This is a genomic window from Ochrobactrum sp. MYb379, assembly GCF_037479515.1.
Lineage (GTDB): Bacteria > Pseudomonadota > Alphaproteobacteria > Rhizobiales > Rhizobiaceae > Brucella.
This window is the reverse complement of sequence record NZ_JBBGYW010000006.1, coordinates 115343-173013: the sequence shown is the minus strand read 5'-3', so window position 1 is coordinate 173013 and position 57671 is coordinate 115343. Positions and strand designations below refer to the sequence as shown.

The window sequence follows — 57671 nt, the reverse complement described above, 5'->3', positions numbered from 1 at the left end:
TTGTCGGCAATACGCCTCTGGTTGCTTTCTCACGCCTTCAGAAGAGCAATGACGTTTCTGTGCGTCTTCTCGGAAAAATAGAGTATCTCAATCCGGCTGGCAGCATCAAAGACCGTACAGCATGGGGGATTATTCGGGATGCCGAGCGTGCAGGTAAGATTAAGCCAGGGGATCTTCTGGTAGATCTGACGAGCGGAAATACCGGGATTGGTATTGCGGCTGTTGCTGCCGCAAAGGGCTATCGAACGAAGTTTTACCTGCGTGATACAATCAGCGAAGACAAAATCAATATCCTGCGTCAGTTCGGGTCAGAAATCGTGCTGATTGATAATGATGAGTTGCTGGAAATAGGGGCGTTGCAAAAGGTGCTCGATCGTATTCGCAGCGAAAATCCGGGCGCTTATTATACGGGTCAGCGGTCCAATCCTGCAAATCCGGCAATTCATTTTGAAACGACCGGCCCGGAAATCTGGCGCGACACGGATGGCGAGGTGGATATTCTGGTCAGTACCGTAGGCACTGGCGGGACCATCTCAGGGGCGGGAAAGTACCTTAAGGAAAAGAAATCATCTCTTCGCATCATTCTGGTGGAGCCGACGGCAGATTCGGTGCCTTCTGCCGATAATCCAAAAGCCGAAACTATTGAAGGCGTTCACAAAGTCACCGATATCGATGAGACGATTTTGCCTGAAAACTACGACAGGGCGATTGTCGATGAAATTGTCGCAGTAACGACGGAGCAGGCTCGACGTTCCGCATTGTCAGTTGCTCGCGAAGAGGGCTTTCTGGTCGGAACGTCTTCTGGTGCGGCGATTGCAGCAGCTCTTCAAATTGCAAAACGCCCGGAGAATGCAGGTAAGACCATCGTTGTCGTTCTGCCTGATAGCGGAGAGCGCTACTTGTCATTGTTTCAGGAGCCGGTGATAACCGATTATTAAGAACATCTACGATTTATAAATTGAATAACTATTGCGATATATAAATATACTAACGTAATATATTTTAACCATAATTGTCAGATTAAAGGTAAATATTACTATAGCAGCGTCAATTATATCAATATTGATTATTTCTATATGAAATATTATTTGTCATATATTTTTCAATAATTAGATATAATTTCCTTAATCGAATTATCCCTCTGAAATAAGACGATTTTGTCTATTGTTAGTGGGGATAATTATGATTCTGAAAAACACAGTCATCGGCTCTGCATTTGTAGTTCTGGGGATGACGAATGCAAATGCAGCGGATGCGGTCGTAGCACCGGAACCGGAAGCTGTAGAATATGTACGCGTTTGCGATGCTTATGGTGCAGGCTATTTCTATATTCCGGGCACGGAAACGTGCCTGCGCATTCATGGTTATGTGCGTTATGACTTGAGGGCGGGTGATAACGTCTACTATCGTGGTGCAGGCGTTAGCCGCGCTCCTGACGGCAGTGCCTTTAATCTTAGCCCACGCGGCAAGTCTTATGAGACATGGAACAACAATACGCGTTTCACACTGCGCACATCGACTGCTTCTGAAACGGAACTCGGAACACTTTCGACTTTCACTGAATCGCGTTTTAACTTTGGTAACGGTGCTGATGCCGGGACAACGCTCAACCGCGCTTACATCCAGCTTGGTGGCTTTCGCATTGGCCTTGATGACTCGGCCTTCTATACATTTACCGGATATTTCGGTGATGTGCTGAATGATGACGTTATCAGCGCAGGCGGCTATCGCACCAACCAGATCAGCTACACCTTCAAGGGTGGCAATGGCATTTCAGCTATTCTGTCTCTTGAACAGGGCAACAATTCCGATGTCGATTGGAATGGCGTGATTGATGACTATACACCGCACGTCGTTGGTGGTCTTAAATATGCGCAAAGCTGGGGCTCGATTGCCGGTGTTGCGGCCTATGATGCAGTCAACGAAAAATGGGCCGGAAAGATCCGCGCAGATGTCAATGTAACAGACCAGTTTTCCGTCTGGTTACAGGGTGCATATAAGTCCAACAAAGACCATTATGTGCATTACAACGGCAGCGGTGTTATCGTTCATGATGGAGGCAGCAGCACCTATCGCGGCGTGCGTGTAATCGACAGTTTCTTCGGTACATGGGGTGGCGATTGGGCTCTATGGGGCGGCGCAAAATTTAAGGCTACAAACAAAGCGACCTTCAACGTACAGCTGGCATATGAAGCAGCCGACACGTTTGCGGCAAGTGCGAATGTTGCCTATCAGCTCGTTCCGGGCTTCACCATCACGCCACAGGTTTCCTATACCAAGTGGGATGACAGCAAGTCGATCCTCAAAGGTCAGGATGCATGGCAGGGCGTTGTTCGTTTCCAGCGTTCGTTCTGATCAGGAAAGCTTTGGCTCCAGATACGAAACAGAGTGGCAGCCTAGGCTGCCACTTTTGCTTTTGCGGTTGAGCCAGAGGCGGTTTTTCTACCAACTCTGATAATCGAAGCGTCGATATTTCAGACTGTTGCCAAGAAATAGCTTTGATTGCCTCGTTTCGGAGGTGATTAAGAACGTACAATGAGCACATAGCCAATAGATCATAACGCAATTGATAGGAGATGTGATCACGATGCAAAATCAGTCAGATAATCAGCATTCTTTATCAAAGGTCTATGGTAAATGCATGCAGGAACGAGGAACCATAGCATCGCTATTGGCCGCCGTTGATGCTGCAAAACAGGCTGCAAATGAAAGTCTGCGCCGCGCGCAGTCGGCTCCTCTTCCACATATAGCTGATAATACGACCTTCATCGCATTGTTCGAGCGACACTTATCAGATCGTGAAACGCTGTTTTCCAGCATTCGCCAGTTGGATGATGCTAAAGCATCTCTGCGGGCTTGAGCAAAATGCCAAATTCGTTTCATAATCCCCCGGTGGATTGTCGAAGGTGAAGTTGGGTTAAGCGGGAAAAGCGCATTGAGTGATTTTGCATCCAGAATGACACTGACTGAGGAATTGGTCTCACTGAGCATTCGGACTGAAGTGGATCTGGGACCAGAGCCCAATCGAATTCCCATTACAGATCAGGATGTTGAGGCGCTGTCTGAAAAGCTTTTTCGCGAGAGCGGTGACACGCCCCTATGGGTTTTTGCCTATGGCTCGCTCATCTGGAAGCCGGATTTTAATGCCATTGGCTGGCGTTATGGCGGTGTAAAAGGGTGGCATCGCTCGTTCTGCCTTCGTTTAACCCGCTGGCGCGGTACTCAAAGCCAGCCCGGATTAATGCTCGCGCTAAGGCCGGGTGGCAGCTGTAACGGTATTGTCTTTCGTCTATCGGAAGAGGATCGGCTTGCGCAGATCCAGCGCATGATCCGCCGAGAGATAAGCTCAATGAGTGACGCTTACAGTATTCGCTGGGTCGTGGTCGATACGCCGGAAGGTCCGGTTCGTGCCTTGACGTTCTGGGCGGGGCCACGTGGAGACCGCGTATTGAACGGCTTATCGCTGGAGTCTGTGGCGCATGTTTTGGCACGCGCTTGTGGTCATATTGGATCATGCGCCGAGTATCTTTATCACACAGTCAGGCACCTTGAAGAAAAAGGCATTCGCGACCGCAATCTTTGGAAGCTGCAAGAGCTTGTTGCTGCTGAGATCGCAGCGCTTCATCAGGACATTCCCACTATCACGCACAATAGAAGCGTACTATAAATAAACACATATCATATGTGGGTGTTGGTTGCTGTTTCAGACAAATATGCCGGACATATATGCCCGGCATATTTTAGAGCGTATCTCGATCTGATTGAAACAAAATGCACCAATCACGTTAGAGCATTAATAGGAAATGTCGTGCGGTCATGTTGCGTTAGGCGGAAATCCGCGCTCTTTGGCAAGAGAAGCTATAGCGTAGGCCAACAATAACAACATCAACACCGACCATGATAGCCATGCAACATCTGCATGTTGAAGTAACAATCCACCGATAAGCCCGCCGCCAGCGATTGCAAGATTCCAGGCGGTGACGATCATAGACTGTGCGAGATCCGATGCTTCATATGCCGTGTTTGCTGCAGCTGTTTGGAACAGCGTTGCAGCTCCGCCGAAAGCCAGCCCCCACATAACTGTCGCCAACCAGAATAGACTTTGCACATCACCCCATATGCTCAGCATCAATGCTGCGGCACTGAAAAGCAGAATGCTTGCTAAGACCAACTCTCGAAGCCATCGGCCGATGAAACAGCCAATAATGCAGATTCCAACAATTGCCGTTACCCCAAAGACGAGCAAAACAAGATCGAGCTTAGAGGACAATCCGGAAGGCTCAACAAGTGGGCCAATGTATGTGTAAAGAATGTTATGAGCGAGCACGAATAAAAGGGTGACAAGTAACACTGACTTGATGCCACCGATCGCCAACGTCCCTCCTATAGACGCCTTATCACGAAGGGTCGTTCCGGAATAATTGGGCACCTTTATCAGGACCAGGATAACCAAAGCCAGGGTGAGAGCCGTCATCAACAAAAATGTCGTTCTCCAGCCAATGAAGGAACCGATCATCGTGCCCGCAGGAATGCCCAATGACAAGGCAAGGGGAGTTCCAACCATAGCAACAGCAATCGCACGGCCTCGCAATTGTTCCGAAACCATACGAGCTGCATATCCCGCCAGCATCGCCCAAAGAAGTCCCGCACAAATTCCGGCGAATAACCGCGCCAGCAGCATAATGCTATAACTTGCTGTGATCGCGGTCACGCTATTGGCTACGGCAAATCCGGCAATTGCACAAAGCAGCACCGGTTTGCGTGCAAAATGCTGTGTAAGCTTTGTTAGCGGAATAGCCGCGATAAGGGAGCCTACAGCATATATTGTGATGAGCTGACCAATCGCGGAAGGACTGGCGTTGAGGTCCTTGCTCATCAAAGGAAGAAGACCAGCAGGCAATGCTTCCGTCAGGATTGTGATGAAACCTGCCATAGCCAGGGTTAGCAAAGCGGCCATCGGCAATCTGGTTTCATCAGTCAGTTGAACGCAATCGTGATTTTCTGAAATACTACTGGGCATCGCTATTAGCCCTCAAGCCCAAGCTTTGGCAAAACCAGATCGTCCACTTGATACGTATGGAACTCACTTGTTGAGACGGTATCTAACTTCCGAAAATTTTCAACGAACACGGGATCAGAGAAGAACTCGTCCACGTTGCCTGCGCCCTGAATAGCTTCGATATTAACGACCGTTAGCCCATCCGTACTCCTGGCAAGATTGCTCCACAGAAAACCGGGCTTTCTCTCCGCCACATAATGAACGACGTCCTGGATGATTTGAAACGCCTCATCCTGCTTGCCGGGAAAGGCATGTATTACATTGACGATGAATGTGGTTGGAACTGGCGAAGACGTAAATCCGGCTGAAGGCTTCATACCCATTGTGTATCCCTTTAAAAGACAGCTCACTAACTTTGAGACACACTGGATATCGCTTTCCGAATAAGCGATAAATAATCTTCTATTCTGATAAAACAGGAATTAAATTCCGCAATAGAGAGCGCTATGGATAAGCTGGCAACCTTGAAGATATTCGTTCAAACCGCTGAAAGTGGCAGCTTTGTCGCCGCATCCCAACGCATGGGGCTCACCAGTTCGGCTGTAGGCAAAGCAGTGGCACGCCTCGAACATGAGGTTGGCGTCTCTCTGTTTCATCGCTCTACCCGCAGCATGACGCTTACGGAAGAAGGGAGTTTCTTCCTCGATACTTGTAAAAAGATATTATCGGAACTTGATGCCGCAGAAGCGCAACTCTCGCGATCACATAGCACGCCAAGTGGCCTGTTACGTGTGAGCTTTCCGCTTACCGGAATGCTGCTCATGCCGACCATTTCTGAATTTATGAAGGCCTATCCTGCAATTGATCTCGAATTGGATTTCACCGATCGGCTGGTTGATGTGATTGAGGAAGGTTTTGACGCCGTTGTGCGCACAGGCGAAGTTCGCGATACACGGCTGATGAGCCGTAAACTGGGGAACTTCAAGCATCGAATTGTCACATCACCCGACTACCTGCAACGACAGGGCACGCCACGTCTGCCAGAGGATTTGCTGCATCATAGGTGTATGCATCACCGCTATGCCAATTCGGGAAAGCTTGAGCCGTGGCCACTCATTGCAGACCAAACTGAGACACGTATTATATTGCCAGTGACCACCGTTGCCAGCACTTTGGAGCCGCTTATCCACCTCGCAGAAAACGGCTTTGGCATCACGTGTTTACCTAACTTCGCAGTCAAGCAGCAGATTGCAGAAAGCAAGCTGGTTGCGATACTCGATGAATATCTGGCAGAAACTGGTATCTTCCGGATCTTATGGCCGACAAACAGATATTTATCGCCAAAAATTAGAGTATTTGTCGACTTCATGGCCTGCAATCTGTTTGTAACTCCAAAAAGAGGTAGCTAAAGCAGGATGCGTGCTACCCCTCCACTATCCTAATGCAAGTTGCGTCGAGCCAATGCTTCATTGATATCCGGCACGGCACTGATCAGCATTTTTGTGTAGTCGTGGGTTGGATTTTCGAAAATATCTTCAACCTGCCCCTGCTCCACGAGAATGCCATGACGCAATATGCCAACACGATCAGCCATCTGTCGCACCACTGCGAGATTATGACTTATCAGCAGATAAGTCAGATTAAATTCTGCTTGTAATGACGTCATTAAGTCGAGAACCTGGGCCTGAACCGAAACGTCGAGTGCGGATGTGGGTTCATCGCAAATGATAAAACGAGGCCGACTGGCGAGTGCTCTTGCGATTGCGATGCGTTGTCTTTGTCCGCCAGAAAACTCGTGCGGATAACGTTGCACAGAATCTTGTGGCAATCTCACCTTTTCCAGCAAGTCCCTCACGCGAGCCTTTACAAACAGTGGGTCACGCTCAAGCTTCAAACGGCGGATAGGTTCAGCAATAATATCGCCGACACGCCAGTGGGGGTTGAGGCTGGCATAGGGGTCCTGAAATATCATCTGCACAGCGCCGCTATGATCAACAGACGCGCCATCAGAACGATCAACACCATTAACCCTGACCAACCCTTCGCTAAGCGGCAAAAGTCCGGCAACTATGCGCGCAATTGTCGATTTACCGGAACCGGATTCGCCCACAAGCGCATAGGTCTCGCCCTTCCGAATATGAAACGAAACGTCATTGACGGCACGAAGCTTATTCTGCCCCTCCCCACGCGTCCAGAAGAAAAATCCGCGGTGCCCGATACGAAATTCATGCGCAAGATTGTCGACCCGCAATATTTCATCGGCTGATGATTGTGAGGGGTCACGGAGGTTTTTCTGATGAATAGAAGGAGTGGCGGCGATCAATTTGCGGGTATAATCTTCACGCGGTGTCTGTATCACGTCACGGACGGTACCAGCCTCCACAGCGCGTCCATGATGAATCACCACAACACGATCGGCAATTTCTGCAATGACCCCCATATCATGCGTAATAAGCAACACAGCTAAGCCACGCTCAACGCAAAGCTTTTTCAGAAGCGCAACAATCTGCGCCTGAACTGAGACATCAAGAGCCGACGTTGGCTCATCGGCGATAAGCAGTTCCGGGTCGGCAGCAATTGCCAATGCAATCACAACACGCTGACGCATACCTCCAGAAAACTCGTGCGGATAAGCATCAAGCCGTCTTTCCGCATCCAATATTCCAACCTCTGTGAGAAGCTCTATTGCACGCTTACGGGCAGCCGGTTGAGAAAGGGACAGATGGCGATGTAGGGTCTCGGTTAGTTGTCGGCCAATCGTATAGAGCGGGTTGAGACTGGACAGCGGATCCTGAAAAACCGTTCCAATCTTTTTGCCACGTAAAGCTGCTAATTCCTTGTCCGGCAAATTATCAATGCGTTTTCCCTTGAGATGGATTTCGCCGCCTGAAACATATCCGGGAGCATCAAGAAGGCGCGTAATCGCCGATCCGGTCATCGACTTCCCTGCGCCTGACTCTCCAATCATTCCAAGCACTTCACCGGCATGGATATCGAAAGACACGCGATTAACGGCGTGAAAGACGTGGCCATCCGCGGGGAAGTCGACTTGCAGATTGCGCACGGTTAGAACCTGCACAGGCTCTTTTCTTGATGCTTCATGCATTAGAGTTGCCCTTGCTTCTTCGGATTGAGAAACTCTCGCAACCGGTCACCCAGCAAATTGATGGATAACGCGAGCAGAACCAATGTGACCGCAGGGAAGAATAGTATCCACCACTCTCCAGAAAACAAAAATTGCTGGCCATTGCGAATGAGTGTGCCCAATGATGGACGCGTGGGTGGAACCCCTACCCCAAGATAAGACAAAGTGGCTTCTTCGAGAATTGCGAGAGCCAGCCCCAATGTTGCAACAACGAGAGTTGGTCCAAGTAAATTCGGTAAAATATGGGTAATCAACAAACGAGCAGGACGAACACCAATTAGCCTTGCGGCAGCCACATAATCCTTTCGTCGTTCGACCAGCACTGCGCCCCGAACTATCCGCGCGAATTGTGGCCAGTTTGAAAGACCAATAGCAAAAATAAGTAGCCACACAGCGGCAGCCTCCTGCTGCGCTGGAGGGACAAGACCTTGCGCGAGACCGAAGATTAAAAGTGCAATAAGAATTGTAGGAAAGGTCAATTGCGTATCAGCTATACGCATAATGATCGTATCGAGCAGTCCACCTGCATATCCGCTGATAAGCCCGGCACTAACACCTATGAACAACGACACAACGGTTGCAGAAAAAGCCACTAACAATGAAACGCGGCTACCATAAAGAATGGAAGAAAATATATCCCGGCCCTGATGATCCGTTCCCATCAGAAAGGTATTGCCTGTGAAAGCACTTGGCTGCAAAGGCGCACTCAAACCATCCATCAGGTTCAAGGTTGACGGATCAAAAGGCGAATATGGTGCAATCAGAGGTGCAAAGACTGCACCCAATACCAGTATTGCAGCAAGCACCCCAGCTATCGTTGTAACCACTGGCAACCGTTTAAAGCGCGGAATTTTAGCTCTCACAGAGTGGCGATTATGTGCGGCTTCTAAAGAAAAAGGCGTATCAGTCACGTTACGCTCCCGTCTTGATATGGTCGAAACGAAGACGCGGATCGACAGCAAAATAAAGAATATCAACCACGAAATTGATGCTCACAAAAAGCAATGAGATAAAGACCAGATATGCAGCCATAACCGGCACATCGACGGCCTGTACGGAGTTAATAAAGAGTGAACCCACACCCGGCCATTGAAACACCGTCTCTGTCACAATAGCAAAGGCGATGACTGATCCCAGTTGCAATCCGACCACCGTAATCACCGGGACAAGGGTATTTTTCAACGCGTGTCCGAAATAGATACTGCGGCTGGAAAGACCGCGCGCTTTTGCAAAACGGATATAATCCTGCCGCAAAACATCGAGCATTTCCGACCGGATAAGCCGCATTAAAAGCGTTGTCTGAAACAGGGACAAGGTTATTGCTGGCAGTATCAATGAACGCAGCCCTGATGTCGTCAGAAAGCCCGTCGTCCACCAGTTGCCGATCTCAATAACCTGCCCTCGCCCAAAAGATGGCAACCAGCCCAGCTCGACAGAAAACAGATAGATCAGCCCCACCCCAATCAGAAATGTTGGCAGTGATACGCCGATCAAAGACGATGTCATGATGAAAGCAGTCAGACGCGTTTTGGGGCGTAAAGCAGCATAGACACCCAAAATGCCACCCCCGACAAGCGCGATAAGTGACGAGGTAATTGCCAGTTCAATTGTCGCGGGCAGTTTCTCTATAATCATCCGGCTGACGGGTTCCTGCTGTTTGTATGAGAGGCCAAAGTCACCCACCAGACCACGCTGTATGAAAGACAAGAATTGCAGATAAACCGGCTTGTTCAATCCAAGACGTTCTTTCAGCTCCTGTCGTTCTTCCAGACGTGTTTCCTGACTGGCAATGGATTCCAGCGGGTCGCCAACAAAGCGAATGACGGCAAATGCGATCAAGGCCACGGTCAGCATGACGCCTGCAGATTGGAAAATACGTCTGATGATGAAACTGGTCATATATTTAGCCTGAACTCTACCGCCACCGCGTAGCAAATATTCATCATAATGCTCCGCCCCCGCATGCGAGGGCGATAGCTGCAAATGCGTACGTACTACTTGTTGATCGTTGCCTGTCCGATCTTGGGCGAATTATCTGGCTGATGTTCAAGGTTAAATTTGTCACGCACGGCCCACGCTCCCACCTGATTGTGAAGCGGCAGATATAGATGCTCCGATTTCACCAGCTTCCATAATTCGTCGATGGTTGCATCACGCTTGGCTGGATCTATTTCAGCGCCTAGTGACTCAATTTTCTGATCAACCTCTGCATTTGAGTAGCCGGTTGCATTATAGGCGCCATAACGTCCCTGTCTTGTATGCACCAAATCGTTAAAGTTATAAGCGCTGTCAAATGTCGGCACACCCCAACCAAAGAGATAGAAGTCTGTCTTCTGATCAACAATTAACGGCGAGTGTTGTGCATAGGGACGCGATGCCAGATTCACTTTAACACCTATGCGTCCAAGAAACCCGACAACTGCCTGTGCGATTGCCTCATCATTGACATAACGATTGTTGGGAGTGTCGAGAGTAATCGTAAAGCCTTGCGGATAACCCGCTTCACTCAAAAGCGCTTTTGCTTTTTCAACATCAGGCTTGGAATAGGCATCAAGTTCCTGCGTCCAGCCATGAACAAACGGTGGCACGATGATGCCGGTTGGCACAGAATTACCACGAAGAACAACCGTCTTAATTGCATCGCGGTCTATTGCGAGATCAAAAGCCTCGCGCACCCGCACATCGCTCAGTGGATTTTTATCCTTGACGTCAGATGACGCCAGCGGTGCATCATCAACCCGGTAGCCAAGGAAAATTGACCGGTTTTCTGGACCAACAGAGACTTTAATACCCGGCGTATTTCTTAGTCGCTCGATATCTTGCACCGGCACTTCATGCAGAAAATCCACTTCGCCCGAAAGAAGAGCTGCAACGCGTGTCGCATTGTCGGCGATAGGTGTGTAGACAATTTCTGTTATTTCCGGCTTCTTCTCCGCCCAATATGCCGGATTTGCATCAAGAACAGTACGGACCCCGACTTCACGGGATTTTAGCGTATATGGACCCGTGCCGTTGGTGTTTCTAACCGCGTAATTGTCCTTCCCCGCCGCAATATCCTGAACCTCTGTCACGTCATGCTTTTCTGCCCATCCCTTATCCAGAATGTAAGTTCCGGTCAGATTATTGGGATAAATCGCATTGGGAGCACGCAGCTTAACCTCAACCGTGTTGTCATCAACAACCGTCACCTTTTCCACATCTGCATGAAGCTGACGGAGATTGGATTTATCTGAGCGCGCCCGATCCAGCGTAAAAACAACGTCTTCGGCGGTAAAATCTGCACCGTCGTGGAACTTAACATCCTTGCGTAGTTTAAAGACCCACGTGGTGGGGTCACCCTCTTTCAAACTCCATTCAGTCGCCAGACGTGGCACGAGTTTGCCTTCGGCATCACGCCATATCAGGCTTTCGTAAATGTGGTTGAGAACCGCATGCGTAACGCCATCATTTTGTGCATGAGGGTCCAGCGTGAGTGCATCAGCAGCTCTGGTCCAGCGCAATGTCTCAGCATTACTCAACTGCGTTGAGGAAGCAATAATCAATGTCGCTGCTACGAAACTTAGTATATTTGATCGCAATTAGAGACCCTCTCACCAATAAAAAACTGATTAGAGTTTTTCACATCGAAGGGACCTGACGCACGCATCAATTAACTAAAATCTTTGGTACTATAAAAATATTCTTCTTAAATTTACAGTGGCTTTTCCGGTAAATTATTTCAACTCGAGTGTGAATAACAACCCTGGATAATTTCAGAACAGACAAATTTAAACACTGGTAAGCAATGAATCTGCAGCAGTTAAATAGGCTGGAACTCCGATAATTTCTGATCATTTTCTGGAACGGTCTGACGGTGGTTTCGGTGTAGCTACATACAGTTAGACTGTTTTAATCTGTACAATTCTTGTGGCGGGAACGCTGCAAAAGAAGTAGCTACCTCTCTCATATTCGTTTGATCAGATTATAAATAACTTCCAGTATTACACAGTTGCCTGACAGGATGATCAACTCTCTTGACTACGCTTTCTCTGTCGATACGCACGAGCGCTCGCTTGATCTCCGCATGGAGACATCGAACACCACTGTCTATTTCCAGCGGGCGACTTATCAACGAACATTACATGGCAACGTGGCGAAGCACATTGCTTTATTCGATTGCGATAGGGTCCAGTGAAAACTTCAACAGCATCGCGTGCGATGAGGCCCAATATCTCCTCCATTTCAGCTACGTCCGGTGGCTCCGTATTAAATCCATCGCACGCAATACGCACAACTGGCATACCGGAGCGCGCGTGCGCGTTGATGAGCGCAATATCCGACACCAATATCTCGCTTTGATTAATACGATTATCGGCCAGTCTGAATATCGCCTCTCGTAAAGACTTTGTCTTTGCGAGTTCTTCGTCCGTAACAGAACCTGCAAGCGGCGGTAGTTCGGCCTCGCAAAGCCACCTATCGAGCAAGGAGGGCTCTGAGAACCGATCAACGCCTTTTGTCCTATCTTTTGACGCTGCGACGGTCGCAACAAGATTGAGTGCAACACTGTCCGAGCGGAACAGGAAGCGCCAGCTTCCTTTTTTCCGGCGCTCTTTTGGATGCCCGGCTTTTGCGGTGGTTATATCCATCAGCTCACTCTTTGCATGACAAGTCGTCCAGCTTTGAAAGCCGGACGATACTTATGAGATAAGCGCTAGCAAAATCAACTGTTCGCTGAAGGCGTCGCCAACTCAAGATCAACGGCATATCTGCCAACTTCCTGTATTTTTATAGCGACTGGATCATGCAGCGTGTAAACGCGAGCATCACGCCAATAACGATCCAGCCCCTGCTTCAAAGTCGCGGAACGCGCGCCAACGGCTTCAAAAATGCGCGATGTTACCGAAAGCGCTGCTGCGTCCGAAGCAACCTTGGCCTGTGATATGAGATCAGCAATCTCGCCCCGGCGTTCCGGTGTCAGACGCTTCTCATCGATATCTGCGACCAGTTCACCAAAAGCCCTGTTGGCGACAGTTGAAAGCGCGAAAGATGCGTTAGCTGTGGTGATTGAATTGCCAATAGTGTCAGCAATATAGTCAGGCACAGATGCATTCTGACCGCTTTTGCGCAAGTGCAATTGCGACAGTGCAGTATCAATTGCCCCTAACGCCGTTCCATTGAGGAAATTAACAAACATGATCTGAAAGGCCAGCGAGCCTATCGATTCATTCAGCGGTCGTTTTGTTGGATCGGCTGCCGAAGTGCTGAAAATCGCGGCATCCGGGATAAACACATTTTCAAAGACCAGACTGCCTGATGCGGAGCGACGCGCACCAATGCCATCCCAGTCATCCGCATGGACAATGCCCGGCGTTGACGCATCGAGAACGAACGTCAGACGTTTCTCACGGCCATCGGGCGCGCGATAGCTTTCACCGACGACCAGACGGTCAGCTGTTTGTGCGGCGGTTGCGAAGCTTTTCCTGCCATTGGCAATATAGCCGCCATCAGTCCGCTTCAAATCTGCGGCAGGACCGCCCGGATTGTTGGCACCGCCCCAAAGTGTAGGCGTGCGCAACGTATCTGCTGCGGCTTTTGCGAACACCAGGCCGCGCCCGGCAATCTCAATGCGCAACAGATGCATGTAATTATATCCCAGAAGGGCTGCACTCGATAAATCGATGCGTGAAATCTCCCGGATCGCAAAAAGCGCATGTTGCCAGCGCGCGCCTATCGCTTCGCGGCGGCTTTTAGCGTTACGAAACAGCGCCAGATCATCATCAACGGTTAGTGCTGCCAGACCGGACTGGCGCAAGAGCGATGCTTCCTCAACGGGGGCGGAACCTTTACGGTCCCGCTCTACCACGTGCGGTGCAAGCTCAGTTTTCACCTGCTCAACACGCGCCCAGATATCCGCCTCAATTGGCGGATCAAACCAGTGCGTATGCCGGAAGGATTGCGCGTGTGCATTCATGGTTTCACATCCAGAACGGCTTTACCATGCAAACGTCGGTCAAGAAGAGCCGCGACAGCCTCGTCAAACTGGTTCCAGTCACCACGCCATTTCACTTCTGTCTTGAGCTTGCCTTCAGCCAGCCATTGCAGCAGCGCCTTGAGATAGGGGCCCACCCGATACTCGGAAATCAGGAAGCCATGAATGTGACGTCCAACCGGACCAACTGTGCCAAGATGACCAAAAACGGCATCTTCGCCTGAAGCCCAGCCGAGGCTCTGCACATTGCCATGCCGGTTGAGAAGCTTGAAGGATTGCACGAGCTGCGCCCCGCCGACACTCTCGATTACCAGGTCGATACCTTCCTTCACATCATCAAGGCTGGTCACAACTAGGTCCGCACCAAGTTCGCTGAGACCCGCCGCACTGGCTTCGGACCCCACAGAAGCGATAACGCGCGCGCCACCCAGCCGTGCAAGCTGAATTGCGAAGCGGCCTACACCGCCAGAAGCACCGGTGATGAGAACTGTCTTGCCGAGAATAGGCCCACCAAGCTGCAAGGTCGTCAGCGCCGTGACAGCTGCTGTCGGAAGCGTCGCAGCTTCAGCGGGATCGACCCCCTCCGGAATGACCGCGATATCCTCCACATGTGCAATGCGCTTTTCAGCCCAGGCCCCAAGTGGTGCGCGGGTGACAACCAATGTTCCAATGGGCGGAGCTTTGGTTTGTGGGCCAACGGCTACAATCACTCCGGACGCATCCCATCCAAGAACCGTACCATCAGCCTCAAGACCGCGCGCACCACGCCGGGTTTCACCGAAGTTCAACGAGGTGTGTGTGACATCGATAAGAACTTCCCCATAACCTGGCTCAGGGGTCGCTCGCGTTGCAAAACGCAGACCGCCGGACGTTGCTTTATCAGTTTCGATAACTCGAATGGTCATGCGGTGATCCTTTCCAGACGTCCTGCAATCGAAGCGCCGCGGGTAACGACGTTATAAACAAAGCTATTAAGCTCAACACGCTGGCGCAGGTCTTCCAGCTCAGCGTCAGAGGCGGGAGACTGGATTTTCGCGGTGTAGCGAAGTTCCAGATCGACGGGCTCGCTTGAGCCTGTTCCGATTTGTCCCGGCTTACTGACAGCTTCAGCGACAACTTCCAGCGCATCAATCTCGATGTCGAGCAGTGACGCCTGAATGAGAAAGCCATGATTGAGGCAACCAGCAACGGCGCCGATCAGCAATTCACCCGGGGCCGGACCAAGATCAAAGCCACCGCCAGCGGGCGATCCATCGGTGATAATCTGAAAATCACGAATGAAAAGACGACGGATACCGCTGCGTCCTTCGGCAACAACGCGGGCGGAAAGCTGGCCAGTGCCTGCTGGCTGTCCCTTTTTTGCGTCGTGCAGCTTTCTCTTGTGTCGGATATATTTCGTCAGACCACTGGTCATAGGTATTTCCTGTATTGGGTATGTTGGAAGAAAGGGTTATTCAGCAGGTTTGATTTCGTATGGCAGCGTCCAGTCATCCGGGCGGATGTCCCATACGACCTTGTTGCTGTAGGCATAGGTTTGCGGCAGATCCCAAAGGAAGACAGCGAGCGCTTCGTCAGATGCCACTTCGGTTGCACGTTTGACCGATGCAAGCTCGGCGTCCTTGGTGAGTGCGCCTTTCGCCTGTTTTACCGCTTCGTCAAAGGCGGCCGGGACGGGTCCAATTGTCTGAAAATGCGTGCTGCCGAGATAGGTCAGTGTTTCGGCCGCAATGCTTGCCGTATCGGCGTAACCAAACCACGTCAGTCCAGCGGCTTTGTCGGATGCAGCGCGCTCGGCATGAGACGAAGCGGGCAGAATATTGAGCTGCGCACGGACACCAACCGCAGCCAGTTGCGCCGCGATAATCTGCGCTGCCTGCTCTCCACCGACATAGGTGCCTTTGCCAAACACCATCTCGACATCAAAGCCATCCGGATAGCCTGCTTCCGCAAGCAGCGCTTTGGCCTTATCGGGATCATAAGGCCATGGCTTCAGGTCTGTGTTATAGCCCTCATGAAAGTTGGTGATGATCTGGCTGTTGGCGGGGCTTACCAATCCCTTGAACAGCGCCTTGGTAATAGCTTCCTTCTCAATGGCATAGTTCAAAGCCTGCCGCACACGCGCATCATCAAGCGGCTTGATATTGGTGTTGAAACGGATGATCTGTACGCGCGTGCTTGGACGCGCACCTGCCACCAGATTACCATTGCTTTCAAGCTGTGCGAGATCCTGCGGTGCGATAACCGCTGCGGCATCAATCTCGCCGGATTTCAGGCCATTAATCTTGGCTGCGGCGTCGACCACAACGCGGAACTGCGCCTTGGTGAATGGTGCTGCCTTGCCGAAATAATGTTCATTGGCTTCAAGGCGAACTTCGCCCTCTGGATTATAGCTCACCAGCTTATAGGGGCCGGTGCCAAGCGCCTCAATCGCTGGGTTGTGTGACTTGGCCCATTCAGGTTCCAGATAGAAAATGCCTGCCAGCCGCTTGGGAAACTCAATGTCAGGCGCCTTTAGCGTAAAGGCAACCTGATGCGGGGAAAGAACTTCAACCTTATCAACCGCCTTCATTGACGAGACGATCCAGCTTGGCTTTTCCGACGATAGAATGCGCTCGATGTTCCACTTAACAACGTGAGCATCAAATGGCACATTGTTGGAGAAAACCACGTCGTCGCGCAGGTCGAACACCCAACGCGTATCCGACTCCTGCTTCCAGTCCTTGGCCAGAACACCCACCAGTTTGCCTTTACCATCAAGGCGTGTCAGTGGCGAATAGATCGAAGCAATGATACTCAAATCGCCGCGCAGATTGCCCCCAACGGCAGGATCAAGGGTCTGCAAGGCATAGGGCAGCGCCACCACCAATTCGTGTGTCTTGCCATAGTCCGCAGGTGCCTGCGCGTGGGTTACCGATAGTGTTGCTGACATGAGAAGCAGGCTTGCTCCCATCAGTCTCAATGCGTTCAATGATCGTCTTACAATCATGTGTTTGTTCCAGTGTTTGTGTTCAGATTCAGGGATTGGGCGCGACAAATGACTTTCTGCCAGGAATGGCCGCAAGCAATTGTCGGGTGTAAGGATGAACCGGAGCCTCAAAGATCCGGCGGGTTTCGCCGCGCTCTACGATTTCACCATTACGCATGACCACGACTTCGCGACAAAGCCGTGCAATGACCGATAGATCGTGAGAAATGAGTAGTTGCGCGGTGCCACGCCGACGCTGCATATCTTCCATCAAGGCAAGCACGCGCTCCCGCGATGTGGAATCGAGTGCCGCGACTGGCTCATCGGCGATCAGAAGTTTGGGGCTGGGTGCAATCGCCCGCGCGAAACCAACGCGCTGGCGCTGTCCTCCCGATAGGCGCCCCGGCAAGCGATGCCACAAAGACGGATGGATGCCGACTTCTTCAAGCAAGCCTTGCGCAACTCTCACGGCCTCAGCTTTGCGAAGCCCTTTGGCAAGCAAGGGTTCCGCCACTGTGTCCACAATGCTTATGCGTGGATCGAGAGACGAATACGGGTCCTGAAACACATATTGGACGTGATCTGAACGTGTTCGCGCTGGTCGTACGCTACCGTCAATCAGGATATGGCCGTCATCTGCGCGCTCCAGCCCGGCGATAATCCGCGCGAGCGTGGTCTTACCCGACCCACTCTCGCCAACAATCCCCAGTGTTGTTCCAGCCTTCACCGAAATATCGACACCGCCAAGCGCGCGCGGACCATTGCGAAATGTCTTTTGAAGAGCTTTGACTTCAACAAGTGGAGGTTGGGAAACAGCGTCGTGAAGTGTGTCGCTCTCGGCCGAAAAAGTGAGTTCACTTGCTTTCAGAAGTGATCGCGCCGCGCTACTGGTCGGACTTGCAAAAAGATCGCGCGTAGCGCCACTTTCAACAATCGCCCCGCCATCCATGACTGCAACACTATCCGCTCGATCCCGGATCACGCCCATGTCGTGGGTAATCAGGAGAACACCGAACCCATGACGTTTTTGCAGCCGGGCAATGAGATCAAGAATTTGCGCCTGCACCGTTACATCAAGTGCAGTCGTCGGCTCATCCGCGATGAGCAGTTTCGGCTGCCGTGCCAAAGCCATGGCAATGACAACGCGTTGCGCCAGCCCGCCCGAAAGTTCGTGTGGCCACGCGGTCAGCTTCTTTACCGGCTCATGGATGCCCACCTCTTCCAAAAGGCGCAGGCAGATAGTCGCAGCCTTTGCCTTATCGCGGCGCATGGCAGGCGATAAGGCTTCAAACAGCTGAGCACCAACGCTCAACCGCGGATTAAGCGCTGTTGTCGGGTTCTGAAAAACCACACCAATCTGTGACGTTCTGAAGTCACGACCGTGGCCAGATATGCAAAATGCGAGTGGTCTTCCATCGAGATAGACCTGACCATCAGCACGAAGGCTTTGGGGCAGAAGACCTGCAACGGCCATTGCTGTGAGTGTTTTACCGGAACCGGATTCACCGACAATTCCAAGCGTTTCGCCTTGTTTCAGCGTAAATGACACCGGGCCCGCAAGCACCGTTTCATTTGATCTGACAACCAGCCCTTCAACGGACAGAAGCGTATTGATAATTGTCATGCTGGCTCTCCTGTTTCGCGCGCGGAAAGCCTGCTCGAAAGGGCATCACCCAAAAGCTGCACACCAAAAAGAAGGCTGAGCAGAGCAAGAGCAGGCATCACTGACAGCCACCAGGCGGCACCGAGCTGCGATTTTCCCTGAGCGATCATGAGGCCCCAATCGGCGGTTGGCGGCTGGATACCCAAGCCAATGAAGCTGAGACCGGCTTCTGTCATGATAATGAAGGCAGCACTTATTGTTGAGGTTGCAATCAGCAGCGGCAACAGCCCCGGTACGATATGGCGAAGAACGGACTTCCACAGCGGAACACCTGCCAGCCATGCGGCTTCCATATAGCCCTGATTGCGCGCATTCAACGTATAGGAGCGCGCGACACGGAAATGCAGGGGCCAGCTTTCAAGCGCCAGAATAAGGATCAGGTTCTCAAGCCTTGAACCAAATAATGCCAGTGCAAGAAGTGCTAGAACCAGACCAGGAATTGTCAGCTGAATTTCGGCGATCCGGGCAATGATCTGGTCAAGCAAACGATTGCTCAATCCTGCAACAATACCCAGCAGACTTCCGATCAAAGCGGAAAGAAGCGTTGCAATGGTTGCAACGAGCAGAACAGGTCGTGCGCCGTAAAAAACCCGGCTTAAAATATCTCGACCTAGATCATCAGTGCCGAGCCAATGTCCGCTATTCCATGACGGCTCTTGCAGAAACGCCGTCAGATCACTTGAGTTGGGCTCATAAGGTGCAAACAACGGTGCAAAAGTGGCAGCCACCAACCAGAGCAGGATGATCAGAAAGCCAATCTTACCTCTCAAAGCCAGCTTTGGCTTTGGAGTTTCGCGAGAGAGTTCAATAAAATCCTGATTAGAAATTTCACTCATTTTGTCACCGCACTTCGTGGATCAACAACAGCGATAAAAAGATCGGCGAGTAGATTGCAAAGACTGACAGTCAGGGCGATCAGGACAATCGCCGCCAGAATGACCGGATAATCTTTCATGCCAACGGCGCTGACCAGAACCGTGCCAACACCCGGCCAGCCAAAGACTGTTTCTGTCAGAACAGCTCCGCCCAACAAGGTTCCCGTTTGCGTACCCAAGAGGGCAATCACAGGAACGAGGGCATTGATAGCGATGTGCCTGAAACGCACACGACCGAGCGAAATCTGTTTCGATAAAGCCGTGCGGACATGGTCTGCACCCTGCTGCTGTTTAAGACTGGTGCGAAACAGCCGTGCTACAGGCGGAGCGATCAACAAAGACAGAGTCAAAGCAGGCAAAACGAGATGCCTTAAGCTGCCACTTCCTCCCGTTGGGAGCCAGCCGAGCGTCAAAGAGAAGAACAGAACCGCGAGGATGCCGGTTACAAAAACAGGCGTGGACTGCACAACCGTTAAAAGTGCCAGCGGGCCTTCACGAAGAAATCGGTTTGATGACGTGGCCGACAGATAACCAGCGAACAACCCTATTGCAGAACCGATCAAAAGCGCCGTCAAAACCAACACGAGCGTCAGCGGTATGGCCGGTGCCAGAACATCAACAGCAGGGATGTCAAAACGCAATGATTTTGGAAACTCGCCACGCAGGCTTTTAAATAAAAATTGCCCATATTGCTCGATCACAGGGCGATCAAACCCATAGCTTGCATTCAGCGCTGCGACTTCTTCCTTTGTCGCCTGCCCGCCCGCAAGCAAAGTTGCCGGGCTGCCAGTTGCAAAAATCAGGAAGAAAACCAGTGACACTGAACCGAGAACAGAAATTACCGTCGCACCAAGCCTTTGCAGGATAAAAGATGGGCGAATATCACGCCTACGACGCGGCAGCTTTAGCAAAACGTCCCGAGGAGCCTGCTCGCTATGAGCGCCCTCGCCGGCTTGCAGCCAGAACTCCTGTTCTCGTGGCGTTATAGTCATGATGCGCTTTCAACAATTAAATCCTATAAAATTTATAGGCTAATAATCGTCAGTCATTAAGCACCTGACGTTTTGTCGTTTCATGTCGTAGAGAAACAAATTGCTAAACAAGTGGAACAATTGAGGCTGACATTCGTCAGTGGCTATAGCGCTGACGAAATCGGCATGTAGAGCGAAGCGGTGAGCCAGAATGCGGTCCAAAAAGGATCCTTTAAATCCGCAGCAACAGATCATTAGCGTCACAACAGCTCCGAAACATGGTGTGAAACGAATGAAAACCACGCCGTTGATTGCTAATGAGAATTGATAAAGGTGCTGTGCGGATAAACGCATGGACCGATACATGGCGCATTATCCGGCCTGCACGATAATCGATGTAGATACCTAGCCACTCGGCGCACCGGACTTGTACCGTTACCCTTGTTCGTGATCAGGACAAAGCTAATGTAGCACCCGGCGAAGCCGCCACCATTATGGAGCCGCCCGGCCTTTTATGGACCTTCTGGAATCGCGAATGGCATTTGAGGTTATACGGCGGGACCGGCAGCACAACGCATATCATGGGCGCAGGAAGCTAAAATGTGGGAGGCTCTAAAACAGTTCGAGAGCTCGCATGATGACGAAGCGGCGTTGGATGAGCGTGAAAATGCTGCCGCAGCCCGCATTTTCACGCAATTTTAATCCCGCTCTGATCACGCCGGAATATATACAAAACACGGTTATAGAACATCGCGCCATTTTTGAAACAATCGGCGCACGCCATGCACAGCAGACCCGCGCAGCCATGCAGGCCCACCTTACTCACAGCCATCAGCGCTTTAGGGGCTTCTCAGGAAGTATCGGTTCACCCCTGAGCAATATTACAGAACCCGAGTCGTCTGTCTGGGTGCGAAGTTAACTCTTCCAAAAAAAGTCAAAAACTGTGGTTTGCTCTCTCACTGCGAAGAAGTCCTGAATATTGCTTGGGTGCGAATGGCGTTCCGATCGAGAAAGGAACTCCAAATAGTCAGGATTAAAGCGATAGTCACCAGAACGGCACCAACCCAAGGTGTCGATCCGAGGCCTAGCGATGATTCCACAACGAGGCCACCAAGCCAGGCTCCAATGGCAATACCAAGGTTAAAAGCAGCGATGTTTAATGCGGAGGCAACATCTACAGCACCGGGGCGGTGTTCCTGAGCAAGTTTAACGACATAAAGTTGAAGTCCCGGCACATTGCCGAACTGGAGAAACCCCAGCAAAGCGAGTGTTAGAATTGCAGGCAACGGAGATACGGCAGTAAATGTCAACATGATCAACACGAGAGCTTGTAAGGCAAAGAGACCTATCAGGGCTTTCACAGGGTTCTTGTTGGCAATCCGCCCCCCGGCAATGTTGCCTAAAGCAATTGCTAAGCCGTATAGCACCAATACGAGGCTTACACTTTTCTCAGAAAATCCAGTTATCTGCTGGAGTATCGGTGCGAGATAGGTAAAGGCAACAAAGGTTCCGCCATAGCCCAATGCCGTCATTGCGAATACGATGAGCAGCCTTCCTGAGCTTAACACTTTCAATTGATCAAGAATATTAGCCGGAGCAGCTTTTTTCAAGTTGTTAGGAAGAAGTGTCAGGATTGCCAAAAAAGCGACAATACCAAGGGCAGCAACAGCCCAGAATGTCGCGCGCCAACCAAACACCTGACCGATGTAAGTGCCAAGAGGAACGCCAGTAACGATTGCTACTGTAAGCCCCATGAACATCATGGCAATCGCAGACCCGCGACGATCTTGCGGTACGAGATCAGCTGCAATGGTTGCACCAACTGAGAAGAAGACACCGTGTGCAAATGCGGCCAATACTCTGGCAACAAGGAGCAACGTGTAGTTTGGTGAAACTGCTGCTACTGCATTTCCGACAATAAAAAGCGCCATCAGCCCGAGCAGTAAGGGCTTTCTCTCGACGCGTCCGGTGAGTGCGGTCAGAACGGGTGCACCAAACGTAACGCCCAGTGCATATACGCTGACGATTAAACCTGCCAATGGCAATGTAATATGCAGATCACTCGCAACAGTGGGTAAGAGGCCAACAATTACAAATTCTGTAGTTCCAATCGCATAGGCTGCGATTGTTAGAGCAAAGATAGCTAATGGCATGACCATTCCTTCGTCGATGGCGATTTTGAGATCGCTATCGGCTTATTTATCTGAGGGTTCCAGTTGGCCGGAATATGGTCCTGGAGGACTTGATTGATAATCCGCATTGTTGGATTAATATTTATGAAAAAAATTCACAGGTAGCACCAATGGATAATCGTACCGGGGAAATGGAGGTGTTTGTTGTCGCCTCGGAACTGCAAAGCTTCTCAGCTGCGGGCAGACGGCTGAACATGTCCCCCTCTGCGGTGAGCAAAATTGTTACGCGTATTGAGGATCGTCTCGGAGTACGGTTATTGCATCGATCGACACGAATGATGACATTGACTCCAGAGGGAGAAACTTATCTGGCCCGGGCTCGACAGATATTGTCTGACATTGATGATACGGAAAAGAGCATCGCTAATAGGCGTGATAATACGCCTCGTGGTTTGCTCAGGGTCAGTGCTTCTGTCGGGTTTGGAGAGGTAATATTATTGCCACTCCTGCCGGCCTTCCTTGAACAATATCCAGATGTCCAGATCGATCTATCACTTACAGACGGCATCATTGGCTTGATCGAAGAACGCACGGATGTTGCAATACGCTCTGGATTGATGGCCGACTCCTCATTCAAGGCCAGAAAAATTTTTGAAAGCCGACGTGTTGTCGTCGCATCCCCTGACTATTTAGCATCGAAAGCAGCCCCGCTAACGCCGCAAGACCTTGCTCATCACAATTGCTTCAGTTTTAACTTCGCTCGCACCCTCAATGAATGGCCATTCCGAAATCCGGGATCATCAGAGGTTTATCGCATACCAATTACGGGCAATGCCCTGGTGAACAGTGGAATGGTCATCCGCAAACTCTGCCTTTCAGGAGCAGGTCTGGGAAGAGTGGGGCAGTTTCATGTGCAAGCCGATATTGACGCTGGCCGTCTCATTCCAGTGCTTGAGGACTTCAACGCAGAAGATATTGAACAGATACATGCCGTGTTTTTGGGGCACAACTATCTCGCTGCACGTATCCGTGCCTTTATAGATTTTCTTTCCGAGAATATACACACGAGCGGCTACTTACTTCGCTAAGATAGAGCCGTATTTTCTATTAGGTCAGGGATCCATGGTTCGGAGAGAGCAACCAGTTTCAGGTTTGGTGTGATGTGATGAAGCTTGCATAGCCGTCACCAATCGCTCTGCTAAGAAAGCCTGAATAATGATCGTAAGCTTTATCTTCTGGCGAAACGCGCCCAAAGATCGGCGTTTCAAAAACCCTCATCGGTATAAGAACCAGCGGCACTGATACAGGCGTTAGCTGCGCTCCCTGCCCCGCCCGCAAGGTCGTTAGAATCCCATACATTTCACCTGAAATACTGGGACGGGATAAAACCGCCATTCGATGCTGACCTGATGTGTTAGTCACCAGGTAAACATGGCCCGAGAGATGGGGAACGGAAACACGTCCATGTTGCGAGAACGACGTATCGATACGTTCCCGCTCTTCAAACTTTAAATGCGTATTTTCAGAATCCCAGCCAATATCAGTGCAGTAAGCAAAGATATCACTGCTCTTACCAAAGGAAGGGCGAAGCGTTAAAAATGTGCCTTCCAGCCAGGAGACCGCAGCACGCGAATATGCCCCTAAATCTTCATGAGCATGTGCCTGAGGGGGGATTATTATTGGCTTTTCCGTCTCTGGCTTATCACGCAGCTTCAGCCCCATAGCCTGCTCAAGCCGGATGATTGTCGCGAGTGTAAATGGACGGTGACCCGACAGAGCTTTTTCGAGCGTCGATAGGCTAATACGCGCCTCGTCTGCCAGTTGTTGACGGGAAATTCTGCGACGCGCTATCTCCTCTCGTACACGTTCAGCGACATGGCTGTTCATCTGATCGGGTAAAACAGCGTCTTGCTGAGACATGAAATCTTCCTGAATACGTACTTTCCTTCACAATTCCACACAACGGCGCAAGCGGCAAGGTGGTTTGCGGCAAACGGCGGATAAAACTTGGCAAAGCTTACGCTGGTGCCAAATCAGCGGAACAGCGAAGAATGCGTCCAGTTAAACGATCAATACAGGAGCGCATCATGTTGCCTGCCTACAGACACTTACACGCGAGCGAGAAATCAATGCGTCTGTCGCATTTCTGCAAAGCCATCTGGTTGATGAATATGCTGATATTACCGATTGTGGCGGTTATTCTTTCACTCCTGAATATCGCCTCAGCCCGAGCAGAAAAGGCCGCATATCTGACACCGAATGCGGTGCAAAGCGGTAGCCTTCTGCTGCAAAGCAGTAAGGAGGGCCAGTATATTGAAGCACCTCGCCTTACAACAGATTACGACATTGATGTCAGCGGCCCGACAGCTCGCGCCCGTCTGAGCCAGATTTTTGAAAATCCGACTGACGGCTGGGTAGAGGGGCTATATGTTTTTCCGTTGCCCGAAGATAGTGCGGTCTATTCTTTGAAAATGATTGTTGGTGACCGAATTATTGTCGCTGATATCAAGGAAAAGCAGGTAGCACGCGAAATTTACGAAAAAGCAAAGAGTGAAGGCAAAAAAGCAGCACTCATTGAGCAACAACGCCCTAATGTTTTTACCAATGCGGTTGCTAATCTCGGACCTCACGAGAAAGTCGTTGTACAAATCGAATATCAACAGCCTGTCCGCCTGAATGACGATCAGTTTTCCTTGCGCCTGCCACTTGTGGCTGCGCCACGATACAATCCAGAAAACATTGATCCCATTGAACAAACCGTCAACGTTGATGGCGGATGGGGGAATACTCAAACACAGCCAACCATTGGTCCAGATAATAACCCCATCAAAACATCGCTTATTATGCCGGGTGAAAAGCGCATGAATCTGGTCACAATAGGCATCAACCTCAAACCTGGCTTTGCTACCACTGAGATTAAAAGCCTTTATCATAAGGTTCATATTGATCAGCAGAGCCCGCAGACGTCTAAAATCACTCTGGATGGCGAAACCAAAGCGGACCGTGATTTTGTGCTCGAATGGCGAGCCGCGAAGACAGATATGCCTAACGTCGGATTGTTTCGCGAACGCGTTGGCGATGATGACTATGTACTTGCATATGTAATACCACCGCATGCTGAACCCGACACGGTTCAGTCGCGGGAAATCATCTTCGTGATCGATAATTCTGGTTCAATGGGCGGCACATCAATGAGACAGGCCAAGACCAGTCTCCGCTATGCCCTTTCCAGACTTAACCCCGGAGATCGTTTCAACGTAATTCGCTTTGACAACACACTTACCAAGTTCTTCGAGGATTCTGTCGATGCCACAGAGCAAAATATTGATGATGCCCGCCAGTATGTTGCCGGCCTCGAAGCGGTCGGCGGAACAGAAATGTTGCCCGCAATGCACGCGGCTTTTGATGACAGCCACAAGAAAGATGGTTTGCGCCAGATCGTGTTCCTGACGGATGGCGCAATCAGCAATGAACAGCAATTGCTTGATGTTATTGCATCGCGTCGCGACCGCTCACGTCTCTTCATGGTCGGCATCGGATCGGCCCCCAATACATATCTGATGAACAAAGCCGCTGAACTTGGTCGCGGTACCTTCACACATATCGGTTCGCCTGATGAGGTGGAGCAACGTATGCGTGAATTGTTTGATAAGCTGCAGAGCCCGGCTGTAACGAGTGTGACAGCGAAATTTTCACAGGATGGTGCCAGCCAAACCCCTGGCATGCTTCCAGACATCTATCACGGCGAACCCCTCGTTATTGCTGCACGGTTAAAGCATGCAACTGGGTCACTAACGATTGAAGGCAATGTAGGAAGCCGCCCCTGGACGATCACCTTGCCACTTGATGCGGCGGGCAATGCAGACGGTATTTCTAAGATATGGGCTCGGCGAAAAATCGATGATGCAGAAGTTGACATAAAACTGAACCGCTTATCACCGCGCGCAGCTGATGCACGTATCCTTAGTCTCGCATTGGAACATCATCTCGTAACACGGCTTACAAGTCTGGTGGCCGTAGATAAGACGCCAGAACGCCCCTCAAATACCCCGCTTACCCGTGCAGAAATTCCACTCGAACTGCCAGCTGGATGGGACTTCGATTCTCTCTTTGGCATTCGCACTGAACGCAGCCCTACGGACCACGCTGATGCCAGCGCTGAAAAAATACAGCTTCGCGAAAAAGCTGCCATCAGCGCACCAAATCTTCCCGCACCAACAATGCGTTTGCCGCAGACGGCCACGCCAGCAACCCTCAATATGTTTCAGGGCTTAAGCATTATTTTCATTGGGTTTTTGGTCTTCTGGTTCTCCCTTCGCAGAAAGCGCGCACAATGAAGATGATTATGGCGCAGAAATCCAAACTAACAGAGCGCGCTATGTTGCGCGCTCCTATAAGGCTTGTTTCGATCATCATAATGATCTCTGGTCTTGTTCTTTTCAGCCAAGGGCTTTGGATCCATGCAAAGGCCTATGCGGCACAAATTCTTCTGGAACGAGCTTTTTCACAGAGCATCAACTCTGGCGATAAGGTCAAACCATGGAGTTGGGCTGATACCTGGCCGGTTGCACGTATCGAAGCGCCACGATTGGAAATGTCCGCTATTGCTCTGCGTGATGTGAGTGGACAATCTCTTGCCTTTGGTCCCGGCCATTTACAGAACACGCCGCAGGCCGGTGATCGTGGAACCGCAGTCTATGCAGCGCATCGTGATACGCACTTTGCTTTTCTGAAAGATATTGAAAAAGGAGACCTTATCCGTGTTACGCGCAATGACGGAAAGACATATACCTACCGCACCACTCATATGACAATTACGCACTGGGACGAGGCGCAAATTGATATTCATGCATCAGGATCGCATCTCGTTCTTGCAACGTGTTACCCTTTTGATGCCGTCACGCAAGGGCCGCTACGCTATCTCGTCTATGCAGATATTGTTGTAGAAGATATAGAACAGGTTCCGTTTGTCCGACTTTGAGGTAATGTATGATGCACCAGTACATAATTGCACTTTTGTTACTCATGCCGGGTGTCGCATTCGCAAATAGCGATGAAGACCGTTATTCTTATATCTGCGACCATGATAATGCCATTGAGATTATTATTGCGCAGGATAAGCCAGATAGCTTGATACTCAATGCTTTCAGTAAAGAGCGCGTTTTTGAAAGAGTTAGCTCCACCCCCCTCAATTTATTCAAGGGGGAGCAGGGATATGAAATATCTTTTGAAAATATGAACCAGATATTCCTTACAACTCAAGGCGTGCAATACACATGCAATTTGGACGCCGCTGGTTAGGATAGCTTTCGCGTATCTTATTCAAAAAACCGCTTTAAGCACTCGCCCCACTCTATTAGGTCCAGACATAACGAACGATATGAAAGAAGACGGGCGCTGAGAAAACAAGGCTGTCAGCGCGGTCGAGCATACCGCCATGACCTTCAATCATATGGCCCCAATCTTTTACCCCGCGATCACGCTTGATGGCCGATGCGACGAGCCCGCCAAAAAAGCCCATAATGCAGACAGCTGCGGCAAGCGCACCCGCCTGAACGGGCGAAAAAGGTGTAAGCCATGCAAGCCCAGCACCCAGCAGCGAGGCGGCGGCTATCCCACCGACAAACCCTTCCCATGTCTTGGACGGGGAGATATTGGGAGCAATGCGGTGTTTGCCGAATAGCTTGCCGAATATATATTGCAACACGTCGCTGCCCTGAACAGTTGCAACCAAAAATGCAATGAGCAGTAGTTCTTTTCCTTCATAGCCGGGAATATCCAGCGTCATCAGCGCAGGCACATGGCTGATGCAATAGACCGAGAGCATGATTCCCCATTGCTGCTCGCTGATGCGTTCGAGAAAGCGCGATGTATCTCCGGAAAGAGCGGTCAGCACCGGCATGGCGAGGAAGCAATAGACCGGGATGAAGATGGAATAGAGGCCATACCAGTCGGTCCAGATCAGATAATACTGTACCGGAATGACCAGCAGAAACATGCCGAGCAAGACACGGTGATCAGCGCGGCGGGTTTGTGTCAGCGTTGCATATTCGCGCAAGGATGCGAAAGAAATGAGCGCAAACAGCACGATCACGCCGCCTTTGCCGAACAGGAAGGCGATGCACATGGCGCCGACCATGATCCACCATGCTTTGATGCGGGCATTGAGGTTAATCAGTGTGGATGAAAGCGGCTTTGGTGCGCGCCACGACAATACACCGGCAACAGTGCTGGCTGTTACCAGAACGCCCATGAGGCCAAGGAAAAGCTGGGTTGTTTCGCTCATGGGAGATTACCATTCTGAGGCTGAATATCGAGAAGGCTTTGGCGGGCGCGGGTCAAGAAATCCCTGCGATCTTCGCCCATATCGAGTTTAATCGGCGCACCGAAAATGACGCGGCAAAGCAGCGGCACAGGCAGCATTGCGCCTTTTGGCAGCACACGTGACATGTTTTCAATCCAGCATGGCACCAGTTCGACATCCGGTCGCGCCAGCGCAAGATTGTAGATGCCGGAGCGAAAACGCAACAGCGCTTCATCACTCATATTGCGTGTGCCTTCGGGAAAAATGATGAGTGAATGACCATCGGCAAGCGCTTTCAACATCACTTCCATCGGGTCTTGCGTGCGTTCTACCCAGTTGCGTTCGACAAGCACGGTGCGCAGCAGCACTTCAGCCATGAACTGGCGCACGGCATTGCCGCGCCAGTAATCGGCACCAGCGACAGCACGGGTCCGGGCGCGCTCTTCCTGGTTAAGACAGGAGGAAAGCAGAATGAAATCACCATGGCTGGTGTGGTTGGCAAAATAGATGCGCTGGTTGCGCGAGGGGCCGGAGCCGCTCCAGATTGGCCGCACGCCGGTAATCCCGCGCGACAGGATCGCGAGCAACGAGCCAAAAATCGATTGCACCTGATGGCGGATCAGTTCCCGCATATCAAAGTCCCTGACCATGTGGCACGAAGGCCAGAAGAAAGAACAGCACGATTGCCAGTATCAGAAAAAGCCGCAGCCGCATGATGATGCGCCTAGAACCGGCGATGCGCTCAGAAAGAAAACGGGTGGGGCCGATAGCTTCTCGCAAACCCATTTTCTCAAGAACCTTATCAAGTTCGATCAGCCCTGCCTCTTCAACCGGATTTGCAGCAACCAGTCGGAAAAGTGCGGCATCAAAAAGCAGATGCGCTGCAATTCCAAGAGCGCTCAGTGTGCTCAAAAGCAGAACCGGCCACACCAGCCAGAAGGTGAGATCATGGACAGCACGCAAGAACGGCGCGATAGCCAATATCAATACGGCCAGTGCAATGCCGAGATGGGCGTTGCGCTGCAAACTTGCCGCGATGCTTGATGCCTGCGCGCTCATTGATGCACCTCAGCCGAGTGGAGATGCACTGGCCAGCCTTTTGCGCGGATCAGCGCTTCGGCTTCGCGTTGATTGTTCACGCGGCCTGTGTTGATAAGCCAGTGGGCTGCAACGGTGGCGCTGCGTTGAAAGCCCAACGCGCAACAAATGAGTACCGGGCCGTGATGGCGTGCAACTTCGACCGCATCCGATGCGAGCCGCAGCTTTTCTGCTGGAAGCTTGATGAGATCAATCGTACCGTAGCTTTTCCAATCGATAGAGTGCGCGGGTGGCACCATTTCGGATGCGAGATCAATAACGGTCGAGAAAAATTGCAGGTCTTTAGCCTTGGGGAAGCGTCCGAGAAAAACATTGTTGCCTAGTTCGACATGGGCTGGAAATTTGCGCGTCCACAAGCGGATATTCAGCCGGGCAAAGAAGCGGTAAGGCCAGAGCAAAAGGCGGCTGGCAAAACTGACCGAGCCGTTAGTTTGTTTCTCAAAAATGCCAGAACCCGCACCGAAATAGCCGAGCGCCACGATTGCAAGTGCGGTTGCAGGCCAGAGCCAGAAAATGGCATAGCCAGTTATGCAGAGGCCATGGACGCCCAGCGCAAGAAAAACTGATGCCCCCGCAAGATAATACAAGCCGATACGCCGGGATTTCGGGTCTAATGTGAGCTGAAAATCTGCCAAAGGCGATGGCGTATTGCTTGGGAAAAGCCACAGAGCAAACAGCCCGAGCAAAGCGCCTGCGGGAATATCAACCGCGTGATGCTGATAGGTGGTGAGCACCGATAGTCCAATCAGCAGACACCAGACATGCCAGATCACACGCAGGCCAAAGCCCATCACACGGCGTATCTGATCCCAGATGATAATCAGCAGCGCAATATGCAACGAGGGTGCCTGATTGAACGGTTTGTCAAACCCGCCAAGCACATCGAACATTAAGCCAGGAAGTCCGGATGTTTCAGGCTTCACAAACGTGGCGGTCAGCGGAAAGGCAACAAAGCAAAGAACGGCGATGATCTGTGCTGTGAAATAACGCTTTGCCAGCCGGTCTACCTGTTCCGGGCTGTCATTGATGAACAGCGCAATTGCATAAAAAAGATTGACTGACCAATAGGGAATGATGCTCCACGCGATAAAAGGAACATGGCCTTCCCAGTTGAAAGCGAGGTTTGGCACATCTTCATGGAGTGATGCGAGCCAGTTGGCGGTGCCATAGGTCAGATAGAAAAAGGGGCCGAGAAACAACAGCCAGAGGATTGAACGGCGGATGACAGCCCGCCGAGAGAGACCATCATGGTCTGCCAGTCGTGTGATCACGCTGCGTTGTCTCCGGTGCGTTCGGCGATCGATACAGTGAAAATGCCCCATTGATCAATGCGCTGTTCGATCTTGCGATAGCCTGCCTTTTCAACAAGCTGATCCATTTCGCCCTGCGTGCGGCGACGCATGACCCATGCCTGTCCGCCGCGATGTGACGTCAGCGCGCGCGCGATCATTTCAAGCTGCGGATGCCATGGCTGGTTGGTGTAAATAAGCAGTGAGCCCGGCTTCTGCACTCGGGCGAGACCCGAAAGCGAACGGTTGATCAGCGTATTATCCGCAAAAAGCTCATAAAGCCCCGAAACAATTGCAAGATCTGGTTGCGGCGCAATGCTTGCAAGGCTTTCGTTGTCAAAAGCGTCGCCTTCTTCCATATGAGCGATGGCCTCAAGTCCGCGTTCTTTGATGAGCTTGCGCCCGGCCAGCACATTGATCGGGGAGTAATCACGCAGATGAATGCTGTTCGGCAATTCGCCGGCACGCACCACTGCATCTATCACATAGCGGCCATGACCGCAGGCAATGTCGAGGATATTGGTTGATCGACCTTCGCTTTCGAGCCGCCGGATCGCATGTCGGATCAGTTCCTCAAGATGCACCTTGCGCTGGCGAATGCCGCGCCAGCCAATGGCTTCCAGAAACTGTTTATCGATGAGTTTGCCGCCGGGGCCTAAGCCACGCGCTTCGTTTTCATAGATATAATCGAGCGTGGAACCGGAATCAAAACCGGTGCGGCGACCGACGCTCAGGCCCTTCGACAAGAGTGAGCCAAAGCCAATGGAGGCGCGCGTTGATGCCCAGTAAAACCCGCGTGGTGAAAGCAGCGGCAGCGGGCTGGATAATTTGTCGGCCTCGTCGCGGGTGTGGCCTACAATATGCGCATCCGTCAGATCAGCGCGCTGTGGCGCCTCTGCAAAACGCGCCTCGATGAAATCATGGATCAGCGCGAGCGCTGATTTGCGGTCGCGTTCGCCCAGCGTGTCATGATAAAAGCCTTTGAGCACATGGCGCTCTTTGATGCGGCTGCCGAGGTTTTCAAAAAAGCGATGCTGCGGCGTTGGCCGCACGACAAAATCGCTGCCAGAAATGAGAAGTTGTGTCGGAACTGTAATCGCCCGCGCATCGTCCACCACGCGCTTTGCCGCCTCATTAAGCTGAAGCAGAATATGCGAGGCGATGGGCCGGGTAATCAGCGGATCAGTGCGATAGGATTCAATCCGCTCCCGATCATGGGTCAAAAACTGCGGTTTGACGTACGAATTGACGATGAATGTGCCTTTGAGTTTCTGCCAGAGCGCGATGCCCTCTTTGGCGAAAGGCACATAAAGCTTGATGTCGAAGGCTGGCGACGCCATGACAAGCGCACGGATATTGGGCGCATAGTCATGCACCCATGTGGCTGCAAGAACCGCGCCAACGCTCTGCGCAATCAACGCCAGATCTTCGTTTCTTACGCCGGTTTCATTACGAATATAGGCAACAAAACTATCGAGATCGCGGACCGACGCACCGAAGGACGGTGAAAAGCCGCGCACGCCTGGCGAGTTTCCGTGGCCGCGTGCATCCCAGGCATAGAAAGCGTAATCATCAAGGCCAAGCTCATCAACAAGATGTTTCACTCTTCCGCTATGCTCGTGCCCGCGATGCAGCAGCACAATCACGCCTTTGGGCTTTTCAGACAGCGCAGGCCAGAAACGATAAAACAGCGAAGTGCCGTCATGGGTGACGAAATGGGATTCCTGCGCCTCACGATGTGATGCTGCCTCATGCCCCGTCAGTCCTGCACGCTGGTTCATTCCCACTCCTCTCAGCAAGTCCTCTAACTTATTCTCCCCAATAATTATTGAGTAGAATAGAATATTTGAATAAACGAGCTAAAGCTGGTCGCAAATAGCTGATTTCTAATTAATCCTCATTTCCGAAGGTTTCTTATGTCTGTCTACCAATTGAAATCCCGCTTTCAGAACTTGTTGCGACCGCTTGTAGTGCGGCTTGCAGAGCAGGGTGTGACGGCCAATCAGGTCACGATTGCAGCTGCACTGGTTTCGATTGTTCTTGGTGCTTTTCTTGGGCTGATCGGACATGCGATTTGGTTCGCGCTGGTGCCAGTCTGGCTATTTCTGCGCATGGCGCTCAATGCGGTTGATGGAATGCTGGCACGCGAGCATGTGCAAAAATCCACGCTCGGTGCTTATCTCAACGAGATTGGCGACGTGATTTCTGATGCCGCGCTCTATGCACCTTTTGCGATCATCGCACCGTTTTCCGCATTCTGGATTTTCGCGATTATCTTTATCGCCACGCTGAGTGAATTTGTCGGCGTGACGGCAGCCTCACTCGGATCAAGCCGCCGTTATGATGGGCCGATGGGCAAGAGCGACCGCGCTGTAGTTTTCGGCGTGCTTGGCGCGTGGGTCGCTATTGATGGGGCTTTACCAGATTGGACATTCTGGGTGCAGCCGGTGCTTTGTCTTCTTTTGATTGTGACGGTCGTCAAGCGCATCCGCAACGGGATCACGGAACAGCTCTAATACCGCCTTGCATATAACTTAATACCGCTTCCGTCGCGAGGCGGCACAACGGTTCGTATTCGGAAAGTTGTCGTGAAACGCTGCTGACGAACTACAGCGCCATTCCTTGCCCTAACGCAACGCAACGTTTCCGCTTCACTCTATCAAAGCAGCACCAGAGCAAGCCTGCTTAAGACGAGATCTTTAGATGGAACAAAGGCTGCTCACACCAGTGTATCTATCACTTTCTGGGTGAATTTTTATGCAGCCGCGGTCGAAACGGAACTATGTGCATCAACTGACCATTGATGCACATAGAAAATATTGAATATAATTAAGCCGCCAACGATTCAGCTTCAGGTGTTGGAACTTCAGAAATAGTTTTGAGAACCTGCGAAGCTATCTGATACGGGCAACCCTGTGAATTTGGGCGACGGTCCTCCAGATAACCTCTATAATCGTTCTTAACAAAGGAGTGAGGAACACGGATAGATGCGCCGCGATCTGCAACGCCGTAGGAAAACTTATTCCACGGAGCTGTTTCGTGTTTGCCGGTAAGTCGCATGTGATTATCCGGGCCATAAACCTCAATATGCTCATTAAGGTTTTTTTCGAACTGCTTCATTAAGGCTTCAAAATAATCTTTGCCACCAACTTCACGCATGTGCTGCGTTGAGAAGTTGCAATGCATACCCGAACCATTCCAATCCGTATCACCGAGCGGCTTACAGTGGTATTCAATATCGATGCCATACTTCTCGGTCAGACGCTGTAACAAATAGCGAGCCATCCACATCTGGTCAGCCGCATTTTTCGAGCCCTTGCCAAAAATCTGAAACTCCCACTGACCCTTAGCCACTTCGGCATTGATGCCTTCATGATTAATCCCAGCGGCCAGGCAAAGATCTAAATGCTCTTCGACGATCTGGCGCGCGATTGGTCCAACACTGTTGGATCCTACACCACAATAGTATGGCCCTTGTGGAGCAGGATAACCTTGTTCAGGAAATCCAAGAGGGCGACCGTTCTGGTAGAAAAAATACTCCTGTTCGAAACCGAACCATGCGTCTTCATCTTCGAGAATTGTCGCGCGACTGTTGGAAACGTGCGGTGTAACGCCATCTGGCATCATGACTTCGCACATGACAAGGACACCGTTCGACCGTGCTGGATCGGGATAAACGGCGACAGGCTTTAGCACACAATCAGAGCTGCGCCCCTCTGCCTGCATGGTCGACGAGCCATCAAAACCCCAAAACGGCAATTGTTCAAGCGTTGGAAACGCATCATATTCCTTCACCTGTGTTTTGCCACGCAAGCCAGGTGTCGGAGTAAAGCCGTCGAGCCATATGTATTCGAGCTTATATTTGGTCATCGCCTAGTCTCTTTATATCAAATCATTAACTGTCTAACGACGGCTTTGGAGGCTGCCGTTACATCTGAAACATACAAAGCAAATGTCGTGCCAGTTTCACACTTCTCTGATGAGCACGAACTGGTTTAGTAAACTAGCTGCTAAAAATGGCTTCAAGTTGGGTAAGGGCAAGCAAGAATAGCTAAACGCCAATTACGCAACGATGCCATGCCAGCCTTTAGATGCCTAGAAAATAGGCATAGAGCTAAATTTAAGGCACTCGCAGTATTTAAGAGCATGCACTCTGATTTGAAACTAACGGCATTTCTAATTGGTTTATAGCGCTTCCTTTTCATATTGGATCGCAACGACACAAATTGGAGTATTTTTGCACTCTGGGATTCCCACAAGATTAACCAGCTTTCCATTGCGATTTTAAAGCCCAGTGGCAATTTTCTCTTAAACCTTACGTAACAATGCCTTTTCGACAGGGGTGAAATCTGCGCGGTACCTGACTTTTGACGAACCTTCAGCGCTAGCGGGTTTTTTCAGCTTGCTGACAGGTGCAGGCTGATCTCAGAACGAAATGCCTGAAAGATATCGGCGCCGAAATACATAATCAGCGCCGTTTTCTTTCATTTAACAGGATGATGCATAGCTTCTGGCAAGTTCGATAAATGCACGAAGCTTAGCCGGTACATGCCTGCGTCCGGGATAGTAGAGACACAATCCATCATAAGGTGGAGTCCATTCTTTAAGGACTTGAATAAGTTTACCCGTTTTCAGGTGGGGTTCTACCGCGAATTCAGAGAGATATGCAGGTCCCGCACCTGCAAGAGCAGCTTCGAGCATCAGGCCGCTTTCATCAAGAACCAATTGACCAGGAACATCGACGCGCAGTTCCTCGCCCTGATTTTCGAACTCCCATTGGTAATAGCGACCACTGACCATTCTGGCGCGAATGCAATGGTGCTTCATCAGATCAAGCGGATGCAGAGGTATGCCGTGACCTTCAAAATAATCGGGAGAAGCAACAACAACCGAGCGTATTTTTGGAATGATCGGGATAGCAATCATATCGGGTGATACAGCCTCTCTGAGGCGGATACCAGCATCAAAGCCCTCACCAATAACGTCGATCAGACCACCTTCGGTTATCAGTTCTACCTCCATTCGCGGATAAAGCCGCAGATATTCAAGGATGAGCGGTCTCATCAGCATACGGGCGGCACCGATTGCCATATTGAGCCGCAGAACGCCTGTCGGCTCAGGGCCTTCTTCGCTGATATTGTCGAGGGCGATATCAATGGCGTTGAGCGCCGGTATCAACTCGGCGACCAGCCGTTCACCGGCCGTTGTGAGGGCGACGCTGCGCGAGGACCGGTTGAAGAGCCTAACGCTGAGGCGCTCCTCTAAGCCTGCAACCGCATGGCTCAACGCCGAAGATGAAACACCAAGCTCGCGCGCGGCAGCGCGAAATCCCTTGTTGCGCGCCACAGCAGCAACAGCCTGCAATTCAGCAAGGGTAGCATTGGTCATTGATCAATTTTCCTCATCAGTCCGACAACTTCCGCACTCGTTTACTTATCAATAGCAGAGTTTTAATTCTAGGCCAGTAACCAGCAAGGACCATTACCATGCAAAAGATTGATCAGATTTATATCGACGGTGCCTTCGTCACGCCTGACGGCAACGAAAGGCTGGATCTTACCAATCCATCGACTGAAGAGATTATTGGCAGCGTGCAGCTTGGCAACGAGAATGATGCGAAAACCGCCATTGCGGCCGCAAAACGCGCTTTTCCTGCGATGGCAGCAACCAGCAAAGCTGAGCGCATCGAAATGCTGAAAAGCCTCGGTGATGCGGTGCTCAAAAGCCCGCAACAGCTCGTTGATGCGATGAGAGAAGAATATGGTGCGCCGGATTATTTCACCGGTTTCTCGGCGCAGAACGCCGCTGCCACATTTAACGTTATGGCGGAAGCCGTTGCAGATTACGCATTTAATCGTATTGCAGGACGCAGCAGTGTGACAATGCTGCCGCGTGGTGTCGTGGCAGCCATCACACCGTGGAACAGCAACTTTGGCTTTATCGCGAGCAAACTTGCGCATGCAATAGGCTCCGGCTCAACGGTGGTTATCAAGCCAGCTGAACAGAGCGCGATTCAAACGCAGATTTTTGTGGAACGCCTGCATGACGCTGGCTTGCCAGCGGGAGTTATCAACATCGTCAACGGGACCGGGCCGGTTGTTGGTGCATCCCTGACAAGCCATCCGGATGTGGCAACGATCAGCTTCACGGGCTCTACATCCGCCGCAAACCATATCCAGGCGGCTGCGATTGCCGGTATGAAAAGGGTGATACTGGAACTGGGTGGCAAGGGTGCAACGATTGTGTTGCCCGATGCTGATCTGGATAAGGCACTGCCGATTGCGCTGATGTCCGGCTTTGCCAACAGTGGTCAGGCCTGTGTTGCTGGCGCACGCATTCTTGTGCCACGCGCGCGTCTTTCAGAGGTCGAAGCACGCCTGACGCAGGAAGTTGCCAAATTTAAAGTTGGCGATCCGCGTGATGCGGCCGTCCGAATTGGACCAATGGCCAATCTCGCACAATGGAACCGCGTGCAGTCCTATATTCGTCTTGGTCTTGAAGAAGGTGCGAAGGTACTGACCGGCGGCCTTGATCGCCCTGAAGGGCTTTCAAAAGGCTGGTTTGTCCGTCCAACAATCTTCACCAATGTCCGTAATGATATGCGCATTGCCAGAGAAGAGATTTTTGGGCCGGTTCTGAGCCTCATTACTTACGTAGATGAAGATGATGCAGCCGCAATCGCTAATGACAGCGAATATGGTTTGCAAGCATATGTGCTGGGAAGCGATCCTTCACATGCACAGCACTTTGCTGAGCGGCTTTTTGCCGGACGTGTGGTCATCAATGGAGCGCCGCATGATCCGCGAGCACCTTTTGGCGGCTTCAGACAATCAGGTCTTGGTCGGGAGATCGGAGCCTATGGTCTCGACGCGCTTCTGGAACCCCGCGCCATATTAACACCCGTAGAGTGATGTTAGCCTATTGTTACAAGCTCCTCCGTTGTTGATGCTTCTCAAACCGGTTTTAGGCAGTAAATCCTCAACAACTGGAATCCCGTTACATCGTAATCATGAACATTTGTTTGTTCATAAATCTGGTCATTGCCGCGAAGCGATTGAGGCAGTGGCAGGCAATTGCTTATCCACTGCCGATCAGATCTGATATCGTCAGTCTTGAAAATAGCATCATCACAACTCAACAACTGATATGCTGGTTAAAAGCAGAGCGCTCAAACTTTATTTGGACCAAGCGTCACGAATGCCTTTTACTGCCGGAACCATTATCGATACCGCCCTCAACGCCCAGTCGCCCACGAAGTTGGTCGATGGCACGCTGGAATACTGCCGGATCGTCGATTGCCCGCGAGAGAACAATCGCTCCCTGAATTGCCAGGACAGCATCCTCTGAAAGTGCACGTGCCTGTCCGCTATCGTGACCGCGCCGAACGAGTGCTGACTGCAGCGCGTCGACCCAGGCTACGAAATACCGACGGATGGCTTGCGCGAAGAGGTCTCTGGTGTTGGAGACAGCCAAAGCCCCGACGAGACAGACACGCCTGCCCGACTTGAAATATTTTGCTGTTTCATCCAGCATTGCGGTGATGGCGGCATTGGGATCTCTCCCATCTCGCAGAGGTACATAGATGGAATGCTCAAACCATTGCTCAATTTCGCTGAGTACCGCCCGCACCATTTCCTCTTTTCCATTTGGGAAGAAGTGGTACAGACTGCCCTTACCCAAACCAGTGGCCTTGCCAATCAAGGCAAGGCTGGCACCTTCGTATCCATGTTCGCGGAATACTTCGGCCAGTGCAGCAATGGCGTCGGACCTCTCAGCGATCATGCGCGCCATGATCAGAGGCCCAGATCGCTCAGGCCAGGATGATCATCCGGACGGCGACCCAGAGGCCAATGGTAGAGTCGATCACTCTCAGCTATTGGCATTTCGTTGATGCATGCGTGGCGGTGCGCCATAAGGCCGTCCTCTGCGAATTCCCAGTTCTCATTCCCGTACGCGCGGAACCACTGCCCACTGTCGTCGCGATATTCATAAGCGTAACGTACAGCAATGCGGTTTCCGGTGAAAGCCCAGAGCTCTTTAATGAGACGATATTCATGCTCCTTATTCCACTTGCGCGTCAGAAAGGCCTCAGCTTCCTGGCGGTTGTTTGCGAATTCGACGCGGTTTCGCCAGCGGGTATCGAGCGTGTAAGCGAGGGCGACTTTGGCGGCGTCGCGTGTGTTCCAGCCATCTTCGGCGAGACGGACCTTTTCCATTGCTGTTTCACGGTTAAAGGGCGGGAGAGGAGGACGAGACATAGGGATTTTCCTATACAAATTACAATCTGTACCAATCAGTAAAGTCTTTACTGTTTGGTACAGTAGCAGAATAATTTAAGCAGTCAATTTCTCTTTTTGATGAGTTGTAATTTTCATGAGCTTTAATGGTAAGGAACGACAGGAAGGTGGCCAAAACCCTTCCTGTGTCGTAATTGGCCTGAATTGGCCACGGTATGATAACTTTTAAAAGAAATGCATCGCCCGTCCGAAGGGAAGCGTGCGCCTGCTGATTATTAGGACACGCGACCGCGCGGATCGTCGATATGTAGTTTTTCAACGTCATATCGCGCACCCTGCCGGTCAAGTATTCGGACGTTTTTTACGACGTGAGAAAGTGCTTTGAGAAACGTCTCAGAGTTCTCGTGCTCTTCGTAGGCGCGCTCGTTCTCATAACCTTCAATCAGGTGAAAGGTATTGGGGTCGACCAGGTCCTGTGCGAACGCATAGAATCGACAGCCTTCGATCTTTTCTGCTGCTGTCATCTCCGGGATGACGGCATCGATAAAAGTCTGACGGTCATCAGGATGAACGCGGTAGTACGCACTGACGACGACGCCAGTCGGTAAGGTTTTGTTGTGGTCTGCCATGGTTTTCCTGCTTTTGATTATGTTGCTGTTTGGACCCAAAGGTTCGGGCAAAGATATGATGAGAGATTATCAAAGGCGCGATGCAATCAGAACCGTACCGGATTTGCCGGGCTTTTCGACGAGCGCTGCCGCTTTGGCTGCATCTGCCAGATCGAAGGTCTTTTCGACCTGAAACAGTTCTGGCTTGCTGGCAGCGAGTTCGAGCGCCAGTTTGAGGTCAGCCTTGCGAATTTCTGCGGGCAGGCCTGCCCACCGTCCGACTGTCACGCCGGAGATGCGGATGTCACGTGTCGAAAAGTAAAGCGCCGGAACAGAGATTGGTTGTCCGGAAAGGTCGCCGTAAGATACCAGGCTGCCACCCTGAGCCAGAAGCCCTGCCGCCGCACTCGCAATTTCTCCCCCTACCGGGTCGAGAACGACACCAATCGGATGCCCGTCCGCTGCGGAAATGACTTTGTCCTGCCAGCCCGGTTCTTCCGTGGAAACCACAGGCAGGTCCGGGAAAACGACATTGAGTTCGTTTACCCCAGCCTCTCGCCTGACGATTCCAACAACGTCGAAGCCGCGATCAAGAAGCAGTCCTACCACCAGTCTCGCGACGGCGGATCCGGCGGCGGTCAGAACGACGACATCGCGACCAGGTTTCGCGCCGGATGTCTCAACGGCCCGTAAGAGAAGCGCTGTTGTGAGCGGATTAACGTGAAGCTGCGCGGCTGCTTCATCCGCCACATTATCCGGGATTTCGGTGACATATTCGACTGGCACGATGACCTTTTCGCTCCACGCGCCTTTGCCCGGGAAAAAAGCAACGCGGGTGCCGGGCTTCAGATCAACACCATCGCCGGCCTTCTCGACGAGGCCGTAGCCTTCGAAGCCGACGCGCACCCCCTCTTTGGAAACTACGGCTGCGGGTGGGTTGCGACCCGATATACCGAGAAGGTCGCCGTGGTGAACCGGACGAAGAAGGACACGGACCAGCACCTCGTTGAGTGCCGGAGGCTTCGGAGCTTCAACTTCAATAGTCTGAAGAACCTCCTCTGGCTTCCCATGTTTGAAATAGACTGTAGCACGCATTGATGGTTCTCCTTGAGCAAGGGAGCGGCTGTGGGCCGCTCCTGTGAGAGGGTTAGACCTGGGCCTGACCGCCATCCGCAAAGAGTTCAGTGCCGTTAACGAAACTTGCGTCATCAGAAGCGAGGAACAACGTCGCCTTAGCAATCTCTTCAGCTTCACCAACCCGGCCCAACGGGATGCGCGAAGCGAGATAATCGAGCAGACCCTGCTGCTGTTCCTTGTCGTCACCAGCAAGCTCGACCAGACCGGGTGTACGCGTGGCGCCGGGGGAGACGACATTGACGCGGATGCCAGTGCCTTTGAGGTCAAGCGCCCAGGAACGCGCCAGATTGCGGACCGCCGCCTTGGAAGCGGAATAGACAGAGAAGGCCGCGGTTCCCTCACTGCCCGCCGTTGAGCCGGTCAATACAACCGATGCTCCTTTAACGAGTAATGGAAGTGCTTTTTGGACAGTGAAGATGACGGCTTTCACGTTGCGACCAAAGGTGTCATCGATCTGTTCTTCGGTAATCTGACCGAGGGGAAGCATGGTGCCGCCACCGGCATTAACGACCAGGGCATCAAGGCGCCCATGCTCTGCTTGTACCCGAGCGAACAGCTTTTCCAGTTCGTCATTATTGGAGGAGTCGGCTTGAACACCGATGGCGCCATGACCAATTTCGTCCACTGCTTTGTCGAGGGCATCTCTGCGCCTGCCGGTGATATAGACGCGTGCACCTTCTGCAGCAAAAAGTCTGGCGGTCGCAAGACCGATGCCGCTGGTTGCTCCGGTGATAACGGCGATTTTGTTTTCAAGTCTGTTGGTCATTATATTCTCCTGATTGCGGGCGCACGAAAGGGTTCAGCCCCAATGTGCGGCCTGTTAAAATTCTGAAACTGTTCGGGGAGTGGCTTGGCTGTTGAGCGTTAAGCCGTCCGATGTGGAGAATTTAGTTTATTGGTTCAGGAGTGAGAAGGCGCTCGGCGTGGAGACATTATCCACGTGGATGGATAGTCTCCGCTAACACATTGCGTCGCGCATCGACTGCTTCGAATATTCTTTCTGCCCATTGTGTGAAGGCGCGAAGCCGCGGATTGGGAAACCGATCGGCTGGGTATACGAGGTGCAGGCTGTGATTATCCGGCTTCCAGTCGGGCAGTAGTTCGATCAATCGACCGTTTTCGATATGTGGTCTGGCGAGAAAGCCGAAGCTCTGCCCGATCCCGAGGCCTGCGAGCAGCGCATTGAGATGTGCAGTGCTTTCGTTGACGGAAATGCCGCTGGATGTCGACAGATATTCGCTTCGCTCTTCGCCGCGTTGAAAGCGTAATGGAAACCTCTTTCCTGACGAGGCGGAAAAGTAGCTAACGATCCGATGCTTGGCCACATCATCAGGCCGTTCCGGCAAATGCAGACCACCCAAATAAGCAGGTGAGGCACAAAGCACGTAATCTAACTCACAGAGTTTTCGCGCCTTCATTGACGAGTCACTCAGGGCCCCACCACGGATGACGCAGTCGATCCCCTCACTGACGAGGTCCGCAGGTCGATCGCTAACGCCGAGCATGAGGTCGACATCAGGATAATGATGCTGAAAGTCTGAGAGTGCGGGTATAAGGATCTGGTTTGCCAGTACAGAGCCTATGTCGACGCGCAGTTTTCCTTTTGGTGCGCTGCGCGAGCCAGCGATAGTGCCGTCCATATCATCAAGATCGGCGAGAAGCCGAAGCGCACGCTCATGATAAGCGACGCCTTCTATTGTCATGGTGACTGAGCGGGTCGTGCGTTCAACAAGCTTTGTGCCAAGGTGTGCTTCAAGGTCCTGCACGAGCTTGCTCACCGATGATCGCGGCAGGTTCAGCGTGTCGGCTGCCTTGGCAAAAGAGCCTGCCTCCGCGACGCGGACAAAGGTTCGAATGGCGAGAATCTGATCCACGGGTAGCCTGCCTGATATTGTTAGTTGATATTTAGCTTATATCTGACGTCACAAATGAACCACTCAAATTCTCGCTTTAGTCGTTTGATTTATTACCTTATCTGCGTCCATCCCTGGAAATGTGCACCGCAAGATTGTCGTTTTGGCTCGACGTTCGCTTGATTGGCGGAAATTACACAAATTCACTCAGTGCCTATTTTTGGCCTATTCGGCTTACATCCAAAGGCCGAAAATGCTTAATAGCAGAAATGACACAACCGACACCCGACCAGATCGAACAACTTGCTGTTGCGTTTGAGCGCTTTACCCGTCGCTTCAAGGTCACTGAGGCTGCGGCAGCGATGCAAAACTCGCTCAATGCCCTCGACATTCAGGCGCTCATTTTTATCGATGAGCATCCCGCCTGTAATTTGGGCGATGTTGCCCGGCATCTTCAAGTGGCACTCACAACAATGTCGTCTTCTGTCGACCGGTTGGTGCGTCGGGAGATAATTGAACGGCAGCGGCCCGAGACGAACCGCAGGTCGGTTGCCTTATCTCTGACCGATAAGGGGCATCAAGTCGTTGCAGGCTATATTGATGGATATCGCGCCTCTTGCAAGGCAATGCTTGAGGCACTCGATCCGGCTGATCAAGAGAACTTTTTGCGACTGACGCAGCAAATCGCAAAATACGATATTTGAATAATACGAAATTCGTAGTATGTCTCTGCAATCTAAAACAATCAGGGACATTCTGATGATTCATACATCGCCTATCGCTCTCATCACCGGAGCAAACAAGGGGATCGGCTACGCCATTGCGCAACAATTAGGTAAAGCCGGATATATCGTTTGGCTGGGTTGCCGCGACATGTCACGCGGTGAGATTGCAGCTCGCACACTGCGTGGCGATGGGGTTGATGCTCGTCCCCTTCAACTTGACGTTACAGACGGTTCCAGTGTTTCCACCGCCGTCAAAACGGTCGAGAGCGAGAGCGGTTGTCTGGATGTATTGGTCAACAATGCCGGTCTCATGTTCAGCTCACCTTCTTCACTTGCTGAGGAGTCAATTGATGAGATGCAGCAAATGTTCGATACGAACGTGTTAGGGGCAATGCGCGTTACTCAAGCCTTTTTGCCGTTGTTACGCAAATCCAGGGCGGCTCGGATCGTCATGATGAGCAGTGGCCTTAGTTCCTTGACAGATGCACTCGACATGCGGAGCGAAACCTGGTCGGTCGGTTTTGGCGGGTACTGCGCCTCCAAGACGGCACTGAATATGTTGACTGTCAAGCTCGCGAAGGAGTTGGATCGGGAAGGAATTAAAGTGAATGCAGTAGACCCTGGCCTAACGTCGACTGACATGACCGGAAACGGACCCGGGCATTCGCCCGAAGAGGGTGCCCGCGCTGCGGTAGCTCTTGCAACAACACATGCATATGGACCCACCGCAGGATTCTATGCTTACACTTCATCGGGTGAGATCGTACTGAAACGTTGGTGATACGTGTCCTGCGACTTTCAGAGGTGGAAGCGGCTAATCCCGCACCTCTGTTTCCCTGTTACATCAAACGCAATCTTTGATTGCGTTTGTAAAGCAATGCACTTTTAAAGTATTGTTGAGGTTTTCAATCACGGTCAAATTTCATTTTTTCTTTGCTCGTTCTGCTTCCTGTACAGAACTGTTTTTGAAGCCGAAGCCGTCATTTCCAGTTTCAAGGATATGGTAGAGTTTAATCGCCTGTACCCCAATGGTGGTGGCGATATGTCTCTCACCCATTCTGAGACCACCAACAAAAAGCGAAATTATGTGCATCATTGAGAATGTCAGCGCGATGAAGCTGTTGAATCAAGGCCTCGTTTATCTTGCTACTGACGAAATTAAAGCTGTTCGCAATAAGATGGAAAGCGCGCCGTGTTGAGCTGATAGGCAACTGGCCGGACTGAAGCAGACGGGCGCTTTAAATATTTATTCTAACGCACATCTTAGTCCGAAACCGATTCACGCTTTTTAATCTCTGCTCCAATCGTGGGTGGAATGAGGGTTTGCAGTCGAGCAAACCATGATGCAAATGAAGATATGTAAACTTCATCTAAACATGGAGACCATAGTCAATCTTCACATCAGCCGCACCTAGTAAGTTATCCGAACAATAACCGTGTCGGTGTAAACACCTGCAGGTGGCGTTGCCTGTGGCAAAACCAGCCCGTAAACGGGAATTGACGTTGTGGTTCCCGTGCCCGCAGAACTATAGGTTTGTCCCGCCGCATCTCCCCATGGCTGTAGATGCTGGCTATCTTTGTACAGTCCATAGATTACACTATTGGCTCCGTTTTTCATAAGTCGCGCGGTTGGTGAAACACCACCTGTTTCTAAAGCGACTGCATAATTCGTAGTTTGTGTGCAGGAGAGACGAACCGTTCCTTGCGCAGCGACATTATTTTTCAGCAGCCCACGTGTGCCAAAATTGATGTTATCGGGTGCAAGAACATTGCACTTCGGGCTAACTGTTGCTTGAACAGTAAAGTTAGCAGTCGTCGACAATGTAGCACCAAGCGAACTGCAACCGAGCAAACTTCCCAAAGCACCATAGCGTATCTGAGTGCCCGCAGTTCCACTAAAGGTGCTGATATACTGACCTGGCGTGAGGTTTTGTTGCCCCGGCACAGATGCATAAATTGGCCAGCTTTGTGATACAGTGCCCACTTGTGCCGTCATGCGAAATAAGGGCGCATCACCGAACAAAAGACCGCCTGTATATCCTCCCCACGGAACCTGCCTGTTTGCGTCTGAATATATTTGATATCGGAGGCTGCCACCTGGTCCAGTCAATAAGCGCGTACCAGTTGATGCACCACCTGACCCATTACCAACACCGGGGCAAATAGCTATACCAAGAAGCAAATTACCCAGGTCAAGCGCGGTTACCGAACAGGTCACAGTCAACAACCCCTGCGTATTGGTTGCAGTACTACCCAATGTATCAACTATACCAAAATTGATAGGACTTGATATAGTAGCTGTGCAACTCAATGCGTCAGAGTTATTGGTAGAAAACATCAACGCTGGCATCCCGAGCAGAGCGATTATACAGATTTTCATGATAATTTTCATCGGCATACCACGTTCTCCAAAGTGACCTGGCTTCCTTTGACCGCATGAAACGGAAAGTCTGCGCGACAAGTCACGCTACCGTCAACGCTATCCGGGAGTTCAATTTCAACACTGTTGCTGTTAGTTAAGCCGCGGACATAACTCTGCCCATCATAGCCAACGACAAATGGCTCATCTGCTCCCACAAGTCGACCTTCTGCCCCAACAGGTATAGCCGAACCATCTGAACGGACAAATGTAACCAGTGCTGTCGCTTTATCGGGCTTAATACCAAAGCGAACGACAACACCTCCTTTTTCCGCTGGTGTCACTTCCGCTCGTGTCGCGGGGATATCAATATCAACTGGAAGGTTGCTTGGATCGATCTCAATAAGATTTGTTTGCAATGAGAGCAGATCGGGGACGAGGAGCTTCCCATTTCTACCTGTCTTACCAGCAGATCGGTTGTGAACCGTTACAGGAACATCTGGTGCACCAGCATCGACGACAGCGAAAGCATCATAAATTCGATCTGACAGAAATACACCCCCGCCGGCGGAAGCGATAGCACCTGAGACTTCCAATGTACCGCCACTCCCGGAATCATATTGACGGCCTGTCGCCTCCACACGTGCAACAGGGGTACGCACTGTGACACCAGCCTGCCTCTCATTGAAATATCCTTCTGAGTCCTGAAGCCGCCATCCAACGCTCCACGGGTCAGGTCCAAGTGGATAGCTGTAATCTGTGAGAAGCCGCGTGCCTTGATCCGTCGTTTCTACACCAGAGGAGACGGAGCCCCCGCCTAGTGGCATCGAGAGGCCGACAAACATTCCAAAGGAACCAGATTGGGCAACATCCATATAACCATTCGCATAAAGCGTACTTTTCCCGACAAAGGGACGGCTATACGACAGACCCAAGATACTTGAACTTTGCCCATCAAAGTCCTTGAGATGGGCAAAGTTCAGATTAAGCGAAGAACCGTCTCGAAATATCGGCGGTGATAGCGTTACCTGATCGACAGAGCGAGGGTTTTGAATAGTTGTCAACTCGGAAAGGTTCTTGATCCTCGATGTAATAGAAGCAATATCGTTGTAGTCGCCTATGGTTCTTTGGGTACTGGCAAAAAATCGCCAGTCGTAAAACGACGCTTCCAATGAACCGCCTACACGATATCCGATAACACCATCAGCATGGCTTGCGGCGGCATTCATCGATACGATGCCAAATGAGCCAACATTGAAAAGCGCAGCTGCACCCCCGGAAATCAAACCGGCACCACCCTCCGCATGGGCTTCAAGTGTCAGGCGCTGCGTAAGCCCATAACGTATGCTGCCAGAACCGACAAAGCGATCATCATAATTGTCTGTTCTCAACCCAAAATCACGGCGCGCAAAACCGCCCTCGAAACTAAAGTCGATCAGGCCTTTCGCCAGCATGCGCGATGAAACGAAAAAAGGCATTTCTTTTACTGTTTCACGGCCAAACTGATCTTTAACAATGACCTGTACAGTGCCAGGGCCACTGACAAATGGTACGCCTGTCACCTGAAATGGACCTGTACCCACTTCTCCTGTGAACCGTCGCAGATTGTTTGCATAGACTTCAACCGTTGATGGGACTGCCGCACTGCCAGTCAACTCCGGCATCGGCATAGTCACTAAGTCTGGACGAAGATTAAAACTTCTGCGGATCTGCACCCCGCCAAGACGTACCGGACGTGTCCATGACAGGCCTCCGGTAATGATATCACCGGCTGCATACGTCATTAAGCGTTCAGGATCAGAATAACTCCAACTCGTCGCCAACCGTCTCGAAGCGTAGGTCTCATTGGGGGCCGACGTAACAATAAAGCCACTTTCCACAAGACCAAATGCAGAGAACATCCGCGCGTCAAACGAGGCAGAGAGTCCCTGATATTGGGGCGAACCGAACTTATTGTCACCAGAGAAATTACCAAAAACTGAATAGTTAAGGAGACCACCAAAATCGCGCTTAAGCTTCAAGGCTTCGGTATTCTCTGAAGTATCACCAATTTTCCGTGCAACACGCGCATCATCCGCTGCATCGAAATAGATTGACTGAGTGGCATCGTCCACTCGGTAGGTTACGTCTTTTAGATCATCCAGCGCGACATAGTTATCTGATTGTTTGGCACCCTCGCCAGCCTGAAGCCCAACACCGTTCAACTGATCGGCTGGCATAGACAGCATACCATCAGGCGCTTTACGAACGGCTGCGACCATTTCGGTGGACGCACCATTAACATAGACCTCAAGATAGAGATCTTGGGTCGAAATCTCGGCGCTAGCATCGCCTTGAGTTATCTCTGGGGGCGCCGACTTAGCAGGGCACGCCCAGAATGAAGTAAACAAGCAAATGAAACTAGCCACCCGAACTAATCGAGACACTGGCACGGATTGGTCCCTTGTCATCTTCTGCTGTCAAAGTGAATTTACGCCCCGGAACGGCAAGACCCGCAGGAATGGCGAAGACCCATTTTTTTGTGCGACCACCCAAAACATAGCCAGCAAGGCCATCAATGCGTGCGACTCCTTTACCGTTATGATCTTTCAGAAGAAGCTGACTAACTTTGAGACGGTCCGCCCCACTATTCTGTGCTGACAATATCAATTGTCGCCCATTAGATGATGCGGTCCATTTGACTTTTGAACCGGATACCGACGTGTCGTTAAAGAAAACCGGAATTGACTGCCTGACAAGAAAACGAACGCCACTTTGCGTTGCATTTGAAGCCGTTGGAAGCTCGTCTACTAATAATCTGTAGGTCTCCTGGCCCTTTATACCCTTTGTCGTCCGAACAACCCTGACTGCTTGCTGCGCACCCGGAGCCAATTTCACCATTGGTGGGCTTGCAACAACATCTTTGGTCGGAAGATATACGTCTTCACCGGTTTTTTGGTCCCACTTAAAGACGCGCAATTGAACAGTAATTGGTGCTTTCCCATCATTACGGATAGTTACGAGACCCGCACCAACGGGTGCTGCTAAGTTCAATCCGACGGGGGTGACATGCAGGTTAGCTGCAAAACTAACTTTGACACACACAACAGAAGATAGCAGCGCTACAAAGAACGCCTGGATAAACCATTTCATAATATACATCCGTCAATACATTCTAATGCGAAGCAAGGAGCGTCGAAGATTGAAACATGCGTTATGAAATACAATCTCTCGACGCGTTAACTTGAGCAAAACGCGACGCGTGTTAATACGTCAATGTGACTTGAACTGTATCCTGATAAACACCAGCCGAAGGAGTATCCTGAGGCGGAACACGACCATAAACATTCAGCTGTTGTGATGTCCCAGTGCCCGACCCGGAGTAACCGTTCGTCGTCGTCCCCCAGAGTAGAGTATGCTGCGCATCGCGATATAGCGAATATTGTATTGTATCAGTACCACCCGACTTCGTCATAAGCCGCAACGCTTCTGTGGAACCCGTTCCCAAACCCTTATCCAAAGTAAGCGTAAAATTAGCACCCTTCGTACAAGTTACAGTAATTTGGCCCGTCTGCGCTTTTTCTGTAGCTAGTAAACCCGTAGTTCCAAAATTTACACCCGCAATAGCACCGAGCGAGCATTCATTTTGAATGGTTATTTGAACACTAAGATTACCATTGATATTGGTTTGGGCTTCGACAGTAGCGGGATATAAAGACGAATATATCAAAACCGCACCAAGACCAATTTTGTATAAAATTGCGCTTTTTTGCACGAAATTATCCACCCCTCTAATAAAATAATATATTAGACCAGCTCTTATAATAATATTCGCCAACACTAACAGAATGTCAATATTATTTGACGAAAATATTAATTAATCTCATCAACATGAAATTAACCTATCGTTCTAAATTTACTGCAATTAATAAAAAAATCGCCAAATAATGCCAGATCTCTTTATGAAAACCGTGAGTTCATTGGATTAAGTGAATTTTTATTAGCTAGTTGTGACGCTAACGCGTCCACTCTCGAAAACAGGAAGACTTTGTCAATACCACCCAAGAGCGCATCAGGCACTAGCGTATCGGGTAGTTTTGAAGACGTTGCTTCGGACACATTGCCAGCCGCATCGGTTTGCGTCACAGTCACATTTTGACCATTGCCAAGAGTAACAGCATATGTCGCAGTACTGGTTACAGAAAGATGAACCGTAGCAAATAAGCTGCCATCGGAATTATGGCAAAATAATTACACATAACTACCGACATAAAGAATTATCGTCTATAATAAAGTGAGCAATGTTCATTTCATAATTATTGCTGAATCACCCCCTCAAATACGATAACTATCCATTTTAGAATTTATCTATAGGCAATGTTTTGTCTATGCTGATATCGACGGCTTTTGTCTGATAATTGCAATTTTTTTTATTAATGTAGCTACGTCTCAATTTGATCGACGCTCCTTTTTTCTAAAAGATGCGGGGCTAGTTCCAATAATACGGCCGAAAAAGCGCGTTAAATGAACTTGATCCGCAAATCCGCACTCATGCGCAATCTCAGCTATTGGCATCTGCGTTTCAGAAAGAAGCTCGCTTGCACGCTCCACCCTACGTTTTATAATATATTGATGCAGCGTCACATTGGTGGCACGCTTAAACAATCGCGCAAACTGTGCAGCACCGACACCAGATGTTTCAGCCAATCGCTCGATAACAATCCGACGGTGCAGATTTTGATCAATGAAGTCGAAAGTTTTCTGCAGAACAGAAACAGACAACCCCACTTCCGTGTTCAATTCTTCGGTTGTATTTGTTGAATATTTTGAAACAACACGCGCCACTATAACACGTGCTATATATTGCACTTCTATCGCAGAGAACCGCCCGCCAAAGTAAAGTATTTCTTTTAGAGAGCTTATTGTCTGCTCAAGAAAATCGTCAAAAACCGACAAGCTGTGATCTAATCGCAAGAGGCCACTGCCCGCGGAAGAAAATTCTATGATGATGTCACTGAGAAGCCTTTTAGATACATAAATATTTATAAACTCAACAGGATCTTTAATATCAATCTCGACACATTTATCAGGAGGAAGAATTATTAACGACCCCGGCTGAAGGAGTATTTCCGATACCACCCCATCTACTTTCCATTTGCCTCGCGCATGCCCCTTAAGAACCATAGAAACAAGCAGCGAATCAACAGCAGTAAATGAAGAACTGAAGGGCTGCACTTTAACAGTGAAAGCGTGCAGGTTCGCCCATCCATTTCCAGCGCTTGTCTTTATAATTTCAATAGCTTCAACGGAACTTATATTATGAAATGAAACCAAATTTCCTGCAGAATTTGGCATACATCCCCCCATGTTATGTATACGTCCTAATTGTATCATTTAGTAATATTTACAAAAAATCAAATGCATTCGGAAAACATGTCCACCGTATCATTTGTAATTACATAATTCAAAAATGAATACAGACCCGACAACTTTTAGTCTTCGCATGCAATCTGTGCCAGGTTTTCAGTTCCTGCATTTTTTTGAAGCGGTTTTAAACTGAAACCTTCGGTGTGCTTCGAAGTGGAAAAATGCTTCCTATTGTCATAGAAATAAACGTAGCCTTTTTTCGTTCGCTGATAGCCAATAGGAGCTGCGGTCAGTCGTTGCTAAAAAACCACAGGCTTAGTGAAGCCGTGGGCTTCCTCTAGCTGTCTTGCTAACGTCGGTATCCTGGATAAATCAGGTCGAACTGTGCTTCACCGAGCCGACGCGACACTAATTGCAGCGCGGCATATATCGCCCCATTGCGAAATTCGAAACCGGCATCAATGCCTTTACCAGATTCCCCAACCGAGGCCCTAAACGATACAAGTGGGGCAAACCTAGAGATCAAATAGTCGCGTCGGAAAAGCACTTTTGCCAGAAAACTATGAACTCAACTTCAAAATTACTTGAATCGGTTATGCGTAAGCCCAAACTGCGAAAGTCGCACTTCAGCATAACCTCAGACGCGACATCTAAATGATGTTTGAAAGATACGCAGCGTCTTGAGTTACGTCCAAATTTACGATGAATTAGCAGGCTATAATTGTTGGTTCATCGAACCCGTATGTCGATTGGTCCTAAAGCGATTGCTGATTTTCAAAAACCAAAGATGAACTGTGTATCTGTTTTTAAACTCGGCGCTGGGCGAACCGGATGACATTTCTTGATTTGGGGTTCCAAACTTTCATTTTGACTGTCGGATTTAACAATCGACAACCCTCAAAAGTAAGGCAGAGCAGGCAAAAGCGAACGAAGTCTCTGTCTGCTTCGACAGCGATGGCACGCATACTTCCTGCAATGATCGGTTCGGCCCTATTATCCGGCTTTCTGTTTTCATCAAGCCCTGCGCTTGCCCAGCAAACGTCGGGCCATGGTGGCACAGGCGGAAAACATGCCAGCAGCTCACCTCTTAATGGCAGCTCCGGCGCTGCGTCTCATCTCAATGGCGGCGGCGGCGGCGGCGGTGGCGGCAGAAACTCCACATCTGCAAACGCAGAAACCGGAGGGCGGGGAGGAAGTGGCCCACATGCCTGGGGCGGTGGTTTGGGCGGCCAAGCAAACTATCCTGGCGCGGATGGCACAAAAGGAGCGAATGGGGCCGGAAAAGGATGGGTTCCTATTCCGTTCAACAATGGACATGATGGTGGTAGCGGCGGGGGCGGTGGTGGTGGCTGGGCAACGAACACCTTCTCTTCTGGTTCACTCTATAACATTTCAACTCCTATTATCGGCGTTAGCGGTGGCAGGGGTGGCAATGGCGCCATAGGCGGCATTGGATATTCAGCAGCAATTTACCCGTTCACTTTTCATTGGGATGGAGCAGGTGGCGGCGGCGGCGGTGGCGGCGGCGGCGGTGGCGGCGGTGCAGGATTAGCCTTCACCTCATCGAACACGGGCTTACTCCCCATCGATCAGATTGCCGCGAACATTTCGGCCAATATCAGCGCTGGCAACGGTGGTGATGGCGGTTATGGTGGCGACGGAGGCGCGGGAGTAACCGATGCCAGCCTGAATAATGCCTTTGGTGGCAATGGTGGCACAGGCGGAAACGGCGGTAATGGCGGCGCAGGCATTCTTGCTGAAGGCTTTCTAACGTCCATTTACCTGACACCGAACACTTCCGTTTTCGGCGGCAACGGCGGAAAAGGTGGTCAGGGTGGCTGGGGTGGTAACAGCGATTACGCTAACAATTCTAATTTCGGCAATGGTGGCGATGGCGGTAAGGGCGGAGACGGTGGAATTGGTATCGTATTGGGTGGACAGAATGCGGATCATAGCCACGTTATACTTGGCGAAGGCGCAAGCGTAAGAGGCGGACATGGTGGAGGACAGGGACCACGTGGAAGTCGGGGAGCCGTTTACAAAGGCAATATGTCACCCAGCAACGGACAACCAGGTCTCGCAGGCAAAGGCGGTCAGGGCATATGGCTCGACTCTGGCACAGACCTACGAATAGAAGTCGGTGCGAGCGCGGTTATTCAGGGCGGAGACGGTGCGACTGGTGGCATTGGGATTGAAGGCTCTGCATCTCAATCGATCGTCAATGTTGCAGGAATGATTTCCGGCGGGCTTGGTTCTGATGAAACACGCGCGGCGGCTGTTTCCATCAACGGAACCACTAATGTTCTCCAGCTTCGCAATGGTTATCAATTTATCGGTGGCGTCAATCTGGGTACAGACGCTTTGCTATCTTTGGCAGGCAGTGAGAATGCAATCTTTGATCTCACGAATATCGGAACCCAGTATCTGGGTTTGAACCACCTGATGAAGCAGGATGAAGGCACTTGGACGCTAAGCGGAAAAGCGAGCTCGCGCTTTGCAGATGTGAGCGTGAGCGCTGGCCGATTGGTGCTTGGAAACCAGTCTGATTTATTATCCGACATCGGTTTCATTGATGGGGGTGAAGTTGCCGTCAAGGGAAACGGCACTGCAGATTCTGCGAAATGGACTGTGGATCAGTCTCTTCTTGTTGGCATTATCAATACGGGCAACCTTGAGATTTCCGATGGCGGCACTGTCAAAGTTGGAAAAGATCTGCTGATTGGCGAGAACAGCTTGGTCTCGGGTATGGCCAGCATTACAGGCCCGCAGTCGAAACTCACTGTAGATGGCATGTTAATTGTCGGCAATTCCGGTCAGGGAACAATGACTGTTTCTGACGGCGCACAGGTTCAGTCCGGTAAAGTTGCCATCGGTCGAAACGCCGGTTCAACGGGTTCTGTTGTTGTCACGGGTACAGGAACAAAATGGACAGCGCAGGAAATATACGTCAGCGGAGGCAATGCTGATAATGACGGCGGACATGGCTCACTGACTATTTCAGATGGTGCGACTGTCGGTGCTCCGCGTGGCTATATAGATGTTGGTGACAACGGAGCTTACGGGGTTGTGAATATTGGTGCTGCTGAAGGAGAGGATGCGGTGGCACCCGGCTTTTTCGTCGGAAACGATTTCATGCTCGCACCATTTACCGATGCAGTCTTTAATCATAATGCGACTGACTATAGTTTTGATGCTTCGATATCGGGTTTTGCGAACCTCAAATTTCTTTCAGGAACAACCAAGCTGACTGGCGACAGCTCGCTTTTCAATGGTAATGCGACTGTCACCAACAGTACCTTAGACATGGCCGAAAGAGCAAAACTTGGAGGCACGCTGACTGTCAGCAATGCCGGACGGCTGGAGGGTTCAGGTCAGGTTGGAACGACAATCATTGATGCAGGTGGCACTCTCGCACCAACCGGCACGCGGTCGATGAGCATCAATGGTGACCTCACACTGAATTCTGGCGGGACATTCTTGCCGAGCGATGCCGCATCGCTCATCGTGAACGGCAAGGCGACGTTTAATGGCAGCGGGGTTTATAATTATAATCTCGCCGTTGGTGGAACAGCAACCAGCGCAACAACTGTCGTTAACGGTAACGTTGCTTTGAATGGTACAACACTCAATATCTCAGGTGATCCAGCAATCGGTTATCATCGTTTGATTTCCTATACCGGAAGCCTGACGCAGGAAAATGGCGGGCTGAATATCGGTTCAACGCCTGATACCACGCCTTTTGGCTACAATTACACCGTCGACACTTCCGTTTCGCGGGCAGTTGATCTGCTTGTCAGTCCTCAGGGGCTGAATATTCTTCAGCTGTGGGATGGCGGTATTCCTGATGGAAATAATCAGGATGGCACATGGAACACTGCAAATCAGAATTGGTCAGACCCAATTGGCGGTACGGCTGACACCACATGGGGCCATGGCTATGCCATCTTCCGTGGGCTTGGTGGTCTGGTCACGATTGAAGGAACTCAATCAGCGGTCGGCTTGCAGTTTGCGGGTGGCAATTACCGAATTGATGGCAGTGCGGGTGCAACGCTTAATCTGGTGGGCTACAGCGGTCCCGGTCTTGAAATCGATGTACCAGAGATACGTGTCCTCAACAATGAAGGGGCTGTGATCAGCGCCAACATGACCGGCACATCAGGCCTTGAAAAAACCGGAGATGGCCTGCTCGTTCTATGGGGAAACAATACATATAGCGGTAATACGTACGTTAGCGGTGGCATACTTCAAATAGCCTCGATGCAGAACCTTGGCGCATCCAGCAATACTCTCATTATCGACAATGCTATGCTGCGAACTGCGAACAGCTTTGACATGACCCAGGCCATAACGCTTGGCGGCGTGTCGACGATTAATGTTCTCCTTGGCGAAGAAATGAAGCTTTCGGGTGGCGTTACCGGCGATGGCATGCTGTTCAAGGATGGCGGCGGTACGCTTCTGCTTAGTGGAGCTAACAGCTGGTCCGGTGGTACCTGGATTAACGACGGTACGTTGCGCATCGAAGAAAATAACTATTCAGCTATCGCATACAACTCCGATTATGTGGTCACGGGCGGCTTGCTCGACCTCAATGGTATGGATCTGCGGATGCGTTCGCTGATCGGAAGTGACGGTCAAATTTCGATTAATGCGTCCACCCTCACAATCGCGCAGGATACCGATACTTTTTTCGCTGGAAGAATAACCGGTAATAACTTTGACAGCAATCTGATCAAGACCGGCAGCGGAATGCTCGTGCTTACTGGCAATAATTCTTATTACGGCAGTACCACAATTTACGGTGGTTCGCTTGCGATCTCCGATGCACAGAACATCGGTCTGAACTCTGGCTTTTCCAGACTTGAGATAAATAATAACACTGCGCTGATAACTCTTGCCGATATCGAACTTAATCGTCAGGTGACTTTGGTTGGAAATGCCACAATCAATACAATCTTCGGCACAACACTCGAATTAAGCGGCCCAGTAACCGGATCTTTGGGCACGCTCTACAAGGATGGCGCCGGACGGCTCATCATCTCTGGCAATGGCAGCTATGGTCAGGGAACGGTAGTTGCTGGCGGCATATTGCAAATTGGTAATGGCGGCACGACCGGCTCCCTTACAGCCAATATCGTCAATAACAGTCTGCTGACCTTTGATCGTTCAAACACCTATACTTACAACGGCATCATTTCCGGAGAAGGCGCGGTTCTTCAGGCAGGCTCGGGGACAACCATCCTGACCGGCGATCACAGCTATACCGGCAACACATTCATCACTTCAGGTACATTAGAGGTCGGCAACGGCGGCGAAACCGGATCGATCGGCGGCTACGTGCTCAATGATGGTACGCTCGCATTCAATCGCAGCGATGATTATACTTTTTCAGGCATGATCGTCGGCACCGGTGCAGTGGTGCAGGCAGGGTCCGGCACACTCATCCTAGATGCCGATAATTACTATACTAGTGGCACGAGCATCGAGAGCGGTACGCTTCAGATCGGCAGCGGCGGCAAATCAGGCTGGATCACAGGCGATGTTGCCAATAATGGAACGCTGGCCTTTAATCGCTCTGATGCATTTGAATTCGCAGGGAAAATCAGCGGAGCCGGCGACTTTCAGCAGAAGGGCGAAGGCGCTGTCATTCTCACAGCAGATAGCAGTTACACAGGTGCAACCGATGTGCTGGCCGGGCGACTTGCCGTTAATGGTTCCATCGGTTCTTCGATACTGACAACAGTGTACGAAGGCGCAGAGCTTGGCGGCAACGGTATTGTCAGCCAGACCTTTGTCGATGGCGGCACACTTGCACCCGGCAATTCAATCGGCACCTTAAACGTAGCAGGTGATCTGCAACTTACAGCATCATCCACTTATCAGGTTGAGGTTTCACAGACCAATTCAGATAAGGTCAATGTTTCAGGCCAGGCGGATTTGGGCGGTGCCACCGTCCACGCGATGTTTGACCCGGGCGCTTACATAATGAAGCGTTACAAT

Annotated in this window: 50 protein-coding genes and 1 pseudogene (2 of these 51 running past the window's edge); 15 read left to right on the top strand and 36 right to left on the bottom strand. The window is 50.9% G+C overall.

Annotated features, from left to right (window positions below):
• The 4 genes from WH356_RS14770 to WH356_RS14755 form a co-directional block, all read left to right on the top strand.
• Positions 1-938, top strand: the 3' portion of a protein-coding gene (locus WH356_RS14770) for a PLP-dependent cysteine synthase family protein (protein WP_339512062.1). 31 nt of this gene lie to the left of the window's left edge; 938 of the gene's 969 nt are visible here — the last part of the coding sequence; its start codon lies off the left edge, out of view; its stop codon occupies positions 936-938.
• Between the two features lie 244 nt (positions 939-1182).
• Positions 1183-2355, top strand: coding sequence for a porin (locus WH356_RS14765; protein WP_339512060.1), 1173 nt, complete (start codon positions 1183-1185; stop codon positions 2353-2355).
• Between the two features lie 232 nt (positions 2356-2587).
• A complete protein-coding gene (locus WH356_RS14760) occupies positions 2588-2860 on the top strand; it encodes a hypothetical protein (protein ID WP_339512058.1) in 273 nt (90 codons plus the stop codon).
• A 96-nt stretch (positions 2861-2956) separates the two neighbouring features.
• On the top strand, positions 2957-3667 hold the full coding sequence (locus WH356_RS14755) for a gamma-glutamylcyclotransferase (RefSeq protein ID WP_339512086.1): 711 nt from the start codon (positions 2957-2959) through the stop codon (positions 3665-3667).
• Between the two features lie 147 nt (positions 3668-3814).
• Here WH356_RS14755 and WH356_RS14750 read toward each other — a convergent pair whose 3' ends face one another.
• Together WH356_RS14750 and WH356_RS14745 are read right to left on the bottom strand one after the other, a co-directional pair.
• Positions 3815-5020, bottom strand: coding sequence for an MFS transporter (locus tag WH356_RS14750; protein ID WP_339512056.1), 1206 nt, complete (start codon positions 5018-5020; stop codon positions 3815-3817).
• A gap of 5 nt (positions 5021-5025) precedes the next feature.
• Positions 5026-5382: an antibiotic biosynthesis monooxygenase gene (locus WH356_RS14745; RefSeq protein WP_339512054.1), complete on the bottom strand. Its 357-nt coding sequence runs from the start codon at positions 5380-5382 to the stop codon at positions 5026-5028.
• 123 nt (positions 5383-5505) lie between these two features.
• Here WH356_RS14745 and WH356_RS14740 point away from each other — a divergent pair, with 123 nt between their 5' ends.
• On the top strand, positions 5506-6408 hold the full coding sequence (locus tag WH356_RS14740) for a LysR family transcriptional regulator (RefSeq protein ID WP_339512052.1): 903 nt from the start codon (positions 5506-5508) through the stop codon (positions 6406-6408).
• A 29-nt stretch (positions 6409-6437) separates the two neighbouring features.
• On the opposite strand, the gene WH356_RS14735 is transcribed toward WH356_RS14740, so the two are convergent.
• From WH356_RS14735 to WH356_RS14680, 12 genes are all read right to left on the bottom strand, one after another.
• Entirely contained in the window at positions 6438-8105 is a 1668-nt protein-coding gene (locus WH356_RS14735) for an ABC transporter ATP-binding protein (protein ID WP_339512050.1), read from the bottom strand.
• A complete protein-coding gene (locus WH356_RS14730) occupies positions 8105-9055 on the bottom strand; it encodes an ABC transporter permease (RefSeq protein WP_339512048.1) in 951 nt (316 codons plus the stop codon). The genes WH356_RS14735 and WH356_RS14730 overlap by 1 nt, the downstream gene beginning before the upstream one ends.
• A 1-nt stretch (position 9056) precedes the next feature.
• The gene (locus WH356_RS14725; RefSeq protein ID WP_339512047.1) at positions 9057-10043 is read right to left on the bottom strand and encodes an ABC transporter permease; all 987 of its coding nucleotides are present in this window, start codon (positions 10041-10043) and stop codon (positions 9057-9059) included.
• 95 nt (positions 10044-10138) lie between these two features.
• The gene (locus WH356_RS14720; RefSeq protein ID WP_339512045.1) at positions 10139-11686 is read right to left on the bottom strand and encodes an ABC transporter substrate-binding protein; all 1548 of its coding nucleotides are present in this window, start codon (positions 11684-11686) and stop codon (positions 10139-10141) included.
• 462 nt (positions 11687-12148) lie between these two features.
• A complete protein-coding gene (locus WH356_RS14715; protein WP_339512043.1) occupies positions 12149-12769 on the bottom strand; it encodes a CGNR zinc finger domain-containing protein in 621 nt (206 codons plus the stop codon).
• 74 nt (positions 12770-12843) lie between these two features.
• Complete coding sequence (locus WH356_RS14710) at positions 12844-14094, bottom strand: acyl-CoA dehydrogenase family protein (RefSeq protein ID WP_339512041.1); 1251 nt, start codon at positions 14092-14094, stop codon at positions 12844-12846.
• Positions 14091-15017, bottom strand: coding sequence for a zinc-binding dehydrogenase (locus WH356_RS14705; RefSeq protein ID WP_339512039.1), 927 nt, complete (start codon positions 15015-15017; stop codon positions 14091-14093). Before WH356_RS14705 ends, WH356_RS14710 begins: the two co-directional genes overlap by 4 nt.
• Positions 15014-15526 carry an OsmC family protein gene (locus WH356_RS14700; protein ID WP_207489411.1) on the bottom strand — a complete coding sequence of 171 codons (513 nt, stop codon included), beginning with the start codon at positions 15524-15526 and terminating at the stop codon, positions 15014-15016. The genes WH356_RS14705 and WH356_RS14700 overlap by 4 nt, the downstream gene beginning before the upstream one ends.
• Before the next feature lie 36 nt (positions 15527-15562).
• On the bottom strand, positions 15563-17098 hold the full coding sequence (locus WH356_RS14695; RefSeq protein ID WP_339512034.1) for an ABC transporter substrate-binding protein: 1536 nt from the start codon (positions 17096-17098) through the stop codon (positions 15563-15565).
• Between the two features lie 28 nt (positions 17099-17126).
• The gene (locus tag WH356_RS14690) at positions 17127-18701 is read right to left on the bottom strand and encodes an ABC transporter ATP-binding protein (RefSeq protein WP_339512032.1); all 1575 of its coding nucleotides are present in this window, start codon (positions 18699-18701) and stop codon (positions 17127-17129) included.
• On the bottom strand, positions 18698-19576 hold the full coding sequence (locus WH356_RS14685) for an ABC transporter permease (protein WP_339512030.1): 879 nt from the start codon (positions 19574-19576) through the stop codon (positions 18698-18700). The genes WH356_RS14690 and WH356_RS14685 overlap by 4 nt, the downstream gene beginning before the upstream one ends.
• Positions 19573-20607: an ABC transporter permease gene (locus WH356_RS14680; RefSeq protein ID WP_339512028.1), complete on the bottom strand. Its 1035-nt coding sequence runs from the start codon at positions 20605-20607 to the stop codon at positions 19573-19575. The genes WH356_RS14685 and WH356_RS14680 overlap by 4 nt, the downstream gene beginning before the upstream one ends.
• A 613-nt stretch (positions 20608-21220) precedes the next feature.
• Between WH356_RS14680 and WH356_RS14675 the strand changes: the two genes are divergently transcribed.
• Positions 21221-21505 (top strand): FCD domain-containing protein, encoded by a 285-nt coding sequence (locus tag WH356_RS14675; RefSeq protein ID WP_339512026.1) that lies wholly within the window; start codon positions 21221-21223, stop codon positions 21503-21505.
• A 37-nt stretch (positions 21506-21542) separates the two neighbouring features.
• Here WH356_RS14675 and WH356_RS14670 read toward each other — a convergent pair whose 3' ends face one another.
• A complete protein-coding gene (locus WH356_RS14670; RefSeq protein ID WP_339512024.1) occupies positions 21543-22739 on the bottom strand; it encodes an MFS transporter in 1197 nt (398 codons plus the stop codon).
• A gap of 149 nt (positions 22740-22888) precedes the next feature.
• Between WH356_RS14670 and WH356_RS14665 the strand changes: the two genes are divergently transcribed.
• The gene (locus WH356_RS14665) at positions 22889-23806 is read left to right on the top strand and encodes a LysR family transcriptional regulator (RefSeq protein WP_339512022.1); all 918 of its coding nucleotides are present in this window, start codon (positions 22889-22891) and stop codon (positions 23804-23806) included.
• Positions 23807-23864: 58 nt separating this feature from the next.
• Here the strand turns inward: WH356_RS14665 and WH356_RS14660 are convergent, their stop codons facing one another.
• Positions 23865-24638 carry a helix-turn-helix domain-containing protein gene (locus WH356_RS14660; RefSeq protein ID WP_339512020.1) on the bottom strand — a complete coding sequence of 258 codons (774 nt, stop codon included), beginning with the start codon at positions 24636-24638 and terminating at the stop codon, positions 23865-23867.
• A 209-nt stretch (positions 24639-24847) separates the two neighbouring features.
• On the opposite strand from WH356_RS14660, the gene WH356_RS14655 reads away from it, so the two are divergent.
• From WH356_RS14655 to WH356_RS14645, 3 genes are read left to right on the top strand one after another with little or no spacing between them, the layout of a single operon-like run.
• Positions 24848-27055 carry a marine proteobacterial sortase target protein gene (locus WH356_RS14655; protein WP_339512018.1) on the top strand — a complete coding sequence of 736 codons (2208 nt, stop codon included), beginning with the start codon at positions 24848-24850 and terminating at the stop codon, positions 27053-27055.
• 41 nt (positions 27056-27096) lie between these two features.
• Positions 27097-27699, top strand: coding sequence for a class GN sortase (locus WH356_RS14650; RefSeq protein WP_445253678.1), 603 nt, complete (start codon positions 27097-27099; stop codon positions 27697-27699).
• Positions 27700-27707: 8 nt separating this feature from the next.
• The gene (locus tag WH356_RS14645; protein WP_339512014.1) at positions 27708-28019 is read left to right on the top strand and encodes a hypothetical protein; all 312 of its coding nucleotides are present in this window, start codon (positions 27708-27710) and stop codon (positions 28017-28019) included.
• A gap of 55 nt (positions 28020-28074) precedes the next feature.
• Here WH356_RS14645 and WH356_RS14640 read toward each other — a convergent pair whose 3' ends face one another.
• The 5 genes from WH356_RS14640 to WH356_RS14620 are packed head-to-tail and all read right to left on the bottom strand — an operon-like array spanning position 28075 to position 33190.
• Entirely contained in the window at positions 28075-29004 is a 930-nt protein-coding gene (locus WH356_RS14640; protein ID WP_339512012.1) for a phosphatidate cytidylyltransferase, read from the bottom strand.
• Positions 29001-29654 (bottom strand): lysophospholipid acyltransferase family protein, encoded by a 654-nt coding sequence (locus WH356_RS14635; protein WP_339512010.1) that lies wholly within the window; start codon positions 29652-29654, stop codon positions 29001-29003. Before WH356_RS14635 ends, WH356_RS14640 begins: the two co-directional genes overlap by 4 nt.
• Before the next feature lies 1 nt (position 29655).
• The gene (locus WH356_RS14630) at positions 29656-30081 is read right to left on the bottom strand and encodes a hypothetical protein (RefSeq protein ID WP_339512008.1); all 426 of its coding nucleotides are present in this window, start codon (positions 30079-30081) and stop codon (positions 29656-29658) included.
• Positions 30078-31391 carry a phosphatase PAP2/dual specificity phosphatase family protein gene (locus WH356_RS14625; RefSeq protein ID WP_339512006.1) on the bottom strand — a complete coding sequence of 438 codons (1314 nt, stop codon included), beginning with the start codon at positions 31389-31391 and terminating at the stop codon, positions 30078-30080. Before WH356_RS14625 ends, WH356_RS14630 begins: the two co-directional genes overlap by 4 nt.
• Positions 31388-33190, bottom strand: a complete 1803-nt coding sequence (locus WH356_RS14620; RefSeq protein ID WP_339512004.1) for a bifunctional alpha/beta hydrolase/class I SAM-dependent methyltransferase — start codon at positions 33188-33190, stop codon at positions 31388-31390. Before WH356_RS14620 ends, WH356_RS14625 begins: the two co-directional genes overlap by 4 nt.
• 135 nt (positions 33191-33325) lie before the next feature.
• On the opposite strand from WH356_RS14620, the gene WH356_RS14615 reads away from it, so the two are divergent.
• The gene (locus WH356_RS14615) at positions 33326-33925 is read left to right on the top strand and encodes a CDP-alcohol phosphatidyltransferase family protein (RefSeq protein ID WP_339512002.1); all 600 of its coding nucleotides are present in this window, start codon (positions 33326-33328) and stop codon (positions 33923-33925) included.
• Positions 33926-34238: 313 nt separating this feature from the next.
• On the opposite strand, the gene WH356_RS14610 is transcribed toward WH356_RS14615, so the two are convergent.
• Positions 34239-35279, bottom strand: a complete 1041-nt coding sequence (locus WH356_RS14610) for a glutamine synthetase beta-grasp domain-containing protein (protein ID WP_310014149.1) — start codon at positions 35277-35279, stop codon at positions 34239-34241.
• A 618-nt stretch (positions 35280-35897) separates the two neighbouring features.
• Positions 35898-36797: a LysR family transcriptional regulator gene (locus WH356_RS14605; RefSeq protein WP_339511999.1), complete on the bottom strand. Its 900-nt coding sequence runs from the start codon at positions 36795-36797 to the stop codon at positions 35898-35900.
• Positions 36798-36895: 98 nt separating this feature from the next.
• Between WH356_RS14605 and WH356_RS14600 the strand changes: the two genes are divergently transcribed.
• Entirely contained in the window at positions 36896-38320 is a 1425-nt protein-coding gene (locus WH356_RS14600; protein WP_339511997.1) for an aldehyde dehydrogenase family protein, read from the top strand.
• Positions 38321-38600: 280 nt separating this feature from the next.
• Here WH356_RS14600 and WH356_RS14595 read toward each other — a convergent pair whose 3' ends face one another.
• From WH356_RS14595 to WH356_RS14570, 6 genes are all read right to left on the bottom strand, one after another.
• Positions 38601-39200: a TetR/AcrR family transcriptional regulator gene (locus WH356_RS14595; RefSeq protein WP_339511995.1), complete on the bottom strand. Its 600-nt coding sequence runs from the start codon at positions 39198-39200 to the stop codon at positions 38601-38603.
• Positions 39201-39202: 2 nt separating this feature from the next.
• Complete coding sequence (locus WH356_RS14590) at positions 39203-39667, bottom strand: nuclear transport factor 2 family protein (protein WP_339511993.1); 465 nt, start codon at positions 39665-39667, stop codon at positions 39203-39205.
• Between the two features lie 254 nt (positions 39668-39921).
• Complete coding sequence (locus WH356_RS14585; protein ID WP_339511991.1) at positions 39922-40275, bottom strand: putative quinol monooxygenase; 354 nt, start codon at positions 40273-40275, stop codon at positions 39922-39924.
• Between the two features lie 69 nt (positions 40276-40344).
• Positions 40345-41349, bottom strand: a complete 1005-nt coding sequence (locus WH356_RS14580) for an alcohol dehydrogenase catalytic domain-containing protein (RefSeq protein WP_339511989.1) — start codon at positions 41347-41349, stop codon at positions 40345-40347.
• 52 nt (positions 41350-41401) lie between these two features.
• Positions 41402-42157: an SDR family NAD(P)-dependent oxidoreductase gene (locus tag WH356_RS14575; RefSeq protein ID WP_310014128.1), complete on the bottom strand. Its 756-nt coding sequence runs from the start codon at positions 42155-42157 to the stop codon at positions 41402-41404.
• Between the two features lie 166 nt (positions 42158-42323).
• Entirely contained in the window at positions 42324-43265 is a 942-nt protein-coding gene (locus WH356_RS14570) for a LysR family transcriptional regulator (protein WP_339511984.1), read from the bottom strand.
• A 248-nt stretch (positions 43266-43513) separates the two neighbouring features.
• Between WH356_RS14570 and WH356_RS14565 the strand changes: the two genes are divergently transcribed.
• Together WH356_RS14565 and WH356_RS14560 are read left to right on the top strand one after the other, a co-directional pair.
• Complete coding sequence (locus WH356_RS14565; RefSeq protein ID WP_339511982.1) at positions 43514-43948, top strand: MarR family winged helix-turn-helix transcriptional regulator; 435 nt, start codon at positions 43514-43516, stop codon at positions 43946-43948.
• A 55-nt stretch (positions 43949-44003) separates the two neighbouring features.
• Positions 44004-44750 (top strand): SDR family oxidoreductase, encoded by a 747-nt coding sequence (locus WH356_RS14560; protein ID WP_339511980.1) that lies wholly within the window; start codon positions 44004-44006, stop codon positions 44748-44750.
• A gap of 141 nt (positions 44751-44891) precedes the next feature.
• Here the strand turns inward: WH356_RS14560 and WH356_RS14555 are convergent, their stop codons facing one another.
• From WH356_RS14555 to WH356_RS14530, 7 genes and pseudogenes are all read right to left on the bottom strand, one after another.
• Positions 44892-45026, bottom strand: a complete 135-nt coding sequence (locus WH356_RS14555) for a hypothetical protein (protein WP_339511978.1) — start codon at positions 45024-45026, stop codon at positions 44892-44894.
• Positions 45027-45380: 354 nt separating this feature from the next.
• A complete protein-coding gene (locus WH356_RS14550) occupies positions 45381-46349 on the bottom strand; it encodes a Csu type fimbrial protein (protein WP_339511976.1) in 969 nt (322 codons plus the stop codon).
• Between the two features lie 8 nt (positions 46350-46357).
• Positions 46358-48589 (bottom strand): fimbria/pilus outer membrane usher protein, encoded by a 2232-nt coding sequence (locus WH356_RS14545; RefSeq protein ID WP_339511974.1) that lies wholly within the window; start codon positions 48587-48589, stop codon positions 46358-46360.
• A gap of 139 nt (positions 48590-48728) precedes the next feature.
• Positions 48729-49460: a fimbrial biogenesis chaperone gene (locus tag WH356_RS14540; protein ID WP_339511973.1), complete on the bottom strand. Its 732-nt coding sequence runs from the start codon at positions 49458-49460 to the stop codon at positions 48729-48731.
• A 112-nt stretch (positions 49461-49572) separates the two neighbouring features.
• Positions 49573-50082 carry a Csu type fimbrial protein gene (locus WH356_RS14535; RefSeq protein ID WP_339511971.1) on the bottom strand — a complete coding sequence of 170 codons (510 nt, stop codon included), beginning with the start codon at positions 50080-50082 and terminating at the stop codon, positions 49573-49575.
• 185 nt (positions 50083-50267) lie between these two features.
• Positions 50268-50534 (bottom strand): annotated as a pseudogene (locus WH356_RS24110) (hypothetical protein); the annotation flags it as partial.
• Positions 50535-50756: 222 nt separating this feature from the next.
• The gene (locus WH356_RS14530) at positions 50757-51662 is read right to left on the bottom strand and encodes an AraC family transcriptional regulator (protein ID WP_339511969.1); all 906 of its coding nucleotides are present in this window, start codon (positions 51660-51662) and stop codon (positions 50757-50759) included.
• 843 nt (positions 51663-52505) lie between these two features.
• On the opposite strand from WH356_RS14530, the gene WH356_RS14525 reads away from it, so the two are divergent.
• On the top strand, positions 52506-57671 hold the 5' portion of the coding sequence (locus WH356_RS14525) for an autotransporter domain-containing protein (protein WP_339511967.1). It continues 1233 nt past the right edge of the window; 5166 of the gene's 6399 nt are visible here — the first part of the coding sequence; the start codon lies at positions 52506-52508; its stop codon lies off the right edge, out of view.

Bases quoted from the DNA above. Each gene is read 5' to 3' on its own strand.
- WH356_RS14750 (WP_339512056.1), bottom strand. From the start codon at position 5,020: ATGCCCAGTAGTATTTCAGAAAATCACGATTGCGTTCAACTGACTGAT.
- WH356_RS14735 (WP_339512050.1), bottom strand. From the start codon at position 8,105: ATGCATGAAGCATCAAGAAAAGAGCCTGTGCAGGTTCTAACCGTGCGC.
- WH356_RS14630 (WP_339512008.1), bottom strand. From the start codon at position 30,081: ATGAGCGCGCAGGCATCAAGCATCGCGGCAAGTTTGCAGCGCAACGCC.
- WH356_RS14530 (WP_339511969.1), bottom strand. From the start codon at position 51,662: ATGCCAAATTCTGCAGGAAATTTGGTTTCATTTCATAATATAAGTTCC.
- WH356_RS14725 (WP_339512047.1), bottom strand. From the start codon at position 10,043: ATGACCAGTTTCATCATCAGACGTATTTTCCAATCTGCAGGCGTCATG.
- WH356_RS14610 (WP_310014149.1), bottom strand. From the start codon at position 35,279: ATGACCAAATATAAGCTCGAATACATATGGCTCGACGGCTTTACTCCG.
- WH356_RS14560 (WP_339511980.1), top strand. From the start codon at position 44,004: ATGATTCATACATCGCCTATCGCTCTCATCACCGGAGCAAACAAGGGG.
- WH356_RS14740 (WP_339512052.1), top strand. From the start codon at position 5,506: ATGGATAAGCTGGCAACCTTGAAGATATTCGTTCAAACCGCTGAAAGT.
- WH356_RS14605 (WP_339511999.1), bottom strand. From the start codon at position 36,797: ATGACCAATGCTACCCTTGCTGAATTGCAGGCTGTTGCTGCTGTGGCG.
- WH356_RS14620 (WP_339512004.1), bottom strand. From the start codon at position 33,190: ATGAACCAGCGTGCAGGACTGACGGGGCATGAGGCAGCATCACATCGT.
- WH356_RS14690 (WP_339512032.1), bottom strand. From the start codon at position 18,701: ATGACAATTATCAATACGCTTCTGTCCGTTGAAGGGCTGGTTGTCAGA.
- WH356_RS14665 (WP_339512022.1), top strand. From the start codon at position 22,889: ATGGATAATCGTACCGGGGAAATGGAGGTGTTTGTTGTCGCCTCGGAA.
- WH356_RS14545 (WP_339511974.1), bottom strand. From the start codon at position 48,589: ATGGTCGCAGCCGTTCGTAAAGCGCCTGATGGTATGCTGTCTATGCCA.
- WH356_RS14705 (WP_339512039.1), bottom strand. From the start codon at position 15,017: ATGACCATTCGAGTTATCGAAACTGATAAAGCAACGTCCGGCGGTCTG.
- WH356_RS14715 (WP_339512043.1), bottom strand. From the start codon at position 12,769: ATGGATATAACCACCGCAAAAGCCGGGCATCCAAAAGAGCGCCGGAAA.
- WH356_RS14615 (WP_339512002.1), top strand. From the start codon at position 33,326: ATGTCTGTCTACCAATTGAAATCCCGCTTTCAGAACTTGTTGCGACCG.
- WH356_RS14650 (WP_445253678.1), top strand. From the start codon at position 27,097: ATGTTGCGCGCTCCTATAAGGCTTGTTTCGATCATCATAATGATCTCT.
- WH356_RS14580 (WP_339511989.1), bottom strand. From the start codon at position 41,349: ATGCGTGCTACAGTCTATTTCAAACATGGGAAGCCAGAGGAGGTTCTT.
- WH356_RS14600 (WP_339511997.1), top strand. From the start codon at position 36,896: ATGCAAAAGATTGATCAGATTTATATCGACGGTGCCTTCGTCACGCCT.
- WH356_RS14675 (WP_339512026.1), top strand. From the start codon at position 21,221: ATGATGACGAAGCGGCGTTGGATGAGCGTGAAAATGCTGCCGCAGCCC.
- WH356_RS14585 (WP_339511991.1), bottom strand. From the start codon at position 40,275: ATGGCAGACCACAACAAAACCTTACCGACTGGCGTCGTCGTCAGTGCG.
- WH356_RS14550 (WP_339511976.1), bottom strand. From the start codon at position 46,349: ATGAAAATCTGTATAATCGCTCTGCTCGGGATGCCAGCGTTGATGTTT.
- WH356_RS14655 (WP_339512018.1), top strand. From the start codon at position 24,848: ATGCGTCTGTCGCATTTCTGCAAAGCCATCTGGTTGATGAATATGCTG.
- WH356_RS14645 (WP_339512014.1), top strand. From the start codon at position 27,708: ATGATGCACCAGTACATAATTGCACTTTTGTTACTCATGCCGGGTGTC.
- WH356_RS14660 (WP_339512020.1), bottom strand. From the start codon at position 24,638: ATGTCTCAGCAAGACGCTGTTTTACCCGATCAGATGAACAGCCATGTC.
- WH356_RS14765 (WP_339512060.1), top strand. From the start codon at position 1,183: ATGATTCTGAAAAACACAGTCATCGGCTCTGCATTTGTAGTTCTGGGG.
- WH356_RS14685 (WP_339512030.1), bottom strand. From the start codon at position 19,576: ATGAGTGAAATTTCTAATCAGGATTTTATTGAACTCTCTCGCGAAACT.
- WH356_RS14680 (WP_339512028.1), bottom strand. From the start codon at position 20,607: ATGACTATAACGCCACGAGAACAGGAGTTCTGGCTGCAAGCCGGCGAG.
- WH356_RS14745 (WP_339512054.1), bottom strand. From the start codon at position 5,382: ATGGGTATGAAGCCTTCAGCCGGATTTACGTCTTCGCCAGTTCCAACC.
- WH356_RS14760 (WP_339512058.1), top strand. From the start codon at position 2,588: ATGCAAAATCAGTCAGATAATCAGCATTCTTTATCAAAGGTCTATGGT.
- WH356_RS14540 (WP_339511973.1), bottom strand. From the start codon at position 49,460: ATGAAATGGTTTATCCAGGCGTTCTTTGTAGCGCTGCTATCTTCTGTT.
- WH356_RS14710 (WP_339512041.1), bottom strand. From the start codon at position 14,094: ATGAATGCACACGCGCAATCCTTCCGGCATACGCACTGGTTTGATCCG.
- WH356_RS14695 (WP_339512034.1), bottom strand. From the start codon at position 17,098: ATGATTGTAAGACGATCATTGAACGCATTGAGACTGATGGGAGCAAGC.
- WH356_RS14700 (WP_207489411.1), bottom strand. From the start codon at position 15,526: ATGACCAGTGGTCTGACGAAATATATCCGACACAAGAGAAAGCTGCAC.
- WH356_RS14565 (WP_339511982.1), top strand. From the start codon at position 43,514: ATGACACAACCGACACCCGACCAGATCGAACAACTTGCTGTTGCGTTT.
- WH356_RS14670 (WP_339512024.1), bottom strand. From the start codon at position 22,739: ATGCCATTAGCTATCTTTGCTCTAACAATCGCAGCCTATGCGATTGGA.
- WH356_RS14575 (WP_310014128.1), bottom strand. From the start codon at position 42,157: ATGACCAACAGACTTGAAAACAAAATCGCCGTTATCACCGGAGCAACC.
- WH356_RS14635 (WP_339512010.1), bottom strand. From the start codon at position 29,654: ATGCGGGAACTGATCCGCCATCAGGTGCAATCGATTTTTGGCTCGTTG.
- WH356_RS14590 (WP_339511993.1), bottom strand. From the start codon at position 39,667: ATGTCTCGTCCTCCTCTCCCGCCCTTTAACCGTGAAACAGCAATGGAA.
- WH356_RS14595 (WP_339511995.1), bottom strand. From the start codon at position 39,200: ATGGCGCGCATGATCGCTGAGAGGTCCGACGCCATTGCTGCACTGGCC.
- WH356_RS14640 (WP_339512012.1), bottom strand. From the start codon at position 29,004: ATGAGCGAAACAACCCAGCTTTTCCTTGGCCTCATGGGCGTTCTGGTA.
- WH356_RS14555 (WP_339511978.1), bottom strand. From the start codon at position 45,026: ATGGGTGAGAGACATATCGCCACCACCATTGGGGTACAGGCGATTAAA.
- WH356_RS14755 (WP_339512086.1), top strand. From the start codon at position 2,957: ATGACACTGACTGAGGAATTGGTCTCACTGAGCATTCGGACTGAAGTG.